51 protein-coding genes and 1 pseudogene (2 of these 52 cut by a window edge) are annotated in these 57,671 nt (G+C 39.6%); 21 read left to right on the top strand and 31 right to left on the bottom strand.

Going from position 1 to position 57,671, the window contains the following annotated elements; all coding sequences use genetic code 11:
• The 3 genes from O3746_RS05745 to O3746_RS05735 form a co-directional block, all read right to left on the bottom strand.
• On the bottom strand, positions 1-1,229 hold the 5' portion of the coding sequence (locus O3746_RS05745; RefSeq protein WP_070591171.1) for an iron ABC transporter permease. It extends 829 nt beyond the left edge of the window; 1,229 of the gene's 2,058 nt are visible here — the first part of the coding sequence; it begins with the start codon at positions 1,227-1,229; its stop codon lies off the left edge, out of view.
• A 66-nt stretch (positions 1,230-1,295) separates the two neighbouring features.
• Positions 1,296-2,333 (bottom strand): ABC transporter substrate-binding protein, encoded by a 1,038-nt coding sequence (locus O3746_RS05740; protein ID WP_005696379.1) that lies wholly within the window; start codon positions 2,331-2,333, stop codon positions 1,296-1,298.
• A gap of 137 nt (positions 2,334-2,470) precedes the next feature.
• Entirely contained in the window at positions 2,471-3,511 is a 1,041-nt protein-coding gene (locus O3746_RS05735) for an ABC transporter substrate-binding protein (protein WP_005697792.1), read from the bottom strand.
• Between the two features lie 185 nt (positions 3,512-3,696).
• Between O3746_RS05735 and udk the strand changes: the two genes are divergently transcribed.
• Genes udk through O3746_RS05715 form a run of 4 tightly spaced genes read left to right on the top strand, consistent with a single transcriptional unit; the run spans position 3,697 to position 7,300 of the window.
• A complete protein-coding gene (gene udk, locus O3746_RS05730; RefSeq protein ID WP_049374407.1) occupies positions 3,697-4,338 on the top strand; it encodes a uridine kinase in 642 nt (213 codons plus the stop codon).
• 8 nt (positions 4,339-4,346) lie between these two features.
• Positions 4,347-4,928: a dCTP deaminase gene (gene dcd, locus O3746_RS05725; RefSeq protein WP_005696382.1), complete on the top strand. Its 582-nt coding sequence runs from the start codon at positions 4,347-4,349 to the stop codon at positions 4,926-4,928.
• A gap of 3 nt (positions 4,929-4,931) precedes the next feature.
• Positions 4,932-6,122 carry an AsmA-like C-terminal region-containing protein gene (locus O3746_RS05720; protein ID WP_049374406.1) on the top strand — a complete coding sequence of 397 codons (1,191 nt, stop codon included), beginning with the start codon at positions 4,932-4,934 and terminating at the stop codon, positions 6,120-6,122.
• Positions 6,122-7,300: a sugar transporter gene (locus O3746_RS05715; RefSeq protein ID WP_049374405.1), complete on the top strand. Its 1,179-nt coding sequence runs from the start codon at positions 6,122-6,124 to the stop codon at positions 7,298-7,300. Before O3746_RS05720 ends, O3746_RS05715 begins: the two co-directional genes overlap by 1 nt.
• Positions 7,301-7,350: 50 nt before the next feature.
• On the opposite strand, the gene O3746_RS05710 is transcribed toward O3746_RS05715, so the two are convergent.
• The 5 genes from O3746_RS05710 to uvrD form a co-directional block, all read right to left on the bottom strand.
• Positions 7,351-8,334 (bottom strand): peptide ABC transporter ATP-binding protein, encoded by a 984-nt coding sequence (locus O3746_RS05710; RefSeq protein WP_049374404.1) that lies wholly within the window; start codon positions 8,332-8,334, stop codon positions 7,351-7,353.
• Positions 8,327-9,310 carry a dipeptide ABC transporter ATP-binding protein gene (dppD, locus tag O3746_RS05705; protein ID WP_005699545.1) on the bottom strand — a complete coding sequence of 328 codons (984 nt, stop codon included), beginning with the start codon at positions 9,308-9,310 and terminating at the stop codon, positions 8,327-8,329. Before dppD ends, O3746_RS05710 begins: the two co-directional genes overlap by 8 nt.
• 8 nt (positions 9,311-9,318) lie before the next feature.
• Positions 9,319-10,215 (bottom strand): ABC transporter permease subunit, encoded by an 897-nt coding sequence (locus O3746_RS05700; RefSeq protein WP_371448061.1) that lies wholly within the window; start codon positions 10,213-10,215, stop codon positions 9,319-9,321.
• A 12-nt stretch (positions 10,216-10,227) separates the two neighbouring features.
• On the bottom strand, positions 10,228-11,232 hold the full coding sequence (locus O3746_RS05695) for an ABC transporter permease subunit (protein WP_371448059.1): 1,005 nt from the start codon (positions 11,230-11,232) through the stop codon (positions 10,228-10,230).
• A gap of 108 nt (positions 11,233-11,340) precedes the next feature.
• The gene (uvrD, locus tag O3746_RS05690; protein WP_371448057.1) at positions 11,341-13,518 is read right to left on the bottom strand and encodes a DNA helicase II; all 2,178 of its coding nucleotides are present in this window, start codon (positions 13,516-13,518) and stop codon (positions 11,341-11,343) included.
• A 146-nt stretch (positions 13,519-13,664) separates the two neighbouring features.
• Here uvrD and O3746_RS05685 point away from each other — a divergent pair, with 146 nt between their 5' ends.
• Positions 13,665-14,711: an ABC transporter substrate-binding protein gene (locus O3746_RS05685; RefSeq protein ID WP_371448055.1), complete on the top strand. Its 1,047-nt coding sequence runs from the start codon at positions 13,665-13,667 to the stop codon at positions 14,709-14,711.
• 53 nt (positions 14,712-14,764) lie between these two features.
• Here the strand turns inward: O3746_RS05685 and O3746_RS05680 are convergent, their stop codons facing one another.
• Entirely contained in the window at positions 14,765-15,685 is a 921-nt protein-coding gene (locus tag O3746_RS05680; RefSeq protein WP_371448053.1) for a glycosyltransferase family 8 protein, read from the bottom strand.
• A gap of 66 nt (positions 15,686-15,751) precedes the next feature.
• Complete coding sequence (gene fdhD / locus O3746_RS05675) at positions 15,752-16,561, bottom strand: formate dehydrogenase accessory sulfurtransferase FdhD (protein WP_371448051.1); 810 nt, start codon at positions 16,559-16,561, stop codon at positions 15,752-15,754.
• Positions 16,562-16,836: 275 nt separating this feature from the next.
• Here fdhD and fdnG point away from each other — a divergent pair, with 275 nt between their 5' ends.
• The 4 genes from fdnG to fdhE are packed head-to-tail and all read left to right on the top strand — an operon-like array spanning position 16,837 to position 22,534.
• Complete coding sequence (gene fdnG / locus O3746_RS05670) at positions 16,837-19,920, top strand: formate dehydrogenase-N subunit alpha (RefSeq protein WP_371448049.1); 3,084 nt, start codon at positions 16,837-16,839, stop codon at positions 19,918-19,920.
• 1 nt (position 19,921) lies between these two features.
• The gene (gene fdxH / locus O3746_RS05665; RefSeq protein ID WP_371448047.1) at positions 19,922-20,857 is read left to right on the top strand and encodes a formate dehydrogenase subunit beta; all 936 of its coding nucleotides are present in this window, start codon (positions 19,922-19,924) and stop codon (positions 20,855-20,857) included.
• Positions 20,850-21,566: a formate dehydrogenase subunit gamma gene (locus O3746_RS05660; protein WP_070591202.1), complete on the top strand. Its 717-nt coding sequence runs from the start codon at positions 20,850-20,852 to the stop codon at positions 21,564-21,566. Before fdxH ends, O3746_RS05660 begins: the two co-directional genes overlap by 8 nt.
• A 59-nt stretch (positions 21,567-21,625) precedes the next feature.
• A complete protein-coding gene (fdhE, locus tag O3746_RS05655; protein WP_302129569.1) occupies positions 21,626-22,534 on the top strand; it encodes a formate dehydrogenase accessory protein FdhE in 909 nt (302 codons plus the stop codon).
• Positions 22,535-22,589: 55 nt separating this feature from the next.
• Here fdhE and rimI read toward each other — a convergent pair whose 3' ends face one another.
• The 3 genes from rimI to O3746_RS05640 are packed head-to-tail and all read right to left on the bottom strand — an operon-like array spanning position 22,590 to position 24,034.
• Positions 22,590-23,030 (bottom strand): ribosomal protein S18-alanine N-acetyltransferase, encoded by a 441-nt coding sequence (rimI, locus tag O3746_RS05650; RefSeq protein ID WP_197543058.1) that lies wholly within the window; start codon positions 23,028-23,030, stop codon positions 22,590-22,592.
• Positions 23,031-23,032: 2 nt separating this feature from the next.
• The gene (locus O3746_RS05645; protein ID WP_371448043.1) at positions 23,033-23,437 is read right to left on the bottom strand and encodes a DNA polymerase III subunit psi; all 405 of its coding nucleotides are present in this window, start codon (positions 23,435-23,437) and stop codon (positions 23,033-23,035) included.
• Positions 23,438-23,440: 3 nt separating this feature from the next.
• Positions 23,441-24,034 carry a hypothetical protein gene (locus tag O3746_RS05640; protein WP_302129567.1) on the bottom strand — a complete coding sequence of 198 codons (594 nt, stop codon included), beginning with the start codon at positions 24,032-24,034 and terminating at the stop codon, positions 23,441-23,443.
• Between the two features lie 87 nt (positions 24,035-24,121).
• Between O3746_RS05640 and rsmC the strand changes: the two genes are divergently transcribed.
• Positions 24,122-25,114, top strand: coding sequence for a 16S rRNA (guanine(1207)-N(2))-methyltransferase RsmC (rsmC, locus tag O3746_RS05635; RefSeq protein ID WP_302129566.1), 993 nt, complete (start codon positions 24,122-24,124; stop codon positions 25,112-25,114).
• A 10-nt stretch (positions 25,115-25,124) separates the two neighbouring features.
• A complete protein-coding gene (locus tag O3746_RS05630; protein WP_128787515.1) occupies positions 25,125-25,622 on the top strand; it encodes a YbhB/YbcL family Raf kinase inhibitor-like protein in 498 nt (165 codons plus the stop codon).
• 76 nt (positions 25,623-25,698) lie between these two features.
• Here O3746_RS05630 and O3746_RS05625 read toward each other — a convergent pair whose 3' ends face one another.
• A complete protein-coding gene (locus tag O3746_RS05625; protein ID WP_302129565.1) occupies positions 25,699-26,049 on the bottom strand; it encodes a DUF496 family protein in 351 nt (116 codons plus the stop codon).
• 178 nt (positions 26,050-26,227) lie between these two features.
• Between O3746_RS05625 and serC the strand changes: the two genes are divergently transcribed.
• From serC to tpx, 3 genes are all read left to right on the top strand, one after another.
• Positions 26,228-27,310: a 3-phosphoserine/phosphohydroxythreonine transaminase gene (gene serC, locus O3746_RS05620; protein WP_371448040.1), complete on the top strand. Its 1,083-nt coding sequence runs from the start codon at positions 26,228-26,230 to the stop codon at positions 27,308-27,310.
• Positions 27,311-27,374: 64 nt separating this feature from the next.
• Complete coding sequence (hisC, locus tag O3746_RS05615) at positions 27,375-28,484, top strand: histidinol-phosphate transaminase (RefSeq protein WP_302129563.1); 1,110 nt, start codon at positions 27,375-27,377, stop codon at positions 28,482-28,484.
• 8 nt (positions 28,485-28,492) lie between these two features.
• Complete coding sequence (gene tpx, locus O3746_RS05610; protein ID WP_049366849.1) at positions 28,493-28,990, top strand: thiol peroxidase; 498 nt, start codon at positions 28,493-28,495, stop codon at positions 28,988-28,990.
• A 37-nt stretch (positions 28,991-29,027) separates the two neighbouring features.
• On the opposite strand, the gene O3746_RS05605 is transcribed toward tpx, so the two are convergent.
• The 4 genes from O3746_RS05605 to gshAB form a co-directional block, all read right to left on the bottom strand.
• Positions 29,028-29,813, bottom strand: coding sequence for a Cof-type HAD-IIB family hydrolase (locus O3746_RS05605; protein ID WP_049366850.1), 786 nt, complete (start codon positions 29,811-29,813; stop codon positions 29,028-29,030).
• A gap of 18 nt (positions 29,814-29,831) precedes the next feature.
• A complete protein-coding gene (ybeY, locus tag O3746_RS05600) occupies positions 29,832-30,296 on the bottom strand; it encodes an rRNA maturation RNase YbeY (protein WP_295649262.1) in 465 nt (154 codons plus the stop codon).
• Position 30,297: 1 nt separating this feature from the next.
• Positions 30,298-31,386, bottom strand: a complete 1,089-nt coding sequence (locus tag O3746_RS05595; protein WP_371448036.1) for a PhoH family protein — start codon at positions 31,384-31,386, stop codon at positions 30,298-30,300.
• 98 nt (positions 31,387-31,484) lie between these two features.
• A complete protein-coding gene (gene gshAB / locus O3746_RS05590; protein WP_371448034.1) occupies positions 31,485-33,758 on the bottom strand; it encodes a bifunctional glutamate--cysteine ligase GshA/glutathione synthetase GshB in 2,274 nt (757 codons plus the stop codon).
• A 206-nt stretch (positions 33,759-33,964) separates the two neighbouring features.
• Between gshAB and O3746_RS05585 the strand changes: the two genes are divergently transcribed.
• From O3746_RS05585 to O3746_RS05575, 3 genes are all read left to right on the top strand, one after another.
• A complete protein-coding gene (locus O3746_RS05585) occupies positions 33,965-34,963 on the top strand; it encodes an iron ABC transporter substrate-binding protein (protein ID WP_070775792.1) in 999 nt (332 codons plus the stop codon).
• Positions 34,964-35,047: 84 nt separating this feature from the next.
• A complete protein-coding gene (locus O3746_RS05580; protein ID WP_049355934.1) occupies positions 35,048-36,568 on the top strand; it encodes an iron ABC transporter permease in 1,521 nt (506 codons plus the stop codon).
• Between the two features lie 13 nt (positions 36,569-36,581).
• Positions 36,582-37,634 (top strand): ABC transporter ATP-binding protein, encoded by a 1,053-nt coding sequence (locus O3746_RS05575; protein WP_049370160.1) that lies wholly within the window; start codon positions 36,582-36,584, stop codon positions 37,632-37,634.
• A 38-nt stretch (positions 37,635-37,672) separates the two neighbouring features.
• Here O3746_RS05575 and O3746_RS05570 read toward each other — a convergent pair whose 3' ends face one another.
• The 7 genes from O3746_RS05570 to O3746_RS05540 form a co-directional block, all read right to left on the bottom strand.
• Complete coding sequence (locus O3746_RS05570; protein ID WP_371448030.1) at positions 37,673-38,392, bottom strand: TerC family protein; 720 nt, start codon at positions 38,390-38,392, stop codon at positions 37,673-37,675.
• Positions 38,393-38,461: 69 nt separating this feature from the next.
• Complete coding sequence (uvrC, locus tag O3746_RS05565; protein WP_049365378.1) at positions 38,462-40,288, bottom strand: excinuclease ABC subunit UvrC; 1,827 nt, start codon at positions 40,286-40,288, stop codon at positions 38,462-38,464.
• Positions 40,289-40,297: 9 nt separating this feature from the next.
• Positions 40,298-41,056, bottom strand: coding sequence for a 3-deoxy-manno-octulosonate cytidylyltransferase (gene kdsB / locus O3746_RS05560; RefSeq protein WP_197546511.1), 759 nt, complete (start codon positions 41,054-41,056; stop codon positions 40,298-40,300).
• 9 nt (positions 41,057-41,065) lie between these two features.
• The gene (locus tag O3746_RS05555; protein WP_111326848.1) at positions 41,066-41,245 is read right to left on the bottom strand and encodes a Trm112 family protein; all 180 of its coding nucleotides are present in this window, start codon (positions 41,243-41,245) and stop codon (positions 41,066-41,068) included.
• Positions 41,246-41,262: 17 nt separating this feature from the next.
• Positions 41,263-42,243, bottom strand: coding sequence for a tetraacyldisaccharide 4'-kinase (gene lpxK, locus O3746_RS05550; protein ID WP_111326846.1), 981 nt, complete (start codon positions 42,241-42,243; stop codon positions 41,263-41,265).
• A gap of 53 nt (positions 42,244-42,296) precedes the next feature.
• Positions 42,297-44,045 (bottom strand): lipid A ABC transporter ATP-binding protein/permease MsbA, encoded by a 1,749-nt coding sequence (msbA, locus tag O3746_RS05545; protein WP_049370156.1) that lies wholly within the window; start codon positions 44,043-44,045, stop codon positions 42,297-42,299.
• A 52-nt stretch (positions 44,046-44,097) separates the two neighbouring features.
• Positions 44,098-46,500 (bottom strand): DNA internalization-related competence protein ComEC/Rec2, encoded by a 2,403-nt coding sequence (locus O3746_RS05540; protein WP_371448026.1) that lies wholly within the window; start codon positions 46,498-46,500, stop codon positions 44,098-44,100.
• A gap of 262 nt (positions 46,501-46,762) precedes the next feature.
• Between O3746_RS05540 and dksA the strand changes: the two genes are divergently transcribed.
• The 3 genes from dksA to folK all read left to right on the top strand — a co-directional run bounded on the left by dksA (position 46,763) and on the right by folK (position 49,297).
• Positions 46,763-47,200, top strand: a complete 438-nt coding sequence (dksA, locus tag O3746_RS05535) for an RNA polymerase-binding protein DksA (RefSeq protein WP_049384440.1) — start codon at positions 46,763-46,765, stop codon at positions 47,198-47,200.
• A gap of 235 nt (positions 47,201-47,435) precedes the next feature.
• Positions 47,436-48,794, top strand: a complete 1,359-nt coding sequence (gene pcnB / locus O3746_RS05530) for a polynucleotide adenylyltransferase PcnB (RefSeq protein WP_371448077.1) — start codon at positions 47,436-47,438, stop codon at positions 48,792-48,794.
• Positions 48,794-49,297 carry a 2-amino-4-hydroxy-6-hydroxymethyldihydropteridine diphosphokinase gene (gene folK, locus O3746_RS05525; RefSeq protein ID WP_197560334.1) on the top strand — a complete coding sequence of 168 codons (504 nt, stop codon included), beginning with the start codon at positions 48,794-48,796 and terminating at the stop codon, positions 49,295-49,297. The genes pcnB and folK overlap by 1 nt, the downstream gene beginning before the upstream one ends.
• Positions 49,298-49,351: 54 nt before the next feature.
• On the opposite strand, the gene dcuC is transcribed toward folK, so the two are convergent.
• The 6 genes and pseudogenes from dcuC to O3746_RS05495 form a co-directional block, all read right to left on the bottom strand.
• Positions 49,352-50,710 (bottom strand): anaerobic C4-dicarboxylate transporter DcuC, encoded by a 1,359-nt coding sequence (dcuC, locus tag O3746_RS05520; protein WP_197560333.1) that lies wholly within the window; start codon positions 50,708-50,710, stop codon positions 49,352-49,354.
• A 238-nt stretch (positions 50,711-50,948) separates the two neighbouring features.
• Entirely contained in the window at positions 50,949-52,121 is a 1,173-nt protein-coding gene (locus O3746_RS05515; protein WP_371448023.1) for a hypothetical protein, read from the bottom strand.
• 36 nt (positions 52,122-52,157) lie between these two features.
• A complete protein-coding gene (hrpA, locus tag O3746_RS05510) occupies positions 52,158-56,069 on the bottom strand; it encodes an ATP-dependent RNA helicase HrpA (RefSeq protein WP_371448021.1) in 3,912 nt (1,303 codons plus the stop codon).
• Positions 56,066-56,455 (bottom strand): DUF423 domain-containing protein, encoded by a 390-nt coding sequence (locus O3746_RS05505; protein ID WP_128787532.1) that lies wholly within the window; start codon positions 56,453-56,455, stop codon positions 56,066-56,068. Before O3746_RS05505 ends, hrpA begins: the two co-directional genes overlap by 4 nt.
• On the bottom strand, positions 56,456-56,908 hold the full coding sequence (locus tag O3746_RS05500; protein ID WP_065243362.1) for a DUF441 domain-containing protein: 453 nt from the start codon (positions 56,906-56,908) through the stop codon (positions 56,456-56,458). It lies immediately after the preceding gene.
• Between the two features lie 10 nt (positions 56,909-56,918).
• Positions 56,919-57,029, bottom strand: a pseudogene (locus O3746_RS05495) (divergent polysaccharide deacetylase family protein); the annotation flags it as partial.
• 127 nt (positions 57,030-57,156) lie between these two features.
• Between O3746_RS05495 and O3746_RS05490 the strand changes: the two are divergent.
• A protein-coding gene (locus tag O3746_RS05490) for a monovalent cation:proton antiporter-2 (CPA2) family protein (RefSeq protein ID WP_197560329.1) crosses the window boundary here: on the top strand, positions 57,157-57,671 show its 5' end (the start). 1,390 nt of this gene lie beyond the right edge of the window; the window shows 515 of its 1,905 coding nt (coding positions 1-515); the start codon lies at positions 57,157-57,159; its stop codon lies beyond the right edge, outside the window.

Raw genomic sequence — 57,671 nt, 5'->3', positions numbered from 1 at the left:
CCGCGATAGGATTTACCTGAAACGGTTACATAAGAACGGTTACCAATCCAAATATATTGGATGATAAATACGGCTAATGAGAAGATTAAAAGCATCGAACCTAAGGTACTTGCTGAAGCATAATCTAATTGTGAGCCTGCGATATAGAAGTAGATTTGTGTCGCGATGACGTCAAAGCTACCGCCTAATACTAACGGGTTACTAAAGTCCGCTAAGGATTGGATAAACACGATTAAAAATGAGTTTGCCAATGCTGGACGTAATAATGGGAAGATGATATTGAAGAAAGTTTGGTAACGATTTGCACGCAAGGTGTAAGAGGCTTCTTCAATTGATGGATGAACCGATTTTAATGCTCCATCTAAAATCATGAATGAAATCGGTGCAAATGCAAGAATCTGCGCAATGGCAATCCCGTTAAAACCGTATAACCAGTTGTGGTTCTCAAATCCAAATGTTGAAGCTAAGAACTCAGTCACATAACCAGAACGACCAAGCATCAATGTTACCCCTAAACCCACAACGAATGGTGGAGTTACGATAGGTAAAATAGAGAAAATTTTACCAATGAATGCCGTTCTACGTGCAATACGGGTGGTATAAAGTGCAAATGCTAAACCGAAAATCGTTGATACGATACCTACAAAGCCTGATAAGAATAGCGAGTTACTAATCACACGTACAATGTAGCTTTGAGTCAAAATTCGCATCACTTGTTGTGGTGCAAAAGTATCACCGTCATAGAACATTGAAACAAAGATGGCCAATGTCGGGTAAACGATGAAGAAGAAAATTAATAAGATAATGCAAAGTAAAGAGGCGATAATAAATTTATCCCCTTGCATCACTTTTAATTTTGCGAAGGAAAATGTTGCTAATGCGGTTAAACTGGCGATTAATACAATCACTGAATAACCCATGCTGACTTTACAAATTGTTGCACTGACAAAGATAAATAATGTCGCTGCTGCAATAAGATATAGCTCTGCTTTCGCTTGTGTATCCTTAGGCAATTTAAGAAGTGGCATCAATCCGTATAAAAGAACCGGTAAAAACCATAATGCCGTAATATTTAATGAAGACCACCCCATTGCACCTAGGTATTCATCGCTTGTGCTTTCAAACAAGCCATAATCTAAAGCGTGGGAAGGCAGAAGAAGAAATGCAATCACTGCAAGAATTATCCAAAAGTTCGCTGATTGGATAATAGGAAGTTTATTTGCGTTCATACAACCTCGCATAAAAGAAAAAAAGCGAAATAATATAATAGCTATTATTTCGCTATGTATACATCATTATTTTGCTAATTTAACATCATCAACCCATTTTGTGATCAAACGTTTACGTAAATCACTTGAGCCGTATTTGTCAAAATCATAATTAATTAAATTGATGGATTTAAAATCGAGCGCATAAGGCGATTGCTCAGCAGTGCTATTGGTTAAAATAGAATACGCTTCCCCTTTTTTCCAGGTTAACTCTTGAGCTTCTTTTGATAACGCCCAATCCACAAATAATTTCGCATTTTCAAGGTTTCTTGCACCTTTAATAATGCTCACGCCACCAATTTCATAGCCTGTACCTTCGCAAGGAACAACTAATTCAACTGGTGCGCCTTTTGCTTTCTCTAAAGAATATTCATGTAAAAAACCAATTCCGATTGCGGTTTCACCACGCGCTGTATTACGGGTTGCGGTGTTACCGGATTTGGTATATTGGGAAACGTTTTTATTGAGTTCTTTGAGATATTTGAATGCTTCATCCTCGCCCCAAAGTTGGATATAGGTGGCTAATTGTGTATAACCTGTTCCAGAACTTTGTGGATCAGCTGCTTGGATCTCATTACGGTACGCAGGATCGGCTAGATCTTTCCAACATTTTGGTGTCGGCAAATTGAGTTTTTTCAAACGTTCTGGGTTAATACCGAAGCCTAATACACCGAGATAAATCGCGGAGGAATAGTTGCCTTTAATTTTAGCTGGGTCTCTAAACTGTTCAGGAATTTGTGCAAGATTTGGTGACTTATACGCTTCAAGTAAGCCCATTTCACCCGCTTGAGAATGCGGATCAAGCGTACCGCCATACCACACATCCCCTTGAGGGTTGTCTTTCTCAGCATCAATTTTGGCTAAAATTGTGCCTGTACCACCACGGATAAAACTAGTTTTGATTCCGTATTTTTTCTCAAAAGCCATGGTTTCTTGCTCGCACATCGTATTTTGTGCACTACAATAAACCACTAAACGACCTTCTGCAGCAGATGCGTGAGAGCTTAGCAACACGCCACCAAATACAACACCAGAAAGTGCTAAAGCAACGTTAGACATTTTCATTGGTCCACTCCTGTGTTTATAAAATAAGATAAGCTAATACGCTCATCGTAGAAACCCACGTAAAAATCTATCTAGTGGGGCTAAAATGGTAAAAGTGCGGTCAAAAAATCTCATGTTTTTCAACCGCACTTTAAACATTATTTCGCTAATTTAACGTCTTGAACCCATTTTTCAATTAAGGCTTTGCGTTGTTCGGTTGCACCGTATTTTTCAAAGTCATAATTGATGAGGTTAAGTTTATTTGGATCAAACGCAGTTGGTGATTGTTCCGCTGTGGTGTTAGTTAAGATTTGTAAAGAGTCACCTTGTTTCCACGCTAACTCTTGACCTTCTTTAGATAATGCCCAATCCACGAATAATTTTGCGTTATCGATGTTACGCGCACCTTTTAAGATACTTACGCCACCTAACTCGTAGCCCGTACCTTCACAAGGTACCACTAATTCCAACGGCGCACCTTGACGTTTTTCAAGTGCGTAATCGTGTAAGAAACCGATACCTACCGCAGTTTCACCACGTGCCGCATTACGAGATGGAGTGACACCTGATTTGGTGTATTGCGATACGTTTGGATGTAATGCTTTTAAGAAATCAAAGGCTTTTTCTTCGCCCCAAAGTTGAACGAAAGTAGCCAACGCAGTGTATGCTGTACCTGCACTTTGTGGGTCAGCAATTTGCACTTCGCCTTTTAAGCGAGGATCAGTTAAATCTTTCCAGCATTTTGGTACTTCTTTAATACCTAATTTTGCTAAACGCTCGGTATTCACACCAAAACCTAAGATACCCATGTAAATAGCGGATACATAATGTCCTTTGGTTTTCGCTGGATCACGGAAACGTTCAACAATTTCATCAATGTGTTTAGATTTATAAGGTTCGATTAAACCCAACTCTGCCGCTTGAGCTTGAGGGTCGAATGTACCACCAAACCAAACGTCTGCTTGAGGGTTATTTTTTTCCGCTTCAACTTTTGCAAACGTACTGCCTGAACCGTTGCGAATGAATGAAGTTTTCACATCATATTTTTCGCCAAACGCTTTGGTTGTCGTTTCACAAAGAATGTTAGTCGCACTACAATACACCACTAAACGCCCTTGAGCATTAACGGCTGATGATGTCATGAAGCCTGCTGCTAAAAGTGCGGTTGAAATGGAGAGAGAAATTTTATTCATTTTCATCGTACACTCCTCATAAATAACACTGATGAAATAATAAAAACGAGCACATCGTAAGCGAAAACGAAAAAAAATTCCGTGAACTACTTCACAAATTTAAAAAATTTAAATAAAAAAGAAAGGTGAATTTAAACTGATTTTTCTTTATAATCCTTGTAATTTTTACCTTCCGTTTTTGAGGTCGTTCTATGTCAGACTCATCTTGTATTATCATCGCTATCACGGGGGCATCCGCTTCAGGCAAAAGCTCCATTGCTTCCACCGTTCATAAAGAACTTTGCAACGACTTAGGTTGTGAAGAAATTGGGATTATTGCTGAAGACAGCTACTATAAAGATCAAAGCCATTTAGAGATGAGTGAGCGAGTAAAAACCAACTATGACCACCCGAGTTCAATGGACAGAGATTTACTTATTCAACACTTAAAAGACTTAAAAAACGGAACTGCTGTGGATGTTCCTGTCTACAGTTATGTTGAGCATACCAGAACAGGCGAAACCAAACACTTCACCCCGAAAAAAATTGTTATTTTAGAAGGCATCTTATTGCTTACTGATGAGCGAGTTCGCCAATTAGCCGATATTTCTGTGTTCGTGGATACGCCATTAGACATTTGTTTTATCCGTCGTTTACAACGTGATATGGAAGAACGTGGTCGTTCATTACAATCTGTGATTGATCAATATCGTGCAACTGTGCGCCCAATGTTTATGCAATTTATCGAACCATCAAAACAATATGCGGATATCGTGATTCCGCGCGGTGGTAAAAACCGTATTGCGATTAATATGTTAAAAGCTCAAATTCTTCATTTATTAAACCAAAAATAGGAAAAATCATGCGTCTTTGCGATACCGATATCGAACGCTATCTAGATGATGGCATTATTTCTTTAACGCCTCGTCCTGAAAATGACAAAATCAATGGGGCAACCATTGATGTGCGTTTAGGCAATTCATTTCGCGTATTTCGTGAACATTCCGCACCTTATATTGATTTAAGTGGCCCGAAAGAAGAAGTCTCTGCTCAACTTGAATCAGTAATGAGTGACGAAATTATTATCGGTGATGATGAAGCCTTCTTCTTACATCCTGGTATGTTGGCATTAGCAACCACATTGGAGTCAGTGAAACTCCCTGCCAATATTATCGGTTGGCTAGATGGTCGTTCTTCACTTGCTCGTTTAGGTTTAATGGTACATGTAACCGCACATCGTATCGATCCAGGTTGGGAAGGCAAAATTGTGTTGGAATTCTATAACTCCGGCAAATTACCTTTAGCATTACGTCCCAATATGGTGATTGGTGCTTTAAGTTTTGAAGTATTAAGTGGCCCAGCTGCACGTCCGTACACCAGCCGTAAAGATGCCAAATATAAACATCAGCAAAATGCGGTAGCGAGCCGAATTAATGAGGATTAATCTATGAAAAAGATCGCAATTAGCCTGTTGATCGTGCTGTTTGCGATCTTTGCTTTTTTTTATGTTCAACTTCAACAAGCTAAGAGTCTTTTGACCGAACAACTGACGAAACGAGATATTCAACTTGAAACGGTAAGTATTAGCCTCTTTCCACAGCCTGTTATTTCCTTAGAAAAGGTTAAATATCACGCGATTTCTGCACAAAAAATTGAAGGAAAATTACCTTTTATTTCACTCGTTTTTGGGAATCCAACGATTGACGAAATTCAAATCCAGCAAGCCCGCTTTACTGAAAATGCATTGAATTCAGCCAATATCCGCATGGCATTTTCAGATTTTGCACTCAAACAATTTTTAACAAAAGATCTTACTTTTAATGGTAGCAACCATATTTGGGTGAACCTTGAAAAACCTATTTATGGCAACACCGCAACCTTTGATTTTCTTTTTAACAAAGGAAATATCGCCCTTCGCCAGGAAGGTGAATCGCTTATTCAATTTGATGACGTTCAATTCAATCAGCAAAAATTAGGCTATATTGAAATTCATGCTGATTTAACGAAACCACAGAAACTTGCCATTGGTTACATTCGACCGACATGCACCACGAATTGTCTTGCCGTACTCAAATTTAGTAGCTATCTGCAAAAAAGTGCGGTCAATTTTTCTGGTAAAAATTTTCCGTTAACACAGTTGTTAGCGCTACTTAATTTTCCTCAAACCATGACGGGCACAAGTGATTTTAATGTTCAATTAGCTTTTGCAAATTCAGAATTAGCTCAAGGGAAATTTGATTTTAATGCACGTGATGGTGAACTTTTAGGACTTAATCTACTAGATATGGCAGCGCAGTATTTACCAATTAATTACAACAGCGATTTAACCGCAAGTAGAAATATGAACACTCCTTATGAGCGTTTTGAATCAAGTCTTTCATTCGAAAATCATTTACTCAAAGTCGATAAAATAAACTTAAAAACAACCGCACTTTTGGCGGATGGTTCTGGAGCCATTGATTTAGATAATGTACAATGTGATGTCAATTTAACCTTAAGATCCACTAACGAAAAATACAAAAAGCTGGCATTGCCTATTCGCTTTTTCGATAGTTGCTACTCACCACAGTATAAGGTGAATATTGACCAAAACTTTCGTCATCAATTGAAAGAATTAATTAAAGAGAAATTAAAATAATGTCATTTTATCAGAAAGCAGAAAGAACCCAATATTGGCGCGTAGTCATCATGGCTTGCGCCGCTTTTATTTTTAATACCACGGAATTTGTGCCAGTTGCGTTACTCACTGACATCGGACAAAGTTTTGATATGCAAAGCTCCGATGTAGGTTTAATGATGACCGTTTATGCTTGGACGGTTATGATTATGTCTTTACCCGCCATGCTCGCGACAGGTGATATGGAACGTAAAGGCTTATTGCTGAAACTTTTCGTTATTTTTATCATCGGCCATATTATCTCAGTCATTGCGTGGAATTATTGGATTCTTCTCATTGCTCGTATGTGTATTGCGGTAGCGCATTCACTCTTCTGGGCAATTACCGCATCATTAGTGATGCGTGTGGCACCGAAGAATAAGAAAACACAAGCAATTGGTATGCTCGCTATCGGTACATCCCTTGCGACTATTTTAGGCTTACCATTAGGCCGTTTAGTCGGTCAATTAGTTGGCTGGCGTATTACTTTTGCAATCATTGCCGTATTAGCTTTGGTTGTGATGGTATTTATTATGCGTTTATTACCAAATCTACCAAGTAAAAATGCAGGCTCGTTATCTAGTCTGCCGATTTTAGCAAAACGTCCATTACTGATTGGACTTTATGCTACAACGGCAATCATTGTTTCAGCACACTTTACCGCTTATACCTACATTGAACCCTTTATGGTTCAAATCGGCGAACTCGATCCAAATCTTGCAACGATAATTTTGTTAGTTTTTGGGGTTTCTGGCATTACCGCAAGTGTGATCTTTAACCGCTTATACCGTTTCGGTCCAACTCAATTTATCAGTGGGGCTATGATTTTACTGGCTATATCTTTAACATTTATGCTTGCCTCTGCGAGTTATACCGCCACGATGTTTACCCTTGCTTTTATTTGGGGGATTGGCATCTCTTGTATCGGACTGGCATTACAAATGCGCGTACTACAACTTGCTCCTGATGCAACGGACGTAGCAAGTGCCATTTATTCCGGTATTTTCAATGCAGGTATTGGTGCAGGTGCACTGTTTGGTAACCAAATCGCTCGCCATGTTGGTCTTGAATATATTGGATTTAGCGGTGCAGCATTAGCGATGATTGCACTCGGCATCTTTGTCTTCTTCAATTTCCGCTATCGCGCTCAAAATGTCTAAAAAAATGACCGCACTTACTCAATAAGTGCGGTCATTTTCTTTTCTCTTTTCTAATCGAGATGGAAACAAGCGATTAGCTTACCATCAGGATATTTTTCCAATTTCGGTTGCTCATTTCGACATTTATCGATCGCTTTCCAACAACGCGGATTAAAAGCACAACCTTTTGGCGGATTAATCGGACTTGGTAATTCTCCGGTTAATTTAATCCGCTGGCGACGTAATTCAGGTGACAATCTTGGTGTTGCTGAAAGTAACGCTTGTGTATAAGGATGCTGAGGATTAGCAAAGATCTGCTCTTTTGAGCCCATTTCAACACAGCGGCCTAAATACATCACCATCACCTCATCAGCAATATGCTCAACCACTGAAAGATCATGGGAAATAAACACATAAGATAAACCAAGCTCAGCTTGTAAATCCATCATCAAATTCAGCACTTGCGCACGAACAGATACGTCTAACGCTGAAACAGGTTCATCCGCTACAACCACGTCAGGATCAAGCATTAAACCACGAGCAATCGCGATACGCTGACGTTGTCCGCCCGAAAACATATGTGGATAGCGATCATAAAACTCTGCACGCAATCCCACTTTCGCCATCATGGACAATACTTTTTCTTTACGTTCTTTTGCCGATAGATTAGTATTGATGACTAAAGGCTCTTCCAAAATTGTGCCGATTTTCTTACGCGGATTTAGTGATGCATAAGGGTTTTGAAACACGATTTGGATTTTCTGACGGCGCAATGCTTTCGTTTCGTGATCATTCTCTAAGAAATTTTGCCCGTTGTAGTACAACTCACCTTCTGTCGGTTCTTCTATCATCGTCAAAAGACGGCCTAGTGTCGATTTACCACAACCAGACTCGCCTACCACCGCAAGGGTTTTACCACGTTCTAAGGAAAAAGACACACCATCTAATGCTTTCACTTGCTGTGTTTTAGCAAACATCCCTTTTTTGACAGGATAATATTTCTTCAGCCCAATAGCATTAAGCAATGGTGCATTTTTTTGTGCGACATTAGACATTGCTTGGTTCTCCTTGGGCATTTAATGGGGTGTGACATTTTACTTGTCGATTTCCTATTTGACGCAATTCAGGTTCAACACTTCGACAAAGATCGGTCGCATACGGACAGCGTGGATTTAACAAACAACCTTGTGGGCGATCGTATTTACCTGGCACCACTCCGGGTAAAGATTGTAAACGAGATTTACCCTCTGCAAACTCCGGTAAAGAACGCAATAACGCTTGAGTGTAAGGATGTTTTGGCTCACGGAAAATATCTTCCGCCCGCCCTTCTTCCACTACTTGTCCTGCATACATCACAATAATACGATGTGCCGCTTCTGCGACTAACGCAAGATCATGCGTGATCAGAATCAACGACATACATTCTTTTTGCTGTAACTCAAGTAGCAAATCTACAATTTGTGCTTGAATAGTCACATCCAGTGCTGTGGTTGGTTCATCTGCAATGAGCAATCTCGGTTTACACGCTATCGCCATAGCAATCATAACGCGTTGGCTCATCCCGCCAGAAAGCTGGTGCGGATAAACATCAATTCGCGATTCAGGATCAGGAATACCCACTAAGCGTAATAGCTCTAAGGTGCGTTCACGGCGTTCTTTTTTGCTGCCGCCTTGATGCGCTTTGATGGCTTCCATAATTTGGAAACCTACTGTATAAGCAGGATTTAAGCTTGTCATTGGGTCTTGGAAGATCATAGCTATATCAGCCCCAACTAATTCCCGCTTTTCTTTTGCCGGTAAGCTTAAGAGATCTTTTCCTTCAAATTCTAGGCCTTTCGCTGAAACACGCCCGGGAAAATCAATCAAGCCCATCACTGCAAGGGAACTCACTGATTTCCCCGAGCCAGACTCTCCAACAATGCCTAATACTTCGCCTTGATTAACTTGGTAGCTAATACGATCCACCGCTTTAAAAGGTGCTTTTTCATCACCAAAGTGAACAGAAAGCTCTTTTACATCTAATAATGCCATTCTGCCCCCTATTGTTTTAATTTTGGATCGAGTGCATCACGCAACCCATCACCCATTAAGTTAAATGCTAAAACAAGCGATAAAATTACTAAACCTGGAATGGTAACCAACCAGTTTGCCGCCTGCATAAAGCTACGTGATTCAGATAACATAGTGCCCAATTCCGGTGTTGGTGGTTTTGCGCCGATACCTAAGAAACCTAAAGTCGCTAATTCTAAAATCGCATTAGAAATCCCCATCGTCATTTGTACGATGAGAGGCGCAAGGCAATTCGGTAAAATCACAATAAACATTAAACGTAATACGCTTGCTCCAGCGACCCGAGAAGAAGTGACGTAATCTCTATTTTTCTCGTTTAAGACAGCAGCACGCGTTAAACGTACATAGCTTGGAATTGAAACCACGGCGATCGCCAACGTCGCATTCGTTAAAGAAGGCTCTAAAATTGACACCACCACAATGGTTAAAAGCAAGTTTGGGATAGCCAACATGATGTCAATGAAACGAACAATTAATGTATCTAATACTCCACCATAATAGCCTGCGAGCAAGCCAAGACTCGTTCCTAAAATGCAAGATAAAATGACAATAATGAAACCTGCAAAAACAGAAATGCGCGTACCATAAATAATGCGAGAAAGAATATCTCGCCCAATATCATCTGTACCTAGCAAATAAGCGGAATTACCACCTTCATACCACGCAGGCGGTAACAATAAAGCTGAACGATTTTGTTCGATAGGATCAAAAGGTGCTATCCAAGGGGCAAAAATACTGATTAATGCCACAGCAAGGATAAAAGTGAGCCCAATCACTGCCCCTTTATTTTGTTTGAAATAAAACCAAAACTCCTGCAACGGTGTTCGAGGAGCAAAGGTTTCAATAGATAAAGTTTGTTCCGTCATTAATAAGGCTCCTTATTGATGGCGAATACGTGGGTTTACCACGCCATAAAGTAAATCGATCGTCAAATTCACCACAATAATAATTGTAGCAATAATCAACACGGCGCCTTGTAAGACGGGATAATCGCGATTGGTAATCGCATCAATAATCCATTTACCAATACCCGGCCATGAGAAAATTGTTTCGGTTAAAACTGCACCGGATAATAACTGCCCTACAATCAAGCCCACGACTGTCACAACAGGGATGAGCGCATTGCGCAATGCGTGAAAAATTACAATTCGGGTATAACTTAAGCCTTTAGCTTTTGCAGTACGAATATAATCTTCCCCTAATACTTCCAACATTGAAGAACGTGTCATTCGGGTAATCACTGCAAGTGGAATGGTACCTAACACAATAGCTGGTAGAATCAATGACTTAACTGCATTTTCAAAAGCACCTGGTACACCTGAAAGCCAAGTATCGATTAACATAAAACCGGTTGGTGTATCGATCCAGAAACTGTCTTCTAAACGTCCCCCTTGTGGCAAACCAAACCAAGGTGAAACATATAAGATCAAAATTAATCCCCACCAGAAAATTGGCATGGAATAACCCGTTAAGGACATGGTTGTTACGGTATGAGAAATCCAACTATCTTTCTTGACGGCCGCAATCGTTCCGAGCGTAATACCCGCAATTAACGACCAAAATAGCGCAAAGAAAGCTAATTCAAACGTGGCAGGAAAGAGTGTGAAAAACTCAGTCAGAACAGGTTGTCGAGTACGGAATGATTCACCGAAATCGCCTTGTATTACATTACCAATATAATTGAAATATTGCTGATACAACGGTAAATCCAGGCCAAGTTGCTTCATCATTTGTTGATGAACTTCGGGTGTTAAACCTCGCTCTCCCATCATAATCTCCACAGGATCACCCGGAATAAAATGAATGAGAGCAAAAGTCACAAAAGTAATGGCGATAAAGGTAGGAATCACCATTAAAATACGTTTTAAAATAAATTTAAACATCTACTTCCCACATGATAAAAGTGCGGTCGTTTCTGCGAACGTTTTCGCACTGACATATTGAATATGAACACTAGTATTCATACTCGTTGCAATAAAATCCTCCCGATTCTACCGCACTTTTTCTAATTTTGCCAAATGCGCAATCAGCCACTTAATGCCTTGAGCTTGGAAAGCAATTTGTAAACGGGTGTTATTATCTGAGCCTTCAACGTTTATCACTGTGCCAAAACCAAACTTTTCATGTTTCACTTTTTGCCCCATTTTCCATTCATTTTCTGGCAAACTCGTACTTAAACTTCCTACTTTCGCTTGGTTTAATGCTCGAGTCACCGTTCCGCGCAAACGGATTTCTTGAATACACTCTGATGGCAATTCTGTGATAAATCGCGAAGGCAAATGACGTTCTTCTTTCGTATAAACACGACGGCTTTCCGCATAACAAATGGTGAGTTTTTGCTTCGCTCGAGTAATGCCCACATAAGCAAGACGGCGTTCTTCCTCCAAACGACCAGGCTCTTCAAATGAACGGAAACTTGGGAATACGCCCTCTTCTACCCCCACCATAAATACGCGCGGGAATTCCAAGCCTTTTGCTGAGTGTAAGGTCATCATTTCCACACAAGATTGATGCGGTGAAGCCTGCTCTTCTCCCGCTTCTAAAGAAGCATGAGTTAAAAAGGCGGTAAGATCGGTCATATCCTCTGCTTCATCAGGTTTGATAAATTCTCGGGTTGCCGTCACCAATTCTTCTAAGTTTTCAATACGTACTTCACCTTTCTCGCCTTTTTCCTGTTTATACATATCGTATAAGCCAGAATGTTTAATCACGAAATCAGTTTGTGCAAACAGTGGCATTTCGGTTGTATCAACCTGTAAAGAATTAATCAACTCTTGGAAACGAAGCAATGCGGTTGAAGCACGTCCCGTTAGCATATTTTCTTGTGTGGCCACCTGCACTGCTTGCCATAAGGTAATTTGACGTTCACGGGTTAAATTTCGTAACACATCTAAAGTACGATCGCCAATACCACGCGTAGGTGTATTAATCACACGTTCAAACGCGGCGTCATCTTGACGATTATTAATTAAGCGTAAATACGCCAATGCATCTTTAATTTCTTGGCGTTCGAAGAATCGCATCCCGCCATAAATCCGATAAGGAATTTGGCAACGAATCAAGGCTTCTTCAATAACACGAGATTGGCTATTACTACGATATAAAACAGCACAATCATCTAATTTCCCACCGTCATCTACCCAATTTTGGATTTGAGACGCCACAAATTTAGCTTCATCTAACTCATTAAATGCCGCATAAATACCCACTGGCTCACCCATTTCACCGTCGGTCCATAAATTCTTACCGAGGCGATCACTATTATTCGAAATAAGTTGGTTGGCACTTTTCAGAATATTGCCGGTAGAACGATAATTTTGCTCCAAACGAATAGTTTCAGCGTTGAAATCTTTTAGGAATTTTTGAATATTTTCGACTTGCGCACCACGCCATCCATAAATGGATTGGTCATCATCGCCCACAATCATCACTTTACCCGTATTACCGGCAAGAATTTTGATCCAGGCATATTGGATTTTATTGGTATCTTGAAACTCATCCACCAAAATGTGCTGAAAACGTTGCTGATAACGTTGCAAAATCACGGGCTTTTTAGCAAATAATTCATACGCACGAATTAATAATTCAGCAAAATCCACCAAGCCTGCACGATCACAAGTATCTTGATAAATTTGATAAATCTTAATCCACTCTTTTTCCTGACGATCACCAAAATCATTAATATCTTGCGGTCTTAAACCTTCATCTTTTTTATTATTGATATACCAGCACGCTTGTTTGGGTGGAAATGCTTTATCATCATAATTGTGCAATTTCATCAAGCGTTTTACTAAACGAAGTTGGTCTTCAGAATCCAAAATCTGGAAATCTTGTGGCAAGTTTACATCTAAATGGTGAGCGCGTAATAATCGATGGGCAATGCTATGGAATGTGCCAATCCACATACCAAATAGATTCGATTGAGAATGTTTAGATAAGGTATCTTGAATACGATGGCGCATTTCAGCAGCGGCTTTATTGGTAAAGGTGACCGCCATAATGCTGCCTTCAGAAATATTTTCTACGGCAATCAACCAAGCAATACGATGAGTCAAGACGCGAGTTTTACCACTTCCAGCCCCCGCAAGCACAAGGTAATTGCCAAGTGGTGCTGCCACTGCTTCACGTTGTTTATCATTCAAGCCATCAAGTAATTCTGAAATATCCATTGCTCTTATTTTAATCTGGTTAAATTTACAGGGATTATAGTGGGAATTATATTTTTAAACAACCTGATATTTACAAATTTACTCCACCCCTTTATATTAGCAATATCAAATAATTACTAAACATTGACGAAGTTAAAGGAGACACAATGTCAATTAAAACAACGCTAAAATTAACCGCACTTTCAGCCCTAGCTGCGCTTGCGTACACTTCTCATGCACAGGCTGAAGGAAAGCTTACTGTCTATTGCAGCGTACAAAACGTAGTATGCGAAAAAGTTACTCAAGCCTTTAGTAAAAAATACAATGTAGATGCACAATTTGTGCGTAATAGTACAGGCGTCGTATTAGGCAAAATTAAAGCTGAAAAAGAAAACCCACAAGCTGATTTCTGGTTTGGTGGCACGATTGAACCCCATCTTCAAGCCGCAGAATTAGGCTTACTTGAATCCTATCGCTCCCCATTACAAAAAGACATCATGCCACAGTTTAAATCTTTAATGGAACAACGTGGTAATTTCACCTCTGTTATTTACTTAATGGAACTTGGCATTGGGGTCAATACTAAAAAATTAAAAGAATTGAATATTCCAGCGCCAAAATGTTATGCGGATCTAATAAAACCTGAATATCAAGGCCAGATTCAATATCCCGATCCACGTGTTTCAGGTACGGGTTACTCACTTATAAGTACGTTTTCCACATTATGGGGAGAAGAAAAAGCCTTTGACTATCTGAAAAAACTAGAACCCAATCTTATGCAACATACCAAAACAGGCCTTGCCAGCAACTATTTGGCTAACGGTACCGTGGCGATTGATTTAGGTTTTATGTTGGTTTACCCACGTGAGAAGAAAAATGGTGCACCAGTTGAAGGCATTTTACCATGCGAAGGCGTAGGCTATTCTTTAGGCGGGGCAAGCATCATTAAAGGATCTAGAAACCTTGATAATGCTAAACTGTTTATGGATTTCGTGCTAAGTAAAGAAGCGCAAGAAATTCCTTGGAAAGAATCAGACTCTTATCAACTTCCAACCAATATCCATGCAGAACCTGCACCAGGTCTCCTTCCGGCTAGTAAGTTAAAACTGGTGGATATTGATTTTATGAAATTTGGTACGGATCAAGAAGGCAAACGCCTGACTCAACGTTGGGTTTCTGAAGTACTCTTAGAGGGTAAATCGCCAAAAGAATAAACGGAATAAAAAAAAGTGCGGTCAAAATAAGAATGTTTTGACCGCAATTGTTTTTATTGATTCTTAGATAAACAATACTCTTGAATACTTTGCCAAGTTAGATTCTTATAATGATGATAAACAGGATGGAAAATTGTTTCGTCTTTATATTCAGGTATCCAAGGCTTTCTATCTGTTATATAGTGAATAATCAATGGAGATTCAGTTACTAATGGTAAAAATGTGAAGTTATAGTGAGCTTGAACATTATAGCGAACATCAATTCTTAGCCAGCGATTAAATAGAACAAAGTTCAAAATATCTTGATCTGCGTAGAGTACATCTGAATAATATAATGCTGTAGCTAACAGTTTACTCGTCATATTTTCTTCTCTACATTTTACTAAATCCCATAATATTACACCTGCATTAAAATAAGGTTTGAAATTTTCTCCACCTCGGTAAGAAATACATGATTCTAGTTCTTTGGGCGTGTTTAAAACATACCAGTGAGGTGTATTTTCATTTGATAAATTATAGTCATCAATCGCCGCAATCGGACAGCCTTTCATATCAACATGAAATAAATTTGATAATGATGAATTTACAACAACATCGCTATCTAAATAAAGCACTCGATCTTTTTGAATTAATTCTGGAATTAAGAATCGAGCATAAGTGAGTTCATTAACATGTTTTAATTTATTAGGTAGTTGTTTTATGATTTCATTGATAGCTAATGAATTGGGCATTATTTTTTGGTTTAAACGTTGAATATTTGGGTTAGCCTCATTTAGCCAAATAGGTGAAAGTTGATTATTAAACTTCGCGAGATTTTGAGCCTGAGTAATCAACCAATCTTCTGGAATATCTGTATGAATAATATAGATATACACCTGAGAGTTATGGTAGCAGATAGATTTTAATAAGGTTTCAAGTGGTTCTAGGTAATTTTTATCTGCACAAAGTGCAATATTAATTTTATTGGTTGTCATATTATTCCAATTTTACAGTTAAAATTTCTGAAAACATCATCAAAGGATTAGAATTCCCTATAAAAACTAAGCTAAAACCAATCGCTCTTTCCCAGAATAAATATTGGCTTTTCCTGAGCGAGCAAAGCCGATAAGGGAAAGATTGTGTTGTTCAGCCATATTGACAGCAAGATCTGTCGCAGCAGAAATCGCGACAAGTAACTCGATGCCACAAGCGACCGATTTTTGAACCATTTCATAACTAGCTCGGCTCGAAACAAGTACGAATCCTTGTGGTTGATTCTGCTTAGTATGCCAGCCGATTAATTTATCTAGCGCTACATGTCGCCCGACATCCTCTCGAATCGCCAGTAAATTACCGGATAAATCAAAAAAGGCCGCGGCATGTGTTGCTCCTGTTTCTTTTCCGAGTGCTTGATTGGCTTGTAATTGTTCTAAACAGCCATCTAATAAATTTAAATTAAATTGAAAAGTGCGGTCTAATTTTGGCAATTTTTTATAAACTTGTGAGATTTGTTCTGTGCCGCAAATGCCACATCCTGTTCTGCCTGTTAATGTTCGACGATGATCTTTTAATGCCACAAATTGACGGCTAGATAATTCAATTTGCACTTCAATACCATTGCATACTTCCACCACATCAATGCCATAAATATCTGCTTTTTTCTCAATAATACCTTCTGCGAGTGAAAAGCCTAAAGCAAAATCCTCTAAATCTCGTGGAGAACACATCATGACGGTATGTGCAATACCATTATAGACAAGAGAAACAGGGACTTCCGCAGCCAAACTATCTTGTTTTTCCACTAAAAGTGCGGTCGAATTTTCAGATGTTTTTTTAAAAAAATTAATTGTTTTTTGGATTATCCAGTGCATTATTTTTTCCCAATAAAATGACTGCTGTAAAAATGTTACTTTTTTTTAACAAAAAATGTTTGTTTTGTGATCTAGCTCAAGTTTTAAAGCGATTATAACATGTTTTGATTATAGATTTTCGGTTAAAAAATAGTTAAAATCGCCTCTGTTTAAATTGGTCATTATTATAATCAATTTAATGGTTGATACGTTATTTTAACGAAATCAAATAAATTATCTACACGAATTTATACTATCAAAATATCTTAACGGTTCGCCGTTATGAAGGAGTGATTATGCAGGTCTCTAGACGTAAGTTCTTTAAGATCTGTGCAGGTGGTATGGCGGGGACGTCTGCGGCAATGTTGGGCTTTGCACCAGCATCTGTTTTAGCAGCACCACGTGAGTACAAATTATTACGGGCGTTTGAATCCCGTAACACCTGTACATATTGTTCTGTAAGCTGTGGTATGTTGCTATATAGCACAGGTAAACCTTACGATTCCTTAAGCAGCCACACAGGTACCAATACCCGTTCTAAATTATTCCACCTTGAAGGTGACCCAGACCATCCAATAAGCCGTGGTGCGTTGTGTCCGAAAGGTGCAGGTGCGTTAGACTATGTTAATAGTGAAAGTCGCGTACTATATCCTGAATATCGTGCACCAGGTTCTGACAAGTGGGAACGTATTTCTTGGAAAGATGCAATCAAACGCATTTCTCGCCTACTAAAAGATGACCGTGATGCCAACTTTGTTGAAAAAGATGCAAGTGGCAAAACTGTTAACCGTTGGACAACTACAGGTATTATGACCGCCTCTGCTACGAGTAATGAGGCCGCTCTTCTTACCCATAAATGGGTGCGGATGTTGGGCATGGTGCCGATGTGTAACCAAGCGAATACTTGACACGGACCAACGGTAGCAAGTCTTGCTCCATCATTTGGTCGCGGTGCCATGACAAACAACTGGGTTGACATCAAAAACGCCAATCTTATTATCGTTCAAGGCGGTAACCCTGCTGAAGCTCACCCTGTTGGCTTCCGTTGGGCGATCGAAGCGAAGAAAAACGGTGCAAAAATCATCGTAGTTGATCCTCGCTTTAACCGTACAGCGTCTGTAGCTGACCTTCATGCGCCAATTCGTTCTGGTACTGATATCGCATTCTTAATGGGTGTGATCCGTTACCTATTGGAAACCAATCAAATCCAACACGAATACGTTAAACACTATACCAATGCTTCATTCTTAATTGATGAAGGCTTCAAATTTGAAGATGGTTTATTCGTAGGTTTTGATGAAGAAAAACACGCTTACGATAAATCAAAATGGAATTACCAATTTGATGAAAATGGTTTTGCCAAACGTGATATGACCTTACAAGATCCACGTTGTGTGATTAATATCTTGAAAGATCACGTCTCTCGCTATACCCCAGAAATGGTTGAGCGTATCACAGGCGTCAAACAAAAAACCTTCTTACAAATCTGTGAAGAGATTGGTAAAACCTCTGCTCCAAACAAAACTATGACGCACTTATATGCGTTAGGTTTAACTGAGCATACAATTGGTACACAAAACATTCGCTCAATGGCAATGATCCAATTACTCTTAGGTAACATGGGTATGCCAGGCGGCGGTATTAATGCATTGCGTGGACACTCAAACGTTCAAGGTACAACAGATATGGGCTTATTGCCGATGTCTTTACCAGGTTATATGCGTCTACCAAATGACAAAGATAGCTCTTACGAACAATACATTAATGCGATTACGCCAAAAGATATCGTACCGAACCAAGTAAACTACTATCGTAATACGTCGAAATTCTTCGTCAGTATGATGAAAACGTTCTATGGTGATAAAGCAACCAAAGAAAATGGTTGGGGCTTCGATTTCTTACCAAAAGCAGACCGCTTATACGACCCTATCACTCATGTTAAGTTAATGAATGATGGCAAATTGAACGGTTGGATTTTACAAGGTTTCAACGTATTAAACTCATTACCGAACAAAAACAAAACTGTTGCAGGTATGAGCAAATTGAAATTCTTAATCGTAATGGATCCGCTTCAAACTGAATCTTCTGAATTCTGGAAAAACTTTGGTGAATCAAACGATGTAAACCCAGCAGATATTCAAACTGAAGTATTCCGTTTACCAACTACTTGTTTCGCAGAAGAAGATGGCTCTATTTCCAACTCTGGTCGTTGGGCACAATGGCACTGGAAAGGCTGTGACCAACCAGGTGAAGCACTACCAGATGTTGATATTCTTTCTATGATTCGTGAAGAAATGCATCACCTTTATCAAAAAGAAGGTGGTCGTGGTATCGAATCTTTCGAAGCGATGACTTGGAATTATGCTCAGCCGCATTCACCAAGCTCCACAGAGTTAGCAAAAGAATTAAATGGTTATGCCCTTGAAGATCTTTTAGATGCAAACGGTAATGTGGTTTATAAGAAAGGTCAATTACTTAACGGATTCGCTCACTTACGTGATGATGGTACTACTTCATCAGGTAACTGGCTCTATGTGGGACAATGGACTGAAAAAGGTAACCAAATGGCAAACCGTGACAATTCTGACCCTTCAGGTTTAGGTTGTACATTAGGTTGGGGCTTCGCATGGCCAGCAAACCGCCGTGTTCTTTATAGCCGTGCTTCACTTGATATCAACGGTAATCCTTGGGATAAACACCGTCAATTAATCAAATGGAACGGTAAAAACTGGAACTGGCATGATGTGGCTGACTATGGTACACAACCACCTGGTTCTGATGCGGGTCCATTCATTATGTCTGCAGAAGGTGTAGGCCGTTTATTTGCAGTAGATAAAATTGCAAATGGTCCAGTGCCTGAGCACTATGAACCAATTGAAAGCCCAATTGATACTAATCCACTGCATCCAAGTGTCGTCTCTGATCCGACTGTTCGTATTTATAAAGAAGACCGTGAATTTATCGGTTCAAACAAAGATTTCCCTTATGTGGCAACCACTTATCGTTTGACCGAGCACTTCCACAGTTGGACGGCTCAATCTGCGTTAAATATCATCGCCCAACCACAACAATTTGTGGAAATCGGTGAAAAATTAGCTGCAGAAAAAGGCATCCAAAAAGGTGATATGGTGAAGATTACTTCTCGCCGTGGCTACATTAAAGCCGTCGCAGTCGTAACGAAACGTTTGAAAGATTTAGAAGTCGACGGACGTACCGTACACCATATAGGTCTTCCAATTCACTGGAACATGAAAGCCTTAAATGGTAAAGGTAACCGTGGTTTCTCCACCAATACCTTATCACCATCTTGGGGTGAAGCAGTCACTCAAACACCAGAATATAAAACATTCTTGGTAAACATTGAGAAAGCGGAGGCATAATATGGCAGGAAGTGGTCAAGGCGTTCAATCGCAAGACATTATCAAGGTCTCCGCTACGTCTGGTTTTACGCCGGCACCTCAAGCGCGAGATCATAAAGTTGAAGTAGCAAAATTAATCGACGTATCCACCTGTATCGGTTGTAAAGCCTGTCAGGTGGGCTGTTCAGAGTGGAATGATATCCGTTCTGACGTCAATGCAAAATGTGTGGGGATCTACGATAACCCAGTAGATCTCAATGCAAAAGCATGGACGGTAATGCGCTTTAACGAAGTAGAAGAAAATGATCGTTTAGAATGGTTAATCCGTAAAGATGGTTGTATGCACTGTTCAGAACCAGGCTGTTTAAAAGCTTGTCCTGCACCAGGTGCAATCATCCAATATGCGAACGGTATCGTGGATTTCCAATCTGATAAATGTATCGGTTGTGGTTACTGTATTGCAGGTTGTCCGTTCAACATTCCACGTATGAACCCTGAAGACAACCGCGTGTACAAATGTACCCTTTGTGTGGATCGTGTTTCTGTAGGCCAAGAACCGGCTTGCGTGAAAACATGTCCAACCGGTGCAATTCGTTTTGGTTCTAAAGAAGAAATGAAACTTTACGCAGAACAACGTGTTGCTGACTTAAAATCACGTGGTTACGAAAATGCAGGTATCTACGACCCTGAAGGCGTAGGTGGTACGCATGTTATGTATGTACTTCATCATGCAGATAAACCAGAACTTTATTCAGGATTACCAAAAGATCCTCAAATCGACCCAACAGTTACCTTGTGGAAAGATATCTTGAAACCGGTAGCCGCTGTGGCAATGGGTGGTTTAGCGCTTGCTGAAATTGGTCACTACTTAGCTGTAGGTCCAAACGTAGAAGAAGACGTGGAAGATCATCACCACGAATTTGAAGAAGAAGATAGAAAAGGGGGCAAAGATGAGTAAGATTGAGATTAGCAATGATACTCGAATCATTCGTCACAGAACGCCTGCTCGTTTTAGCCACTGGCTACTCGTAATCTGCTTCTTTATGACGATGTTCACTGGTGTGGCTTTCTTCTTCCCAGATTTTGCATGGTTAACTGAGATTTTAGGTACCCCGCAACTGGCGCGAGCAATTCACCCGTTCACCGGTATCATTATGTTTGTTGCCTTTATTTTCCTTGGCTATCTTTACTGGGATCACAATATTCCAGAGAAAAACGATATCCGCTGGTTAAAAGGCATGCTTGAAGTATTGAAAGGAAATGAACACGCTGTTGCTTATAATGGTAAGTATAACCTTGGTCAAAAAATGTTATTCTGGACATTGAACTTGGCGATGGTTACCTTGCTTGTAACCGGCATCATTATGTGGCGTCAATATTTCTCACACTACTTCTCTATCCCAGTGTTGCGTTTTGCGATTTTACTTCACTCACTAAGTGCATTCATGTTGTTCACCGGTATCTTGGTACACATGTACATGGCATTCTGGGTGAAAGGCTCCATTCGTGGTATCGTGGAAGGTTGGGTAACCGTTCGCTGGGCGAAAAAACACCACCCTAAATGGTATAACGACGAAGTACTTCCTGAGCTAGAAGAAGATCTTAAAAACGAAGCTGAAGGTAAAAAAGTAAAAACCAAAGCATTGTTCAAAGGTATCAATGGCTAAAATCAAAAAGTGCGGTTAAAATGACCGCACTTTTTCTTATCAAAACTTAAGAGACTATTATGAGTATCAAAATCTTATCTGCAGACGAAATCAAACAAAAAACGAATTCATACGATATTCCGCCTGTTTTGTTTGCTAACCCTAAAAATCTTTATCAACGTCGTGCAAAACGTTTAAGAGAATTAGCGAAAGATCATCCATTGGCTGATTATTTACTCTTTGCTGCAGATGTTGTGGAAAGCCAATTAAGCGTATTTGAAAAAAATCCATTAGAAAAACAGCATTTCGATAATTTAGATGAACTTGAACCGTTAAATACTAAAACATTTAAACGCTCAAGCATTTGGATTGAATATCTCAAAGAAATTTTACATAGCATAAAACCAAAAGCAAATGAACAGGTTCTTACTACCATTGAAAATCTTGAAAAAGCCTCAGAGAAAGAGCTTGAAGAGATGGCTAGTCATCTTTTAAACCAAGAATTTAATTTAGTGAGCACAGATAAAGCTGTCTTTATCTGGGCGGCACTTTCTCTTTATTGGTTACAATTGGCTCAACAAATTCCTCATAACAGCCGCCAAGAAGGCACAGATAACCTACATTACTGCCCTGTTTGTGGTTCTGCTCCTGTTGCAAGTGTGGTGCATATCGGCACATCACAAGGTTTACGCTATTTGCACTGCAATCTCTGTGAAAGTGAGTGGAATTTAGTGCGCGCACAATGCACAAACTGCAATGAGCACAAAAATCTTGAAATGTGGTCATTAAATGAAGAGCTTGCTCTTGTTCGTGCTGAAACCTGTGGTGATTGCCAAAGCTACTTAAAAATCATGTTCCAAGAAAAAGATCCGAACGTTGAAGCGGTAGCGGATGATTTGGCATCTATTTTCTTAGATATTGAAATGGAAGAAAAAGGCTTCGCACGCAGTGGATTAAATCCATTTGCCTTCCCAGCAGAAGAAGTGTAATGTCTTACTTTTAAGATAAACAAAGTGCGGTCAAAATTGACCGCACTTTTGCATTCTAGAGATAACATGCCATCACAACAGCATTTTCTCGTCCACCATCAGGTTTTGGGTAATAATTCTTACGAATATCAACCTCATTAAATCCCAGCTTTTCATAAAGAAAACGAGCGGGATTCGATTCACGTACTTCCAGCCAAAGGGTTTGAATGCCTTTCTCTTTCAGCTTATCCATTAAACCTTGCAATAAAAACGAACCGTAGCCCTTTCCTTGTTGAACCGGATCTATCGCAATATTGAATAATGTGGCTTCATCTAATACCGTCTGGCAAATGGCAAAACCAAGCACTTGCTCTTTTTCCACTAATTTCAAATTGAGATAACGCTCGCCGACATTATTTTTCAATGTTCCCAATGACCAAGGCACAAGGTGTGCAGCTTGTTCAATTTCATATAAGCGATCCATATCGCATTCTTCAATAGGAAAAAGAGAAGGCATAATTAAATTTGTTGGATTTGTTGCCAAAGCTCACGCTTAGCTTGACTGTCTTGATGGAATTGTTGCCAATCAACAGAGTGATAAACACGCTCTGCATTTAAGCAATAAGGCAAAGTGCGGTCGATTTCATCTGCATTTACAGCTAATAACCAATACCGCACAGAATGTTGTAATGTGATATGTTGAATTTGATCGAAATTCAGGCAAAGGCAATCTTCTTTGTTTAACTCGAGTGCGAGTCGAACATCTGAAAAAAGCGGGGAGTTAGATACATTATCTTTTGCCACCACAATAAATTTCACTTGTTCAGAAACACTCACACCGACCGCCCCTTGTAATACTTCTGGACGATGGAGCTGCCAACGGGTTATCCCCATTTCATTTAAAAGAAGATTGTGTCTATCCATAGATTAACGAGCGATAGTATCTAGCGGATAATCTCTTAAACCTTTAACAATTGCTTGTTCTTGCGCTTCGGTTGGTTTTTCTTGATACGCTTTTAAACTACGGAAAGAAAGAATGTTTTTCGCTTGATAAATCACAGCGATAAAACGTTGGAAATCTTTACCATCACAAGCATAGTAAACATCTGAGGCGCTACCAATTGTTTTTAACTCACATACTTTTTTGTTTGCATCAAGATATTTTGTCGTTAATGCAGGAACATGAGAAACATCTTTTAAATAATAAGTTTCGCTCATGATGAATTTACGATTGCTACGATCTACATTCGCCGCTCCACTTAAGAAACGCGGATCTTCTGATTTATCAAAAGCTTTCGTTTGTTTATAGAATTTTTCGCCGTTGAAAGTGACTTCTTGGTTACCTTTTTTGATACGCTCAAACTGTGCATCTAAGCTTTGCGCTTGTGCAGCAGGTAATTCAACTTTTGAGCTTGTTGTTGGTAAGGTTGAAGTTTTTTGTTTGCTACCTTGAAGTTGCTCGAGTAATTGACAGCCAGACAATAAACTTGCCATTGCGACTGCGGTGATGATTTTTTTCATAAATAATTCCTTAATAAATACGTTTAAATCGTTTTCTTTTGTTAGAATAACGCGTAATTTTAACCAATAAACCACAGGATTTAAAGCGTGATTTCTCTCGAAAGCGAAGTTTTACAACGCCATCTTCCCCTTTTTAGCGATAAATCAATTCTTCTTGCCGGCGGCATTAATGATGATTTTTCTCAAACATTGCAAAAACATTGCCAATCCGTGCAGGTTTGGAGTTGGTATTTTGATTATGCCAAAACCCAAAGTGCGGTCAATTTTGAGGTTGAATTTCAGCCACAAGCAGATTTGATTATTTATTATTGGACGAAGAATAAACAAGAAGTGAATTTTCAGCTGATGCAACTACTCGCCAAAAGTAAAATTGGTCAAGAAGTGTTGATTATCGGTGAAAATCGTTGTGGTGTCCGCTCTGCTGAAAAACTGCTTGAACCTTATGGTGAAATTGGCAAAATCGATTCAGCGCGTCGTTGCGGTTTATACCATTTTTCCTTACAAAAACAACCGCTCTTCGATCTTCAATCTTATTGGAAATGCTACCAAAATGATGCATTAGGCGATCTCCGTATTTACAGCTTGCCGGGTGTATTCAGTGCCAATGAACTTGATAGCGGAACATCACTTCTACTTTCCACCCTAACATCGCCAATTCAAGGCAAAGTATTAGATGTTGGTTGCGGTGCGGGTGTCATTGGTTCCATGATCAAAAAACATCACCCTAAAGCGGATGTCACAATGACTGATATTCATGCAATGGCAATTCAATCCGCTCGCCAAACGCTTGCTGAAAATCAACTTGAAGGTCAGGTTATCGCAAGCGATGTGTTTTCCCACATTGAGGGAAAATTTGATCTAATCATTTCAAACCCGCCTTTCCACGATGGAGTTGATACCGCTTATCGTGCGGTGAAAGAACTTATTCAACAAGCAAAATGGCATTTAACGGCAGGTGGAGAACTGCGTATCGTTGCTAATGCATTTCTTCCCTATCCCGATTTATTAGCACAACATTTCGGGAAATTTGAAGTCCTTGCTCAAACCACCAAATTTAAAGTGTATTCCGTGAGAAATTAAGGAGAAAACAATGTTTGTAACCAGTTCAGCCATTCAAAATGGTGCCTTTGAAGATAAATATGGTAAACGCGGCACACAATTTAGCCCAAATGGTATGCCAACCTACTCTATCCCGTTTGAAATTCATGATGCACCTCAAGGCACTAAATCCTTTGCAGTTGTCTTAGAAGATAAAGACGCAATTACTGCAAGTGGCTTTGTGTGGATTCATTGGCTTATTGCAGATCTTGAACGTACAGTTATTCAAGAAAATGAAAGCCAAACCGCAACAGATTATGTGCAAGGTGCAAACACTTGGGCGAGTAAATTAGGTCAATTTGATATTGAAGAAGCCTCATTCTATGGCGGTATGGCACCACCAAACTGTTTACATCGTTACGAGCTTATTGTGTATGCGCTCGATACTAAACTAAACCTCAAACCAGGATTCCGTTTTAATGATCTGCATTTTGCGATGCAAGGGCATATTTTGGATCAAGCTGTGATAATGGGCACCTATGATGTTTAATCATTTATAGCTCATCCTAAAAATGCCATAAAAAATGACCGCACTTCGATAAAGTGCGGTCATTTCTTTTAGGATTTTATAATGTAATTTTATTTGTATCTTTTACTAATTTCGCGTGCGCTTTTTTCTGCTCTTTCATTTTCGCGCTCACTTCTCGACGTTGAGTAGAAAGATCCGCATTACGAATATTATAGTCATCTACACGACTTTCATAGTCATCACGCATATTTTCGATAATCGCACGAACATCTTCAATGCTCATATCGTCACGGATATATTGATTTAAGTTATCTAATAATAAGACACGTTTTTGGTTATCACGAATTTTACGGTTGTTGTCTTCAATGTCACGCTTAAGTTTATTTTTTAAACGATATAAACGCACATACTCTAATACTTCTTGGAAGGATTTATTTACATTTCCCATGATCGACTCTCTCAAAGTTAAAAACAAACTTCAGGTAATGTAGCCTTTTTTTTCGTCCCCGTCAAAAGCTTAAATTTAAATTGATGGATTAGATCAAAAAACTGTTTGATTTAGTTGATTATCCTATTCGGTAGTGGTAAAAATGAAGAATCTATTCAAAATAAAATAAGGAAACACAATGTCAAAAGTCTTTAATTTTAGTGCTGGTCCGGCCATGATTTTCCCTGAGGTACTACACAAAGCACAAGCTGAGCTAACTAACTGGCTTGGTCAAGGTGTGTCTGTGATGGAAGTCAGCCACCGTGGCAAATATTTTATGGAATTGATAGCTCAAGCCGAAAAAGATCTGCGTGAAGTGTATAACATTCCAGATAATTATCGCGTGTTATTCCTACAAGGTGGCGCACGTGGTCAATTTGCAGCATTACCGATGAACTTAATTGGAGAGAAAGGCAAAGCACTTTACTTAAATAGCGGTCACTGGTCTGCAACCGCTGCGAAAGAAGCGCGTAACTTTGCTGAAATTGATGAAATTACCATTGTGGAAAATGGTGAGCATACACGCATTACCAACCTTGATTTCAGTGATATTGCGGAACAATACGATTACATTCACTATTGCCCAAATGAAACCATCAGCGGTGTGGAAATTTTTGATGTACCGAATGTGGGTAATGCGGTACTTGTAGCCGATATGTCATCTAATGTGCTCTCTCGCGAAATTGATATTAGCAAATTTGGTGTCATTTACGCGGGTGCACAAAAAAATCTTGGCCCAGCAGGGATTACACTTGTGATTATTCGCGATGATTTAATTGGTCATGCTCGCCAAGCAACCCCATCAATTTGGAATTATGCAACACAGCGTGATGCTGATTCCATGATCAATACCCCACCAACCTTTGCGTGGTATCTCTGTTCATTGGTTTTCAAACACATTCAAGCAATTGGCGGCTTAAAAGAAATTGCAAAACGTAATGCCGTGAAAGCACAAACCCTTTATGACTACATTGATAGCAGTAAACTCTATCGTAACATAGTGGCTAAAGAAAACCGTTCAACCATGAATGTAACATTCGTAACAGGTAATCCAGAGCTTGATGCTAAATTTGTTGCAGAATCTACAGCTGCCGGTCTTCAAGCTTTAAAAGGTCACAAAGTATTAGGTGGTATGCGCGCCTCTATCTATAACGCGATGCCATTAGAAGGCGTACAAACGCTCATTGAATTCATGAAAAAATTTGAAGCTGAAAACAGCTAATTATCTGATTAACTAAACTCAACGTGCGGGCTGAAAGGCCCGCTCGTCTTTATAAGGAAAGCATATGCAATACATCAACGTCGCCAATCAAGGCGTAAAATCTCTTTCGCCTTATCAAGCGGGGAAACCAATCGAAGAACTCGAACGCGAATTAGGCATTACTAATATCGTTAAACTTGCCTCAAATGAAAACCCTTTCGGTTTTCCTGAAAGTGCGAAAAAAGCCATTCAAGCCCAACTTGATCATTTAACTCGTTATCCTGATGCGAATGGTTTTGAACTTAAAGCGACTATTGCAAAAAAATTTGGTGTGCAACCAAACCAAATCACCCTTGGCAATGGTTCTAACGATTTATTAGAGCTCTTTGCTCATACCTTTGCGGGTGAGCATGATGAAGTGATTTATTCACAATATGCTTTTATTGTTTACCCTTTAGTGACCAAAGCCATTAATGCCGTCGCAAAAGAAATTCCAGCTAAGAATTGGGGTCATGATTTAAACGGATTTTTGACCGCACTTTCAGATAAAACCAAGCTGATTTTTATTGCCAATCCAAACAATCCAACGGGGAATTTCTTAACGGAAGCAGAATTGGATGCCTTCTTAGCCAAAGTGCCTGAAAATGTGATTGTGGTATTAGATGAGGCTTATACCGAATTTACTCATCCAAGCGAACGCGTTAATTCTTTTACATTACTGGAAAAATACCCGAATCTTATCGTTTCACGCTCACTATCGAAAGCTTATGGACTTGCGGGTTTACGTATTGGCTACGCGGTCTCTAATCCTGAAATTGCAGATTTATTAAATCGTGTTCGTCAGCCATTTAACTGTAATAGTCTTGCTTTGACCAGTGCGATTGCGGTGATGAGCGATGATGCCTTTGTCGAAAAAGTGGCTGAGAACAATCACCAAGAAATGAAACGTTATGAGGCCTTCTGTCAACAATATGGTTTAGACTTTATTCCATCTAAAGGTAACTTTATTACCATTGATTTTAAACAACCGGCCGCACCAATTTATGATACATTATTACGTGAAGGCGTCATTGTTCGTCCTATTGCTGGTTATGGCATGCCAAATCACTTACGTATCAGTATTGGCTTACCACGAGAAAATGACAAATTTTTTACTGCACTTAAAAAAGTGCTTAATTTAGGAAATGAAAAATAGGAGCTTTTATGACTCAAGTAACAATGATGGGTAATCCCATTGAAGTAAGCGGCAACTTTCCCCAAAAAGGAGAGAAAGTGACTGCACTTACGCTCACCAATAAAGAACTCGCTGACGTCACGCTTGATACTTATGCAGGAAAACGCAAAGTTTTAAATATTTTCCCAAGTATTGATACAGATGTATGTGCAACTTCTGTTCGCAAATTCAATCAACAAGCAGCTAATTTAAAAAATGCTGTGGTACTTTGCATTTCAGCTGATTTACCTTTTGCACAAGCACGATTCTGCGGTGCGGAAGGTATTGAGAACGTAGAAACGCTTTCTACTTTCCGTCATAAAGAAGTCCATGAAAACTTAGGGGTAAACATCACAACTGGTCCAATCGCGGGCTTGACTGCTCGTTCAGTGATTGTCTTAGATGAAAACAATAATGTGTTACATAGTGAATTGGTGTCTGAAATTAAAGATGAGCCAAATTATGAAGCTGCGTTAGCCACACTATAATGAATAAGGCGCTTTTTCATAAAAAGCGCCTTTTTATTTATTCAGGGAAAATCTCATTCAATATCAATGCAATCCCATCATCATTATGCGAAGCAGTGACTCGATTGGCGGCCTGTTTAATCTCATCCGGCGCATTGCCCATTGCAACGCCTAATCCCACGCTTTCTAGCATATCTAAATCGTTAAAGTTATCGCCGAAAGCGACACATTCTTCCATCTTCACATGAAAATAATCTTCAAGAAAACGTACCGCATTACCTTTTGTCGCCGATTTATGCATCACTTCAAGGAAATTCGCATGAGAACGGCAAATACTTAAATGCGGGAATTTCTCTTTCAAGATTTGCTCAATACCAATAACTTCATCTGTTTCACCAATGATTTGAATTTTATGCGGGGAATAGACCGCACTTTCATCATAAGGATCAATCTGAATGCCTGTTACGCTACGTTCGTAAATTACCCATTTATTATCCAAATCACGAGCGACACAATCATCATAAGTATAATAATTAACACCTAGTGCAGGATGATCTGCTAATACTTTGTTAATGGCTTGGATGTCAGCTGGATCAATTTGTACCGAATAAATAGGTGTAGAGTTTTTATCTAAAATCAAGGCACCACTGAATGCCACAATGATGTTGTAATTTTCAATGAGTTTTGCATAAGGCCAAATACCCAGCGGTGAACGAGCAGAGATTGGTGTAAATGGAATACCTTGTTTGGTAATGCGTTGAAGTGCATCTAAGGTTTTAGGCGAAATTCGATGATCCGAAGTTAATAAGGTACCATCAAAATCGCTGAATACGGCTTTATACATAATTGCTCCAAATCGTCATTATTTTTCGGAAAGGTAAGGATCTGCAAAACCTAAACTCTGCATAATTTCAGTTTCTAAACTTTCCATTTCTTCTGCTTCATCATCTTCAATGTGATCGTAACCAAGTAAATGTAAGCTACCATGCACTATCATATGCGCCCAATGCGCCATTAAAGGCTTTTCTTGCTCGGTAGCTTCGCGTTCTACTACCTGGCGACAAATTACCAAATCACCCAACAGCGGTAATTCCACTTCGTCAGGACATTCAAAAGGGAAAGACAACACATTGGTTGGACGATCTTTTCCACGATAAGTCAAATTCAAGTCATGACTTTCTGCTTCATCCACAATGCGTACTGTCATTTCAACATTATCACTTTCTGGTTGCACTGCGGCGGTTGCCCATTGCTGAATTTGCGCTCCTGATGGCAAGCCTTCTGTATTTTCACAAGCCAGTTGCAAATCAATAATCATATTGCCCATGCTATTCTCCTAAATACGTTTCATTTTCTGACCGCACTTTTTGCTCACGTTCAGCTCGACGCTGCGCTGAGATTTCTTGACGGCGAATTTCATCTTGGGCTTCCCATTCTTCGTAAGCTTGCACCACTTTTGCCACCACAGGATGTCGTACAATATCTTTACTCTCAAAATAGTTAAAGCTTAGTTCTGACACTTTACTTAACACTTCCATAGCGTGGCGTAAACCCGATTTTGTGCTGCGCGGTAAATCGATTTGAGTCACATCCCCTGTAATCACGGCTTTAGAATTAAAACCAATACGGGTCAAAAACATTTTCATTTGTTCGACCGTCGTATTTTGGCTTTCATCTAAAATAATAAAGCTGTCATTAAGTGTTCGCCCACGCATATAAGCCAATGGTGCGATTTCAATCACATTACGCTCCATCAATTTTTGTACGCGTTCAAAGCCAAGCATTTCAAATAACGCATCATAAAGTGGTCGCAAATAAGGTTCAATTTTTTGGCCTAAATCACCCGGCAGGAAACCTAATTTTTCGCCCGCTTCCACCGCAGGACGAGTCAGTAAAATACGACGAATTTCTTGGCGTTCTAATGCTTCAACTGCCGCTGCTACGGCTAAAAAGGTTTTCCCTGTGCCAGCAGGTCCAATCCCAAAACTAATATCGTGCGTAAGAATATTGTGTAAATATTGAATCTGATTTTCACCACGCGGTTTAATCAAACCACGTTTAGTTTTAATTGTGGTGCTATAAACGTGATTTTCACTACGTGACTCACTTCCCGCTTGAGATAACATTCTGCTCTCTTGCAAGGCAATATGCACATCTTCTAAATCAAGTTCTTTCACTTTCCCTTTAATTGGTGCGGTCTCCACATATAATGTTTGGATTAATTTAACCGAACGCTCAATTAATTGTTCATGGTGAGATTTGGGATTTTCATCATTTGATTTCGCGGTAAAAGTGAAATTATTGCGGGAAATATTGAGGTTAAATTCTTTTTCTATCAGTTTGATATTTTCATCAAATGCGCCGCAAAGGGATTGCAGACGATCATTTTCTTGAGGTTCTAAGGTAAACGTTGTCATTAAATTTCATTTAAGAATTGTGAATACTGTCTCCATTTTAGCCTAATTACGATGAATGTAAAACGGGCTTCACCAACTGATGAAGCCCGATAACCAAATTAAGGCAATTCTGGGAAAAGCATCTTAATCACATTCATTGTCAATCGTCGAGATTGTCCACTAAATGGGAAAATATGCATCATCATCATAGGATTAAAGTTTGCCTCAATCACACCCCACGAATGTAAACTCGGTTCTGCCGGCTGTTTCAAATCAGGAATAATCAAATCCACGCCACACACTGCCGCCCCCATTGCCTTGCTAATCCCCACCGCAATTTCTTTGTAACTGGCATGCATTTCATCCGTCATATCAATAGAATCACCGCCTGTACTAATATTAGAATTCGCACGTAATTGAACAAGTTGATCTTTTGCAGGAATAGAATTCACGGTTAATCCTTGCTCCTTAAGCTGCAACTGCTCAATATCCCCCAATGCTATTTTTTTCAATGGTGTACGACTGCCATCGCCCCGTAAAGGATGATCATTTTTAGCCGCAACTAATTCGGCGACTGTATGTACACCATCTCCAATCACATTCGCTGGTACACGTAATAAGACGGCTAACGTTTGATCACCCAACACAAAGAAACGATATTCAGTGCCTTGTAGATAATCTTCAACCATGATCTCTTTATCTTCACGGAAAGCAATTTCTACTGCTTTTGCAAAATCATCTCGATCCGTTACACCTTGCTGGAAAATACTGATCCCTAAACCAAAATTCGTTGATTTTGGCTTAATCACGACAGCTCGATTCTCAAAAAGTGGGAAATTTTCGACCGCACTTTTCACATCGGTAAACTCGATGCTTTGCGGTACATTAAATCCTGCTTTCGCTAACACTTTCTTCGTCACCACTTTATTTTCCATAATGAGTGGAGAAATATAGCTATCGTGAGAAGTCATATTACCGTTTTTCACATATTCCAAATGATCGCCAAATTGAAGACTGATAAATTGATCGCGTTCATCTAAAATCTCAATCTTTAGCCCTTTTTGGATTGCATCAAACAATAACGCTTGTGTGGACAGTTCCATATTATCAAACGCAGTTAATGCATAAAAACGTTCAAAGGCTTTTGCTTTATTAGATTGCGCAATATCGACCCCTAATTGTTGGTAACTGCCGACCTGTTCAATTGCCGAAACCACTTTTGCACAAAGCGTTTGGCTTGGATCCGCAAATTGTCCTAATTTGTCTTTAACAATCGTTTTAATCTCATCACTTACATTAAGTTGCTCAAGCATTTTGAGCATTTCAAGGAGGACTAATTCGCCTTCTACGGCATAAACACTTTGCTGTCTTGGGTCTTCCCATGCCACTTCAGAAAGACGTGTTTTTCCTAATTTTATGCCCTCTTGATCAGCGGTATCGTCAAGCCATGCCATTAACAAAATAAAATAATGAATGAATTTCGCATCTGCAAGTTCCATTCCATAAGGTGCAAACGGATTGAGATCAAACAAACGAAATTCTAAATATTGAATTCCTTTTTCAAGTAAATCGCGCGCTTTTTTAGCGCCACGCAAACGTACGCTTGAGTAAAACTCTTTTTCCGCAATCAAATCACCCGATTTCACCCAGTGTTCTAACGTCTCAACATACTCTTGCAAACTGTCATAAGAAACGTGGATCTTCGGATCATTCACATAACCATATTTCCCTGAACGTAAACTGCGAACATATTGATGCGATTTAAGGGGGGAATTGCCTCTGAAATATTTATCCTCTACCGTCGGTGTCGCAGAAAACAGATAAAGCAGAATCCATTGATAGCGTAAGAAGTTTTTGGTTATTTTTAGGTAAAAATCATTTTGAAAATCAACCGCACTTTGTGTTTCATTTTGCGCATGAAATAAAGCATCAATAAACTTAGGGTCAATTTGAAAATTGTAATGAATACCACTGACCATTTGCTTATATTTACCGTAAGACTGGACTAAATGCTCACGATAAGCCACATCTTCCTGATTATCTAATTGTGCAACCTTAATTTGCTCTTCTGGTGGTAGCCCTGCAGGCATACTAAAAGGAAAAATAAATTCATCCTCCGGTAAAGTTCGCAAAGTCACTTCATGAATGGCTGAAAGCCAACGTAATGTATCCTCTAACTTTTTCATAGGGGGAGTCACCAATTCCAACTGACTTTCTGCAAAATCTGTTTGAATGTAAGGGTGGAAACGACGATTACCAAAGGCTTTAGGGTGCAATGATGTCACTATTGAACCATCTGCATATACCCGTTGACTTTCCTTTTCAATCCCAAACGACCCTTGCTGGAATAAGAGCTCTAAATGATGTTGTTTAATGATTTGCTGAATATTCATATCCGTCCTTATTAGAAATTTCTACTAGACATTATGGAGAAAAATCAACATAGGACGAAGTAAAAAAATAGAATGGGATATGAAATTTTGATATAAGAGAAAAACATCTGAGAATCATTTGCATTATATCTTTTAAATATATTAGAATGGGACGAATTTTATTTTCAGAAAATGGGCGATTTGCCCGATAACATAAAGGAGTTTTCATGAAAATTAAGCACTTCCAAATTGCCGCACTAACCGGCTTAATGGCGTTTGCAGGATTCGCTTCTGCAGATATTACTGTTTACAATGGACAGCACAAAGAAGGTTCTCAAGCTGTTGCTGATGCATTTACAAAAGCAACGGGCATTAAAGTGACCTTAAACAGTGCTAAAAGTGATCAACTTGCAGGTCAATTAAAAGAAGAGGGTGATAAAACCCCTGCTGACGTATTCTTTTCTGAACAAACTGCACCTTTCGCTGCCCTGTCTGATGCAGGCTTATTAGAACCGCTTTCTGCAGATACTATTAAACAAACTGCACACAAGGGCGTTCCTCTTGCACCGAAAAAAGACTGGGTCGCATTAAGCGGTCGTTCTCGTGTTGTGGTTTACGATCACACTAAATTATCTGAAAAAGACATGGAAAAATCCGTGTTAGATTATGCAACACCAAAATGGAAAGATAAAATTGGTTACGTTCCAACTTCAGGCGCATTCTTAGAGCAAGTTGTTGCGATTACCAAATTAAAGGGTAAAGATGCCGCTCTTAAATGGTTAAAAGGCTTAAAAGAAAACGGTAAACTTTATGCGAAAAACAGCGTTGCTCTTCAAGCGGTTGAAAATGGTGAAGTACCCGCAGCGTTAATCAACAACTATTACTGGTATACACTTGCAAAAGAAAAAGGTGCTGATAACCTCAAAACACGTCTTTACTTCATTCGTCATCAAGATCCAGGTGCATTAGTGACCTATTCTGGTGCAGCGGTATTAAAAGGTTCTAAAAATAAAGAAGAAGCGAAAAAATTCGTTGATTTCTTAGCAAGTAAAGAAGGACAACAAGCGTTTGTTTCAGTACGTGCAGAATACCCACTTCGTACCGATGTGGTTTCTCCATTTAACATGGAACCTTATGCAAAATTAGAAGCGCCTGTTGTTTCGGCAACCACTGCTGAAGACAAAGACAACGCCAATAAACTTATTGAAGAAGCTGGTTTGAAATAAGTTTAATTTGCTATGCAATATAGGGCGTGTAATACACGCCCTTCTGTTATTTACTCTACACTAATATTTTCAAAGGATTTTTCTGTGTCTAATCGCCCACCTCGCTGGCTTATAGCCTTAATCGTGCTGATTAGTTTGCCATTATTACTCCCTTTTTTATATGTTATTGAGCGTGCTGCAGATGTCGGATTGGCTCGCAGCATTGAATTACTTTGGCGCCCAAGAATGTGGGAATTGCTCAGTAATACCCTACTTTTAATGGTATTTGTCACACTTTTTGCCATTATTCTCGGCACACTATGTGCGTTTTTATTAGAACGTTATCGCTTTTGGGGAAAAGGCTTTTTCCAAGTAGCCATGACGCTCCCTCTTTGTATTCCGGCTTTTGTCAGTTGTTTTACGTGGATCAGTCTTACCTTCAGAGTGGAAGGCTTCTGGGGAACCATCGGCATTATGACGCTGAGTTCTTTCCCGCTTGCTTATCTCCCTGTCGCGGCGACCTTAAAAAGACTCGACCGCTCTTTAGAAGAAGTGAGCCTTTCATTAGCTAAAAGCCATGCTTACACATTTTGGCATGCGATTTTTCCACAACTCAAACCCGCCATCGGTAGCAGCGTATTATTAATTGCGCTTCATATGTTGGTAGACTTTGGCGCCGTGTCTATTTTAAATTACCAAACCTTCACTACGGCAATTTTCCAAGAATATGAAATGGCCTTTAATAACAACACCGCCGCCTTACTTTCTGGTGTGTTAATGGTGATCTGTATCCTTGTGGTGATGGGGGAAATTCGTTTTAGAGGCACACAAACACTCTATCAAAGCGGCAAAGGCGTAATACGTCCGTATCCATTGAAAACCCTCTCAGCAGGAAAACAAATTTTAGTCGTAAGCTTTTTCACGACCATTTTTGTGCTCAGTATTGGTGTGCCGATTACTATGCTGATTTATTGGCTAACCGTGGGAAGTTCCATTGAAGGTGCGGTCGATTTTGGGGAATTTTTTACCGCCTTCACAAATTCACTGACTATATCAACACTGGGTGCAACACTTACCGTTATTTGTGCACTACCATTGGTATGGGCTGCGGTACGCTATCGCAGTAAATTGACGATTTGGCTTGATCGAATCCCTTATCTACTTCACGCTGTGCCAGGGCTTGTTATCGCATTATCATTGGTCTTCTTTACCATCAACTATGCCTATTCCCTTTATCAAACCTTTGCCATGGTTATCGTTGCCTACTTTATGCTTTATCTTCCAATGGCGCAAACGACCTTGCGTAGCTCGCTTGAACAAATGTCTAGTAACATTGAAAAGGTAGGGCAAAGCTTAGGCCGTAGCAACTTTTATATTTTCCGTACCTTAGTCATTCCAGCTATGTTACCGGGGATTGCGGCTGCCTTTGCTTTAGTATTTTTAAACTTAATGAAAGAGCTCACCGCAACCTTATTACTGACCCCTAATGACATTAAAACGCTTTCAACTGCGGTGTGGGAATACACCTCTGATGCACAATATGCGGCTGCAACGCCTTATGCCATTATGTTAGTGCTATTTTCAGGGATTCCTGTATTTTTACTGAAACGATACGGTTTTAAATAACGAGAAGATAAAAATGACAACATTACTCGACATTAAAAATTTGAATAAATCCTTTAACGGACACCAGGTTCTGCACAATATCTCTCTGCAATTAGAGAAAGGTGAAATTCTATTTCTTCTTGGCGCATCTGGTTGTGGAAAAACCACCTTATTGCGTAGTATTGCTGGTTTTGAACAACCAACAAGCGGTGAGATTTGGTTAAAGAATCAACCTATTTTTAAAGAAAATCTCAATGTGCCGACCCAGCAACGCAAATTAGGCTATGTGGTACAAGAAGGCGTGCTATTTCCTCATTTAAATGTTTACCGCAATATTGCTTATGGCTTAGGCGATGGCAAAGGGAAAACGGAAGAGGAAAAACAACGCATCGAAGAAGTGATGAAACTCACGGGTATTAGCAGCTTAGCGGACCGTTTCCCTCATCAGCTTTCTGGTGGTCAACAGCAACGTGTTGCACTTGCTCGAGCACTTGCACCAAGCCCTGAGTTAATCCTGTTTGATGAGCCATTTAGTGCGTTAGATGAACATCTAAGAAATCAAATTCGTTACGATATGTTACAAGTATTAAGAGAAAGTGGTTCCTCTGCCGTATTTGTAACCCATGATCGCGATGAAGCACTATGTCATGCTGACAAAATCGCAGTGATTCAAGAAGGGAAAATTCTCCAAATTGCGACACCTAAAACGCTCTATTGGTCACCTCAGTATTTGTCTATTGCTAAATTTATTGGGGACAGCATTATTCTTCCTGCAACATTAAAAAACGATAGCATCGCGACCTGTCAATTAGGTGAAATTGCCATCGAAAATAAAGGAAATGGCCATACGCAAGGGAAAGTGTTATTCCGCCCTGAGCAATTCTCTCTTGCGAAAAAAATCCAAGACCCGACCGCTTCTTTTAAAGGTGAGATTAAGCGAATTGAATCAAGAGGACGAGCTATCAATATTTGTATTGATGTTTGCGGTTATGAATTGAATATCAATGAAGATCTCATCAACGAATACCATACTGACGAACAAGTCACCATGTATTTGTATGGGAAAGGGGTATTCTATAATGACTAAAAAAAGGCGGAACACATTGTTCCGCCTTTTTATATGATTTAATGACCAAGTGATTTTCGCATTTTGATGTTGAGCATTTCAACTACTGTTGAGAAGCCCATTGCAAAGTAAATGTAGCCTTTTGGAATATGAATATCCAAACTTTCAGCAATTAAACTTACTCCAACTAAAATTAAGAATGCTAAGGCTAAAATCTTCAATGTCGGATGGGTATCAACAAAATTACCAATTGGTTTCGCTGCAAACATCATCACACCTACTGCAATCATAATTGCCAAAATCATCACTGGAAGGTGGTTTGCCATCCCTACCGCAGTAATCACTGAGTCTAAAGAAAACACAATATCTAAAATCGCAATTTGGATTAATACACCCAAATAACTGACTTTCTTCTTATTATTCTCTTCTTCATGATGTGATTCAGGATGCATCGCTTCTTTGATTTCACCTACACTTTTTACAATCAGGAATAAGCCACCAAGGAATAAAATCAAATCACGGCCTGAAATTTCCTGACCAACTAAAGTGAATAGTGGTTCCGTTAATTTCATCATCCAAGAAAGGGAAACAAGAAGTAAAATACGAGTAATCATCGCTAATCCAAGACCGATAATACGGCCAGATTGACGTTGATTCGCAGGTAAACGTCCCACTAAAATACTAATAAAAATAATGTTATCGATACCCAAGACGATTTCAAGTGCGGTCAATGTGAGCAATGAAATCCATGCTTCAGGATCAACAAGCCATTCAAACATAATATGTTCCTATATAAAATCCGAAAGGTTGAAATAATAGACAGTTCGTGTAGAAAATCAAGATTTTTCCTAACTTTTTAAGGTCTCGAAAATCTTTTCGGCTAAGGCTTTAGAAATACCGGGTACAGAGGCGATTTCATCCAATGTGGCATTTTTGACACCTTGCAATCCACCTAAATATTTCAACAAGGCTTGACGTCGTTTAGCGCCTACCCCTTCAATAGTTTCCAATCCACTTTGGGTAAAGGCTTTTTGGCGTTTTTGACGATGACCGTTAATCGCATGATTATGGCTTTCATCTCGAATATGTTGGATTAAATGTAGTGCAAGGCTATCATCCGGCAAATGAATCTCACGATCTTGTTTGCTGATAATCAACACTTCTTGTCCCGCTCGACGATCTACACCTTTTGCCACACCAATTAAGTGCGGTCGATTTTTATCCCATTTTACGTTGAGGTGATGAAAAACCTCTAAGGCACGATTAAGCTGCCCTTTACCACCATCAATAAAAATAATATCGGGAATTTTATCTTCATCAAGATCGCGGTCGTAACGTTTCTTTAAAGCTTGCTCCATCGCTGCATAATCATCACCACCCGTAATACCTTCAATATTAAAACGGCGATAATCTGATTTCAGTGGGCCTTCTTGATTAAATACCACGCAAGATGCCACGGTTTGATTCCCCATCGTATGACTAATATCAAAACATTCCATACGTTTAATTTCAGGCATATCGAGCAATTCACAAAGCGCTTGATAACGTTCGTACATTCGGGAAGATTGTTTAAGTTGAGTCGCTAAAGCCGCTTTGGCATTAATTTGTGCAAGTTGTAGATATTTACCTTTATCGCCTTTAGCAGATTCTTGTATTACCACTTTTCGACCAGCTTGTTCAGTTAATAAAGCTTCAAGCTCGGCTTTTTCATCTAGTTTATGATCCACAATAATACTATTAGGGATACTTCTTCCCTGATGACCTTGCAAATAAAACTGCCCAACAAACGTCGCCGTTAATTCGGACAAATCAGTATTAGCAGGTACTTTCGGAAAATAACTGCGATTGCCCAATACTTTACCTTGACGAATAAACATCACTTGAACACAAGCTAAACCGTGCTGATACGCAATGGACATAATATCCATATCGTCCAAACGCTCATTGGAAACAAATTGTTTTTCGATAACCGCACGAACCGCTTGAATTTGGTCACGATAACGTGCCGCACCTTCAAAATCTAAATCACGGCTCGCCTGCTCCATTTTGCCGATGAGATAATCTAATACTTGCTGATCTTTTCCTTGTAAAAATAGTCGTGCTAATTCGACTTGCTGATTATATTCTTCATCAGTCACATAGCCTGGCACACAAGGTGCTGAGCAACGCCCGATTTGATATTGCAAACAAGGGCGGGAACGATTGTTATAAACCGAATTTTCACATTGACGAACAGGGAATAGTTTTTGCATTAAGGATAAGGTTTCACGCACAGCCCCCGCATGAGGATAAGGCCCGAAATACTCACCTGCAATTTTTTTCGTTCCGCGATAAGAAGTAATACGAGGATGACGTTCTTTCGTCAGTAAAATAAAAGGATAGGATTTATCATCTCGCAATAATACATTATAACGAGGTTGATAAAGCTTAATGAAATTATGCTCAAGCAATAACGCTTCGGTTTCAGAAGAGGTAATCGTCGTATCAATATGATGAATTGACGACACCAAGGCTTCTGTTTTTTTGCTGCTTAAGTTTTTGCGAAAATAGCTGGAAAGTCGCTTTTTAAGATCTTTCGCTTTGCCTACATAAATAACCTGATCTTTATCGTCATACATACGATAAACACCAGGCTCATGAGAAACGTCAGAGAGAAACTTTTTAGAATCAAACATCAGTAAAAACTATGCCAAAATTAACCGCACTTTTTCTAAATCTTCTGCTGTATCCACACCAACAGCTGGAACTTCTTTCGCCAATTCCACATGAATACGCTCACCGTACCACAATACACGGAGTTGCTCTAATTTCTCTAAGTTTTCTAACTGCGTTGGTGCCCATTGCACATATTGTTTAATAAAGCCTGCACGATAAGCATAAATACCAATATGACGGAGATATGCATCAGCCAGTTGCGCCTTTGAAGTATCCGCTAATTGCATAAATTGATCACGATCGTAAGGAATCACTGAACGGGAAAAATATAAAACGTAGCCATCTTTATCCGTAACAACTTTCACAGCATTTGGGTTAAATAACTCTTCCGCTTCGTGAATTTTTACCGCAAGTGTCGCCATATTCACGTTAAACTTCGCTAAATTCTCTGCCACTTGACTCACAATAACAGGTGGAATTAGCGGCTCATCCCCTTGGATGTTTACAATAATTTCATCATCAGCAATACTAAGCTTACTGACCACTTCCGCTAAACGCTCAGTACCAGAATTATGTGCTTCTGATGTCATACAAACTTCTGCTCCAAAAGCTTTTGCTGCCTTTTCAACTTGTTCGTTATCTGTGGCAATAATGACTCGGCTCGCGCCTGATTGTTGAGCTTTCTCAAAAACATGTTGAATCATGGGTTTACCGGCAATATCAGCTAAAGGTTTACCTGGTAAGCGGCTCGATGCAAAACGAGCAGGGATAATAACTGTAAATGACATAATCATTCCTTATTCTTTCAATCTTTCGGCTTTTTCTGCCAACAAAACCGGCACGCCATTTTCAATAGGATACGCCACTTGCTCAAAAGGGCAAATGAGCCGTTGATTTTCTTGATCGTATTTCAATCTTGCCAAACATCGCGGGCAAGCAATCACTTCTAATAATCGAGGATTAAGTTTCTCACACATATTTCACTCGAATAGAGTTAAACTAAATGACGGATTTTTTCCCACAATTGTGGAAGTTTTTGGCCTTGGTTTTCAGCCTCAACAATCTCCGCATCAACTGGAACATACCACCAATTCTCTTTAGCAAAAGCTTGGCATTTTACGGCATCCTTTTCGGTCATAAAGAGCGGTTGGTTTTCAGCGAGTTTTTCTAATAATTGCGGCTCGAAATGTTGATGATCTTGAAAAGCTTTCGTATTTTCTAAACGAATATTTAAATTTTCCAACATTGTAAAAAAACGTTGTGGGTTACCAATTCCCGCGATAGCTGAACCTTGGGAAAATTCACTTAACAAGCGTTTTTCAGCTGTCACTAAATTAATCGCATAATGAGGAACGAGCGTCATAACCGCATCTGAATAAGCATTTTTTCCTCCATTGGTAATCACAAAGTCCACATTTTTTAAACGACTTGGCAATTCACGCAAAGGTCCTGCAGGCAAAACAAAGCCGTTCCCTAAAGCTCGCTCTGCATCCATCACCACAATTTCAATGTCACGTTGCAACTTATAATGTTGTAATCCATCATCCGAAATAATCAGATCGCAATCCTGTGTGTTCAAAAGTAATTCAATCGCTTGTTGACGATTCGGTGAAATCACCACGGGTACACCTGTTCTTTTGGCAATTAAAACAGGTTCATCGCCCCCTTGAACGGGGTCTGTTTCCGGTGTGACAAGTAAAGGATAGGTTTTAGATTGGCTACCATAGCCACGAGAAATCACGCCTACACGTAATCCTTGTTTTTGTAACTCTTCAACTAGCCACACAACGACAGGCGTTTTACCATTTCCACCCACAGAAAGATTGCCGACAATAATGACCGGTTTCGGAGATTTATAAGAGGATAAGATATTCAGGGAAAATAATGCTCGGCGAATTTGGCTAATCAACCAAAATAGCAGTGAAAAAGGAAGGAGTAACCAAGCTAGCTTTGAATTAGAGTACCAAAAAGGCATTTCATTTATCCTATATTGATTTTGGGCGAACACATTGGTTCGCCCTTATTATTTTATCCGCTAAACTGCATACTGTGTAATTGTTTATACGCACCATCAAGCGCTAATAAATCTTGATGTGTACCACGTTCTTTAATTTCACCATGTTCAATGACTAAGATTTCATCGGCATTTTCAATGGTTGATAAACGATGCGCGATAACCAATACTGTACGATCTTTCTTCAGCTCTTCTAATGCAGACTGAATCGCACGTTCAGATTCGGTATCAAGAGCAGACGTCGCTTCATCTAAAATTAAAACCGGTGAATTACGTAATAACGCACGAGCAATGGCTAAACGCTGACGCTGACCACCAGAAAGACTTGCGCCATTCTCACCAATAACGGTATCAAAACCTTGTGGAAGTTTCTCGATAAATTCAAGTGCATAAGCTGCTTTCGCCGCTTCGATAATTTCTTCACGCGTGTATTTATCTTCTGCCGCATAAGCAATATTATTGGCAATCGTATCGTTAAATAAATGTACTTGTTGAGAAACCACTGAACAATTTTCGCGTAAATTAGATAAACGATAATCTTGAATTCTCACGCCATCTAATAAAATCTCACCTTCATCAATATCGTAGAAACGCGTCACTAAATTGGCAATCGTTGATTTACCCGAACCTGAACGCCCCACTAATGCCACGGTTTTGCCTGCAGGCACATAGAAAGAGATATTATTTAAGGCTTTCTCTTCTTTACCCTCATAGGCAAAACTCACATTTTTAAATTCTAAATCACCTTTTGCGGGTTCGGCTTTATACGTACCATTATCTTTTTCAGTCTCTAAATCTAAGATCGCAAACAATGTCTGACAAGCCGCCATGCCTCGTTGGAATTGTGAGTTTACATTCGTCAAGGATTTTAACGGACGCATCATCGCTAACATAGAAGAAAAAACTACCGTGAAAGAACCCGCAGTTAAATTATCATCAGCAATTAATGGTGTCGTTGCTAAATAAAGCACTGCTGCCAACGCCAAAGAAGCAATCACTTGCACAACTGGATCTGAAATTGCATCAGCAGTTACCATCTTCATACCTTTACGACGCATATCGTTACTGACTTTATCGAAACGCTCTTCCTCCACTAATTGCCCACCAAAAGAAAGCACTACCTTATGCCCTTTCAGCATTTGTTCCGTCGCAGAGGTTAATTCCCCCATGGAATCTTGCATATTTTTACTGAGCTTACGGAAAATCTTAGATACCATGCGAATCAGTACTGCAATAATCGGGCCAATCACAAAAAGCACAAGTGTTAATTCCCAACTGGTATAGAACATCACAACAAGCAACGAAATTAAATAGGCTCCTTCGCGAACAATCGTCACTAATGAACTAGATGAAGAGTTAGCAATCATTTCTGAGTCGTAAGTAATACGAGAAAGTAATTTTCCTGTTGAATTACGATCAAAAAAGCTCACTGGCATAAACATTAAATGTTTAAACAAACGGCGGCGCATAATCATCACTACTTTACCGGATACCCACGCTAGGCAATAAGTAGAGACAAAGTTGGTCACCCCACGCAATATAATCATGCCAACCACAACAAATGCCATCATTTTCAAGAAAGAATGATCGGCTTTTCCGAAACCATCATCAAGCAAAGGCTTAAGCATATAAATCAAACCTGAATCTGCTAAAGCATTAAAAATTAAAGCAAAAGCGGCGACTAATAAGCCTGATTTAAACGGTGAAATCATCGGCCATAAACGCTTAAAAGTTTGTGTGGTTGAGAAATCTTTATCTTGCATAGTTTGTTCTTACATCACATTGTCTTAATAAAAATTGGCTGCATTGTACCTGTTATTTCGGGGATAATCCAATTACACGGGCAAACCAAGGTGAAAAATCTCCTCTCGCCTTTTCAATTTCAATGCCCTTTTCAGTAAAATTTAACCTTATATGACCTGAAATAGCGGTATTTTCGACCGCACTTTGATAACGATTTAACCGTTCAATCACGGTTGGATGAGGAAAATTCCACGCATTCCATCGTCCACTTGAAATTAAGGCAAGATCAGGTTTCGTCAGAGCCAATAAAAACTCGCCTGTTGAAGTTTTACTACCATGATGCCCCACTTGTAACACATTAATTTTGCCTATGTTTTCAGCAAATGCTCTTTCTGTCGCCACATCCGCATCACCGGTTAAAAGGATCTTGTACTGTCCATCTGTTAGTAAAATTACGCAAGATTGCGGATTCTCCGCTCTATCTGTTATTTGCGTTGGTGAAAGAACTTTAAAATCAAGTCCTCGCCACAGCCATTGTTTCCCCTGAAGACAAAAAGTGCGGTGCGTTTCGCCGTAGTTTTTACGAGAAGGTGTAATCAGTTCAATGTCTCGGTATGCGGCTAAAATCGCTTTAGCACCACCTGAATGATCGTTATCATCATGGCTTAAAATCAAAGTTTCAAGCTCAATGCCTTCCCGTTGAAGATAAGGTAATATTTCCAATTCTGCCATGGAAGATGCCCCTATTCCATTCTGCCAAGCAGGCCCTGTGTCATACAACACGCCTTTCCCCTCTTTCACAATTAAGGTTGCTAAACCTTGTCCCACATCTAAGGTATCTAGCTGCCATTTGGGTTTCGTGAAATATCGATATCCTAGCGTACTCATACAAATACTAAAAATAAGAATTATGCCCAATAGCGCTTGTTTATACTCTTTTGCCGATAAGATTTTTGTATGATTTAACGTGAAAAAGCGACTCGATTTTAACGGTGTATTTTTTGTTTGAGCTTGAGATGCAAAATACAATCTACTTAACATTCCGCCAAAAATAAGGCTTAAAAGTGCGGTCAGAATAAGAGATAAATTAATTGAAATCGGCACATATGAGCCTTGGAAAACACGGAGACATTCTGTAATACCTTGAGCAATCGCATTTGAAAAATACCAAGAAGAAAATGCACCATTCGTTAACACCGCAAAGAGAATCAAGGGTACAAGTAAGAAGCTATACAAGGGCACTGCAATTAAATTTGCTAAGAACCCATTTAATGCCAAGCCATTAAAAAAGAAAAGCTGAATAGGTGTGAATAAAATCAACAAACCAATCTGCAAATGAAACAATCCTAAAATCCACCGCACTTTGCGGGATAATTTTTGATGTTGCCATTCAATGATTGATAAGGGAACATATCGGTACCATACAATCAAACAGGTAACAGCACCAACTGAAAGCCAAAAGCTAACCGAAAGTGGCATAAGCGGATCACAAAAAAGCAAAAATGCCACCACCAAACACAGCATTTGCGAAGGCGTGTAATATCGTCGAGAACATTGAAGGATTGCAATAAAAAGCAATGCCATCATTGCACGAAAGGTCGGTAAACTAAATCCGGCTAAATAGGCATAACCTAAAGCAATCAACACACCAAAGCAAAGCGGAAACCAGGGCGAAATAACGCGTGTAGGCAGTGCAAATTGCAAAAATCGAGCAAAGAAAAATCCTATCCCCATTGCTAAACCGATATGGAGTCCTGAAATAGCAATCAAATGTGCTGTATTCGTTTGCTGATAAATCAGCCACGTTTTATTATCCAACCAAGCTCGCTCACCGAATGCCAATGCGATAAGTAAACCTTGTAAAGAAAGCCCTTCCGTCTGTTTGAGACTATTCTGTAGAAAATCTGTGCGATAAGAAAAATCTTCACTCATTTTGACCGCACTTTTCACATTCCCTACGGCAATAATTCTTTTGGAAAAATACCATTGCTGTCGATCAAATCCCCCATGGTTTAATCTCGCCGAAATAGGACGAAGCTTTACATCCGCCCGCCAAATTTCACCTACTTGTGGTTTTTCTGGTGCTCTCCAATTAATAAAAATTTGTTGTTCTTTCCCATCAAATAAAGAGGCCGTAGCAACCAACGTTTGATAATCTTGCTGATGAAAAATTTCTGAGATGTGGAGTTCTAACGTGATTTTATTCGGTAAACTTGAAATTCTCTCTGCTTGTCCCAATAACGATAAAGCGGGTGAATGTGCATAAGCTAAAGTAATCAAAAACAAGATACCGCTCATAAAAAAATTTCTGGCTTTAAAATAATTGAACCAATGGAAACAAAATGCGGTCATAACCAACAATAAAATGCTCAGCCCTGCTCGTTGCCAGGTAAACAGTAAAAAATCTGGCACGACAAGCAAGGATAAGGCTGAGACAATGAGCATCATGCACAGTTGAAATAGCGTGATTTTCATTTTAAGTGTGATTTATAGCGAGAAAGTAAGGCAAACTAGCCTTAACCTCACAGATAAGCAAATGAGCATACCGTTTTTTGCGATCACGATCGCAAATTTGAAATTTCTAGGCTAAATTTATTTGCTAAATAGGTGAAGTTCTGCTATTTATATCGCCCTTAAAAAACAGGGTTCTTATGTCAGCTATTTTTTAGCTGATAAGAATCAATCAAAACAACAAGACAGGAAGTCATTTAAATCTTTACTACATTAGGAGTTATCAATGTCTAAGGCATCTCTAAGTTTGCTGGATTTAGCCGGTGTTAAGCCTTATCAACCAAAGAAAGATGAAGAATACATGAATGAAGATCAGATTCTTCATTTCAGAAAAATTTTAACTGCGTGGCATGAGCAAATTGTGGAAGAAGCATCAAGAACAGTTGCTCATATGCAAGATGAAGCATCAAACTTCCCTGATCCGGCTGACCGTGCGACGCAAGAAGAAGAATTCAGCCTTGAATTACGTAACCGCGATCGTGAACGTAAATTAATGAAAAAGATTGAATACACATTGAAAAAATTGGATACCGATGATTTCGGTTATTGCGATTCTTGTGGGGAAGAAATTGGCATTCGTCGCTTAGAAGCACGTCCTACTGCTGATCTTTGTATCGATTGTAAAACCCTTGCTGAAATTCGTGAAAAACAAGTCGCAGGTTAATTTATTTAAGTAACCCAACAAAAAAGTGCGGTCAAAAACAACCGCACTTTTCGTGTTTTTATCAAATGCGTATTGAACATAGAGAATGGAGTAAATTATTCTTACTTATATAAAAAATTTATTTGGTAAAAAAACTAAAAAAGAAACCGAAACCAATATAAATTCGCTAGTTCCAAAAACGGAGCAAAAAAGCAAAAAATCTAACGTTTCAAAAACAGAGCGTTCACAACCCAAGATCGCCCCGTCCTCTTCTCACCATAAAAAAAACAACACTCAAGTGCCTCGTTATGACAAACATAGCGTGAAAGCCTCTCATTTCGGCATTAACCCGCGTATGTTTAGCCGTAATGCCATTACTGTGGTAGAAAAATTGCAACGCCAAGGTTATGAGGCTTATATCGTTGGAGGCTGTTTACGCGATTTATTATTAGGTAAACATCCAAAAGATTTTGATGTGGCAACAAACGCTCGTCCAGAGCAAATCCAGGCCGTATTCCAACGTCAATGCCGTTTAGTCGGTCGTCGTTTCCGCCTGGCGCATATTATGTTTGGACGTGATGTAATCGAAGTGGCAACATTCCGTGCCAACCATTCGGATGCGCGCAGCGAAAATCAAGCGAAACAAAGCGATGAAGGGATGTTACTGCGTGATAACGTGTATGGCACCATTGAACAAGATGCAGAACGCCGTGACTTTACCGTAAATGCCCTTTACTACAATCCGCAAGATAATACCTTGCGTGATTATTTCAACGGAATTGATGACCTGAAAAACGGGAAATTACGTCTGATTGGCGATCCCGTTACCCGTTATCAAGAAGATCCTGTGCGTATGCTACGCTCTGTGCGCTTTATGGCGAAATTGGATATGTTCTTGGAAAAACCAAGTGAACAGCCCATTCGTGAGCTTGCGCCATTGCTGAAAAATATTCCACCGGCGCGTTTATTCGATGAAAGCCTAAAATTATTGCAGTCTGGCAATGGCGTAAAAACCTATAAATTACTGCGACAATACGGCTTATTTGAACAGCTTTTCCCAAGCTTAACGCCTTATTTCACCGAAAAAGAAGACAGCCTTGCGGAACGCATGATTTTAACGTCGTTAAATTCAACGGATGAACGTATTGCCGATAAATTACGCATTAATCCAGCCTTCTTATTTGCGGCATTCTTCTGGTATCCACTACGCGAAAAAGTGGATGTGTTGAAAAATGAAGGTGGTCTAAACAATCACGATGCTTATGCCCTTGCTGGCAATGAAGTGCTTGATCAATTATGCCGCTCATTAGCAGCGCCTCGTCGTCACACCTCTGTCATTCGTGATATTTGGATGTTGCAATTACAACTGCTTAAACGTACCGGTTCTCATCCTGCTCGCACGATGGAACATCAAAAATTCCGTGCAGCCTTTGATTTATTGGCGATGCGTGCTGAAGTGGAAGGCGGTGAAACCGTTGAACTCGCAAAATGGTGGCATGAGTACCAACTCAGCAATCAAGAACAACGTCGCCAATTGGTTCAAGAGCAACAAAAATTGCATCCTGCACCGAAGAAAAAATATTACCGCAGACGTAAACCTAAGGCGGCTAACTAATGGTTCAAGTGTATATCGCCCTTGGCAGCAATTTAAATACGCCGACAGAACAATTAAATTCCGCATTAGAGGCAATTTCTTCGCTGTCTAATACCGAATTAAAATCGGTCAGCGGATTTTATCAAAGCAAACCATTAGGCCCGCAAGATCAACCGGATTATGTGAATGCGGTGGCGATGATCGAAACCACTCGCCCACCTTTAGCTTTGCTCGATGAATTGCAACGTATCGAAAATGAACAAGGTCGCGTGCGTTTACGTCGTTGGGGTGAGCGTACACTGGATTTGGATATTCTGCTTTATGGTGATCAAATCATTCAAAATGAACGCTTAACCGTGCCTCATTACGATATGAAAAATCGCGAATTCGTGATTGTGCCGCTTAATGATATCGCACAAGATTTGGTTTTACCGGAAGGCGAAAAAGTCGCAGATTTGGTGAAAGCCTTTGAACATCATCATATGCATAAAATCAAAAACAGCGAGAAAATTGACCGCACTTAACTCAAAACAAAAGGGCTGATATTCACTATCAGCCCTTCTTTTTTACCTATCAAATTAGGCGGCAACGGAAACAAAGATTTCAGTGCCGATAATCACACAAATAAAACCAACCAACATTGGGACAGACATACGTTTTACGATTTCAAATGGTGAGATTTTTCCCATACCGGATACCGCTACAACCACACCAGAAACCGGTGATAAACCACGACCTAAGTTAGAAGCTTGTAACATTGGAATGGTTAAGAACGCTGGGTTGACGCCCATTTGAGTGGCTAATTTTGGAATTAATTCTGCAAAAGCATAGAACGCCGCGTTACCAGAACCTGTAGCCATAGTGGCTAAAATGGTAATCACCGCAAGCACTAACATCATAAAGAACGCTGAACCACCGAATGATTGTGCAGAGGCGATTAAATTAGTGATAAAGCCGATAGTACTTAAACTTTGCGCAAATACGCCAGCCGCCACTAAAAGCATTACCACGCCCGCAAAGGCATCTGCCATACCGCGATATGCCACAATGAGATTATCGAAGGTTTGTTTTGCGTTAAAGCTACGTAAAAAATCTACCGTAGCAGTAATGATAAAACAAAGCACCATCACGGTAACAATGTGTAAATTTGGTAAACCCCATTTACCGTCAAAAATCAACACGCCAATAATGGGTAATAATGGCAAAATCGCGTAGTAGTTTGGTGCTGTAGTTTTAATGTCATCTGCATTAATGCGTTCTACTTGCACACCTTCTTTTTTATCTAAATAACGCTGCCAGAAGAAGTGTGCTACAGCAATCCCTAAAATCGCAAAAATCGAAACCGGCAATGCGGTGCCAAATGCAAATTCACCTAAAGGAATTTTGGAAATTTCAGCCGAAAGCACCACGTCGCCTGATGTTGGGGAAAGAATAATGGAAATTGGTGACGCACAGATTGCTGCCGCAGCCCCACGAGAAATCCCCACGTTGACCATCACAGGGAATAATGTCGCCATTAATAACACGCCTAAACCTGTTGCAGATGACACGGCAAAAGACATCAAACATGCAAGAAAGTAAGCAAACACCATTAAAATATAAGGTGAACGGATATTTTTCAGTGGTTTTGACACCAATTTCACCACCACATCGTTCGCGCCAAGATGAGTCATGTACACGGAGAAACCACATAACACCATAATCATCAAGCCTAAGCCGCCGCCACGATTACCGAGTAGATATTTCACATATTCTAAAATATCAAAATAGGTGGAACCGGTGCTTTTCACGCCTTCCGGTAAAATCGAATGTCCCATCAGCACTGAAATGAATAACAATACCAAGCCACCGAACATCAATACGCCGGTCGCTGAATAGCCTTTCACGATATAATATGCCACCAAGACAATGGCAATCAAACCTATAATCAGATCCATAATTTACCTCTTTATTAAAATAATAATATCAGCAAGATAGCGATTGAATTGGCAGTTGTAAATCAGTTCAATACGAAAATTTGAGGTAGATCACAAAAAGATTTTTGGGAGAAAGTGCGGTCAGTTAGGGAGGTGTTTTTTAAAGTTAAAAACGTTTTAAAAAATGACCGCACTTTTTGAGTAACTGTGATTACGCTGGCACGCCTCAGAAGATGCGCGCTATCCTGGAGGATTTTTATTATTTTTCACTATTTCTATTTAAAAATTTTTCAATCAATTTGTCTATTTCAAAAGGTGAATTCTTTGTATTTTTATCAAACAAGTTCACAGGATTATTTCCCATATTTGTTACAGATAATTCTAATAGTAACTTTTTCAAATCAACATCATTTATTTCATCAACTTTACGTTGATACCCCTCAAATGCAATAGCTACAGCTGCTTTATAAGCATATTCTTCTTGAACTCTAACCAAATGATTATTTCTCTGAGAATTAGACCAAACCAACCATAATAGTGGCATCACAACAGGTAATCGTGAAAAAAATCGGAAATAATCAAATGAATTCTGCTTCCATTCTGAAGCTAAAATAATAAGGATTATAATTGACATAGCTAATAAGCCAATATTACGCCACAAAGCAGAATTTTTAATTGGAGTATTTAATTCTTCTTTTCTTGCTAAGAAAGATTGAGCCATACTAGCTCTATTTGCATCCCCTAAGATATCTTTAATTTTTTCTTTTTCATCATCTAACTCTTCAATAAGAACATTCAATTCATCTTTTTTACTTTTCTTCAATTTATCAAGTTCAATTATTGAATTATCTAATCTATTCTTATCAGCATTAATACTTGAAAGAAATTCTTCATATTCATGCTCCACTTCAATATATTTATTTTTATATATTTCATACTCAGATTGAATAGATGAAATCCTTGCTTCTAAAGATATAACATTATTTTTAACCCCTTCTATTTGAGTAGCATTTGCTTGACTACTCCCCAATAATGTTTGTAATGATGTAAGTTTATCTGAAAAATCTTTATCTTTTTTAGAAAAAGAGTCTTCAAATTTCAAAATTTTATCATTTACTTTCTTCTCAAATTCTTCTATCAAAGGCATCTGAGGTATATATGTAAAATATAAGGATCCAATCATAGAAAAAACTTCTATGAAATCATTATAATTTTTAGAAATATCTACCCCATTATTTTCTTCAATACTTTTTAAAATCTTTTTTAGTTTGGGTATAATTTTTTTCTCTTTATAAAACTTACATAACTCATCTTTTTCATCCGATAATGATTTTATCTGTTTTATTGAATGGCTAACCAACCAGTCTAAGTTACTGTTAGTATCATTTTTAACTAATTCATATAGGCTATTTAATAATTCTAAAGTTTCCATAATATTTGTCCTTATATTTGTTATGAACTAATAAAACTAAACAACTGAAATCAAATTCAAAATCCGCTTATCCGATACCTGATACTTCGTGCCTAATTGCTGCGCAAATAAACTCACACGCAATTCCTCAATCATATAGCGAATTTCCGCAATTTCATCAGAAATTGGTTTAGATTTCGGCAGTTTAGCAAGCAATTGTTGGTAAGCCTGTTGTACTTGTTCCACGCGTAGCATTGCTGCACGATCGCGATTCACATCTTGAGCCAGTTTATCGATACGTTTATCAATGGCTTGCAAATAGCGCTGTAAATCCGGTAGGCGATCATAACCACTCTTTTGCACAAAGCCTGGATAAATCAGTCCGCTTAACTGCGCCTTAATATCAGAAAAGGCAAAGGCCATCGTGAAATCCATTTTGCCTTTTAAACGTTGGTTCAAGGCATGGTTAAGGGAGAGAATTTGCTCCACTTTCTGCGCAATATCCACGGTCACTTCGTTAAGGTTTTCTCGGACGAAATCACGCAATTTTTCAAAGCCTGCTTCATCCCATACAAACCCGCCAAAATCGGCAATCAGTTTATCCACGGCACAAGCGATACAGTCATCAATCAAATCCAACACGCGACCGAACGGGGTAAAATACAGCCCCAATTTGGCTTTATTCGGCAATTTTTCATGCAGGTATTTAATCGGTGACGGCACATTGAGTAGCAACAAGCGGCGCAAACCTTGTTGCATTGCCACTGCTTGCTCAAACTCTGTTTCAAATAGCTTAATACCTACCGCATCTTTTTCATCTACAATGGCCGGGAAGGCTTTGACGCTGAAACCGCGTTGTTTTTGTTCATAACATTGTGGTAGCTCTGCAAAGCTCCAAATATGCAATCCACTTTGCTCAATGCCATCATCTGCTACAGCAGAAATACTTTCCTGAACACGATCTTTTAAGTTGAATTTCAGCTCATCCAAATTCATGGATTCCGCAATTTTCTTGCCGTTTTCATCCACTACACGGAAAGTCATTTTCAGATGGCTTGGAATTTGTTCCCAATTCCAATGTTCCGCTTCTACAGTGACGCCCGTCATACGACGCAATTCATAAATCAGCGTATCCAATAATGGTTTTTCCAACGGCACGGCTCGACTTAAAAAAGCTTGAGCATAATTAGGTGCAGGCACAAAATTACGGCGATAAGATTTCGGCAGCGATTTAACCAGCGCAATCACCAATTCTTCACGCAAGCCTGGAATTTGCCAATCAAAGCCCGTCATTTCCACTTGATTGAGCAACGGCAACGGAATATGCACGGTCACCCCGTCCGCATCGGTACCTGGTTCAAATTGATACGTCAGTTTGAGTTTCAAATTACCTTGATGCCAGAAATTCGGGAAATCCAGCTTGCTCACTTGTTCCGCATCATCATTAATCAAGAATGAACGTTCAAAATTAAGCAATTCAGGATCTTTTTGCTGCGCCTTTTTCCACCACGTATCAAAATGTTTTTGAGAGACCACTTCTGTGCCAATACGCTGATCGTAAAATTCAAAAAGCGTACGGTCGTCCACCAAAATATCGCGTCGGCGGCTTTTGTGTTCCAACTCTTCTACTTCTTGAACGAGTCGTTGATTTTCTTTGAAGAATTTATGTTTGGTATTCCAATCCCCTTCCACTAAGGCAGATTGAATAAAGATCTCACGGCTCACCGTTGGATCGATAGAGCCATAATTCACTGGTCGCGCAGCTACAATCGGCACGCCATAAAGCGTGACTTTTTCATCGGCAATCACGGCGCCACGAGATTTCGACCAACGCGGTTCGGAATAGGATTTTTTTATTAAATGCTCGGCAAGTGGCTCAATCCATTCTGGCTCGATTTCCGCTACCATACGCCCCCAAAGTTTGGAGGTTTCCACTAACTCTGCGGCAATCACCCATTTTGGTTGTTTTTTGAAAAGTACAGAATTGGGGAAAATCGCAAAATGGGCATTGCGTGCGCCAAGATATTGTTGTTTCTCCGCTTCTTTTAAACCAATATGAGAAAGCAAACCACTTAAAAGTGCGGTATGAATTTGCTGATATTCTGCTTTTTCAGAATTAATCGACAAGCCCATTTCACGCACGGTTAAACGAATTTGATGATAAATATCCTGCCATTCGCGAATACGTAAATAATTTAAGAAATCCTTTTGGCACTGACGACGGAATTGGTTTTTACTCAATTCTTTTTGTTGTTCTTGTAGATAACGCCAAAGATTGAGGAAAGCTAAGAAATCTGATTTTTTATCGGCAAAACGACGATGTTTTTCATCAGAAGCTTGCTGTTTTTCTTGTGGGCGTTCACGCGGATCTTGAATAGACAATGCAGCGACAATAATCATCACTTCATGCAACGCATCTTGTGAAACAGCACTCAACAACATTTTCGCTAAACGTGGATCTACTGGAAGTTGCGATAATTGACGACCTGCTGCAGTAAGTTGGCGTCTCTCGCCCATTTTTGTGCGAACAATTTCAAATGCACCTAATTCTTCCAATAGCTTCACGCCATCTTGAATATGGCGTTTATCTGGCGCATCAACAAACGGGAAAGCTTCAATATCATCCAAACCCAATGCGGTCATTTGCAAAATAACGGAGGCTAAATTGGTGCGCAGGATTTCAGGATCGGTAAACTCCGGACGAGAATTAAAATCCTCTTCCGAATATAAACGAATACAAATCCCTTCGCTCACACGACCACAACGACCTTTACGCTGATTAGCAGATGCCTGTGAAATAGGTTCAATCGGTAAACGTTGTACTTTGGTGCGATAGCTATAACGGGAAATTCGCGCTGTACCTGGGTCAATCACATATTTAATGCCTGGCACGGTCAATGAGGTTTCTGCGACGTTGGTCGCCAACACGATGCGATTTAATCCGCTCGGATGGAAAATTTTATTCTGTTCTTGCGCAGACAAGCGAGCAAAAAGCGGTAGAATTTCCGTGTGTTTTAGATTTTGTTTTTGTAAAGCTTCGGCAGTATCGCGAATTTCACGCTCACCGTTCATAAAGATCAAGATATCGCCCCGACCTTCTGCTTGCAGTTCATCCACCGCATTGAGAATGCCTTGTAGCTGATCTTGATCGTCTTCTTCCACTACGGGACGATAACGCACTTCAACAGGATAGGTTCTGCCCGAGACTTCAATAATCGGAGCATTGTTAAAGTGTTTAGAAAAACGTTCCACATCAATAGTCGCGGATGTGATGATAAGTTTTAAATCACGACGACGTGGTAAAAGCTGTTTCAGGTAACCGAGAATAAAATCGTTGTTCAGGCTTCGTTCGTGGGCTTCATCGATAATCAGACAAGAATATTGATTAAGGAAACGATCGCTTTGAATTTCTGCTAACAGGATCCCGTCAGTCATCAACTTGATTTGCGTATCATCACTGATTTGATCGTTAAAACGAACCTTATAACCAACTAAATCGCCAAGCTCCGTTTCCAGTTCTTCCGCAATACGCGCCGCCACCGAACGAGCAGCAATACGGCGTGGTTGAGTATGACCAATCATGCCTAAATTGCCGAAACCTAATTCCAAACACATTTTCGGCAATTGAGTGGTTTTACCTGAACCTGTTTCCCCTGCCACCACGATGACCTGATGCTCAGAAAGCAGTTTTTGAATTTCGGCTTTGCGTTGGCTAACGGGCAAACTCTCTGGAAAAACAATCGGATTTTTGACCACACTTTTACGATTTTCTACACGCAATTGAGCCTGTTCAATCTGCATCTGGATTTCTGCGGCAACGGCTTGCTGAGCCTCTTGGCTTTTAATTTTTCCAATACCATGAATGCGGGCGGATAAACGACGTTGATCCACCAGCATAATATCCTTGAGTTTCGAAAAGAGAGATTGTTGTATCGGATTTAATTCACGTTTGACTGATTTGTTCTTCATACTGATTTACTTTTAAAACCACCGTAAGCCAAGCAAAGCCAACCAATTAAAAAGAGCGTGCCTCCAATCGGTGTCACCCAAACGAGAAATTTGCCCGCACCAAGCGCAAGCGCATAAAGGCTACCGCTAAAGAGCAGAATACCGTACACCCAAGTCCCTGCAGCAAGATTAACTATTTTGTTTGCAACCAATGATTCACGGCATAATTGCAAAATGCCAATCGCTAAAATCGCAATGGTGTGGAACATTTGATATTTCACACCCGTTTCAATCCAGGCTAACTCTTTAGGTTCTAAAACCTTGCTTAATCCATGTGCCGCAAAAGCACCAATTGTCACACACAAAAAACCGCTCAATCCCGCGATAAATAACCATTTGTTTTTCATTTAAAATTTTCCTATTAATACAGCTAAAATCCCTGCGGCGATTAAAGGTCCCACTGGAATACCGCCTAAGAAAGACACACCAATAATCGTACCAATTAATAATCCTGTCACCAAAACAGGTTGTTCACTCATTAATGGCACCCCTTTCCCCGCAAGCCATGCGACGAATACCCCGGTTAAAATAGAAACACCCATTTTCCAGTTTAAAAATGAACTTAAATCTGGAAGCTGAATTTTTCCCGACACTAACGGTGCAAGCACACCAATCGTTAAAATGATGATCCCGATTTTGACACCGTATTGTTCGAGTATAGGAATGTATTTGGATAATAAGGTTTGCTGCATAATTAATAGCACAGCGGCTGAGATGGTAATCGCGCTATTTTGGCTAATTAAACCTAAAACAATTAAGAAAACCAATAACAACGCGACCATATTGAATTGTAATGTCATAATACCTCTAAAGTGCGGTCAAAAAAAACGTAGGTTTTTCAACGTTGGCTTTGCCAACGGCCCCACAAGGGGTGAACAAGCGAACGAGTGAGCTTGTGAATAAAAAACTGACCACTTTTATGCGTGTAAAGTTTTTGTAAATTATACCAATTTCTTGCTTTTCTGTGTTTTTTATTTAGTGAAAAAAGGCTAGAATACAACTCAACTTTCTTCTCATACTCCCTGTTTTTACTAAGGTTTTTTGCCCTATGTCGAATGTCGTCAGCCCTGAATTAATTAAAACTGTTGTCCTGCTTGCTACCAGTGTCACTATCGTGCCACTTTTTAAGCGTATTGGCTTAGGTAGCGTGTTGGGTTATTTAGTGGCAGGCTGTTTAATTGGACCTTCCGTATTTAGTTTTATTAAAGATGCGGAATCAGTGCTACATATGGCAGAACTCGGCGTAGTCATGTTCTTATTTATTATCGGCTTAGAAATGCACCCCGAACGATTATGGGCAATGCGAAAAGCTATTTTCGGGCGAGGTCTTTTACAAGTCGGGCTATGTGGTGTTCTGCTTACCTTTGCTGGTATCTATATTTTAAATCTTCCTAAAGAGGTCGCATTTATTGCGGGTATGGGCTTTACCCTTTCTTCCACCGCTATTGTTATGCAGGTATTAGAAGAACGCGGGATTACGAATACACCAAAAGGCCAACGCGTTATTTCTACCTTAATTTTTGAAGATTTATCCATTGTGCCATTATTGGCTTCTATTGCCTT

The sequence above is a fragment of the Haemophilus sp. 27098_8_127 genome (assembly GCF_041433495.1).
GTDB lineage: Bacteria > Pseudomonadota > Gammaproteobacteria > Enterobacterales > Pasteurellaceae > Haemophilus_D.
Note: the sequence above shows the minus strand (reverse complement) of the source record. Positions and strands in the feature narration are given on the sequence as shown.

Excerpts from the sequence above, each read along its gene's own strand:
- O3746_RS05570 (WP_371448030.1), bottom strand. The coding sequence starts at position 38,392 with ATGTTTGAATGGCTTGTTGATCCTGAAGCATGGATTTCATTGCTCACA.
- O3746_RS05585 (WP_070775792.1), top strand. The coding sequence starts at position 33,965 with ATGAAAATTAAGCACTTCCAAATTGCCGCACTAACCGGCTTAATGGCG.
- tpx (WP_049366849.1), top strand. The coding sequence starts at position 28,493 with ATGACTCAAGTAACAATGATGGGTAATCCCATTGAAGTAAGCGGCAAC.
- O3746_RS05555 (WP_111326848.1), bottom strand. The coding sequence starts at position 41,245 with ATGTGTGAGAAACTTAATCCTCGATTATTAGAAGTGATTGCTTGCCCG.
- ybeY (WP_295649262.1), bottom strand. The coding sequence starts at position 30,296 with ATGGGCAATATGATTATTGATTTGCAACTGGCTTGTGAAAATACAGAA.
- uvrC (WP_049365378.1), bottom strand. The coding sequence starts at position 40,288 with ATGTTTGATTCTAAAAAGTTTCTCTCTGACGTTTCTCATGAGCCTGGT.
- dcd (WP_005696382.1), top strand. The coding sequence starts at position 4,347 with ATGCGTCTTTGCGATACCGATATCGAACGCTATCTAGATGATGGCATT.
- O3746_RS05710 (WP_049374404.1), bottom strand. The coding sequence starts at position 8,334 with ATGTCTAATGTCGCACAAAAAAATGCACCATTGCTTAATGCTATTGGG.
- O3746_RS05540 (WP_371448026.1), bottom strand. The coding sequence starts at position 46,500 with ATGAAAATCACGCTATTTCAACTGTGCATGATGCTCATTGTCTCAGCC.
- O3746_RS05685 (WP_371448055.1), top strand. The coding sequence starts at position 13,665 with ATGTCAATTAAAACAACGCTAAAATTAACCGCACTTTCAGCCCTAGCT.
- hisC (WP_302129563.1), top strand. The coding sequence starts at position 27,375 with ATGCAATACATCAACGTCGCCAATCAAGGCGTAAAATCTCTTTCGCCT.
- O3746_RS05640 (WP_302129567.1), bottom strand. The coding sequence starts at position 24,034 with ATGAAAAAAATCATCACCGCAGTCGCAATGGCAAGTTTATTGTCTGGC.
- O3746_RS05645 (WP_371448043.1), bottom strand. The coding sequence starts at position 23,437 with ATGGATAGACACAATCTTCTTTTAAATGAAATGGGGATAACCCGTTGG.
- O3746_RS05720 (WP_049374406.1), top strand. The coding sequence starts at position 4,932 with ATGAAAAAGATCGCAATTAGCCTGTTGATCGTGCTGTTTGCGATCTTT.
- fdhD (WP_371448051.1), bottom strand. The coding sequence starts at position 16,561 with ATGCACTGGATAATCCAAAAAACAATTAATTTTTTTAAAAAAACATCT.
- O3746_RS05575 (WP_049370160.1), top strand. The coding sequence starts at position 36,582 with ATGACAACATTACTCGACATTAAAAATTTGAATAAATCCTTTAACGGA.
- O3746_RS05505 (WP_128787532.1), bottom strand. The coding sequence starts at position 56,455 with ATGAAAAACAAATGGTTATTTATCGCGGGATTGAGCGGTTTTTTGTGT.
- folK (WP_197560334.1), top strand. The coding sequence starts at position 48,794 with ATGGTTCAAGTGTATATCGCCCTTGGCAGCAATTTAAATACGCCGACA.
- hrpA (WP_371448021.1), bottom strand. The coding sequence starts at position 56,069 with ATGAAGAACAAATCAGTCAAACGTGAATTAAATCCGATACAACAATCT.
- dcuC (WP_197560333.1), bottom strand. The coding sequence starts at position 50,710 with ATGGATCTGATTATAGGTTTGATTGCCATTGTCTTGGTGGCATATTAT.
- msbA (WP_049370156.1), bottom strand. The coding sequence starts at position 44,045 with ATGCAAGATAAAGATTTCTCAACCACACAAACTTTTAAGCGTTTATGG.
- O3746_RS05680 (WP_371448053.1), bottom strand. The coding sequence starts at position 15,685 with ATGACAACCAATAAAATTAATATTGCACTTTGTGCAGATAAAAATTAC.
- rimI (WP_197543058.1), bottom strand. The coding sequence starts at position 23,030 with ATGCCTTCTCTTTTTCCTATTGAAGAATGCGATATGGATCGCTTATAT.
- O3746_RS05605 (WP_049366850.1), bottom strand. The coding sequence starts at position 29,813 with ATGTATAAAGCCGTATTCAGCGATTTTGATGGTACCTTATTAACTTCG.
- uvrD (WP_371448057.1), bottom strand. The coding sequence starts at position 13,518 with ATGGATATTTCAGAATTACTTGATGGCTTGAATGATAAACAACGTGAA.
- gshAB (WP_371448034.1), bottom strand. The coding sequence starts at position 33,758 with ATGAATATTCAGCAAATCATTAAACAACATCATTTAGAGCTCTTATTC.
- fdhE (WP_302129569.1), top strand. The coding sequence starts at position 21,626 with ATGAGTATCAAAATCTTATCTGCAGACGAAATCAAACAAAAAACGAAT.
- O3746_RS05630 (WP_128787515.1), top strand. The coding sequence starts at position 25,125 with ATGTTTGTAACCAGTTCAGCCATTCAAAATGGTGCCTTTGAAGATAAA.
- O3746_RS05700 (WP_371448061.1), bottom strand. The coding sequence starts at position 10,215 with ATGACGGAACAAACTTTATCTATTGAAACCTTTGCTCCTCGAACACCG.
- dksA (WP_049384440.1), top strand. The coding sequence starts at position 46,763 with ATGTCTAAGGCATCTCTAAGTTTGCTGGATTTAGCCGGTGTTAAGCCT.
- O3746_RS05740 (WP_005696379.1), bottom strand. The coding sequence starts at position 2,333 with ATGAAAATGTCTAACGTTGCTTTAGCACTTTCTGGTGTTGTATTTGGT.
- O3746_RS05500 (WP_065243362.1), bottom strand. The coding sequence starts at position 56,908 with ATGACATTACAATTCAATATGGTCGCGTTGTTATTGGTTTTCTTAATT.
- O3746_RS05515 (WP_371448023.1), bottom strand. The coding sequence starts at position 52,121 with ATGGAAACTTTAGAATTATTAAATAGCCTATATGAATTAGTTAAAAAT.
- O3746_RS05660 (WP_070591202.1), top strand. The coding sequence starts at position 20,850 with ATGAGTAAGATTGAGATTAGCAATGATACTCGAATCATTCGTCACAGA.
- O3746_RS05595 (WP_371448036.1), bottom strand. The coding sequence starts at position 31,386 with ATGACAACGTTTACCTTAGAACCTCAAGAAAATGATCGTCTGCAATCC.
- lpxK (WP_111326846.1), bottom strand. The coding sequence starts at position 42,243 with ATGCCTTTTTGGTACTCTAATTCAAAGCTAGCTTGGTTACTCCTTCCT.
- dppD (WP_005699545.1), bottom strand. The coding sequence starts at position 9,310 with ATGGCATTATTAGATGTAAAAGAGCTTTCTGTTCACTTTGGTGATGAA.
- kdsB (WP_197546511.1), bottom strand. The coding sequence starts at position 41,056 with ATGTCATTTACAGTTATTATCCCTGCTCGTTTTGCATCGAGCCGCTTA.
- serC (WP_371448040.1), top strand. The coding sequence starts at position 26,228 with ATGTCAAAAGTCTTTAATTTTAGTGCTGGTCCGGCCATGATTTTCCCT.
- O3746_RS05735 (WP_005697792.1), bottom strand. The coding sequence starts at position 3,511 with ATGAAAATGAATAAAATTTCTCTCTCCATTTCAACCGCACTTTTAGCA.
- O3746_RS05625 (WP_302129565.1), bottom strand. The coding sequence starts at position 26,049 with ATGGGAAATGTAAATAAATCCTTCCAAGAAGTATTAGAGTATGTGCGT.
- O3746_RS05715 (WP_049374405.1), top strand. The coding sequence starts at position 6,122 with ATGTCATTTTATCAGAAAGCAGAAAGAACCCAATATTGGCGCGTAGTC.
- udk (WP_049374407.1), top strand. The coding sequence starts at position 3,697 with ATGTCAGACTCATCTTGTATTATCATCGCTATCACGGGGGCATCCGCT.
- fdxH (WP_371448047.1), top strand. The coding sequence starts at position 19,922 with ATGGCAGGAAGTGGTCAAGGCGTTCAATCGCAAGACATTATCAAGGTC.
- O3746_RS05695 (WP_371448059.1), bottom strand. The coding sequence starts at position 11,232 with ATGTTTAAATTTATTTTAAAACGTATTTTAATGGTGATTCCTACCTTT.